The sequence below is a fragment of the Legionella impletisoli genome, from assembly GCF_900639875.1.
GTDB lineage: Bacteria > Pseudomonadota > Gammaproteobacteria > Legionellales > Legionellaceae > Legionella_A > Legionella_A impletisoli.
Map to the genome: position 1 here is coordinate 1 of NZ_CAAAIA010000011.1, position 57,671 is coordinate 57,671.

Consider the following 57,671-nt stretch of genomic DNA (forward strand, 5'->3'; position numbering starts at 1 on the left):
ATTTATTAGAACGATATGACCCAGGAGAACTTAAACAAATGCTTCGCCAAATAATAGGAGAAGCATTTGTGTAGATACCTATGGCATAAAGCAGGGCAAGTAGGCAAAAAAAGCGTGTAATGCTCAAAAAATTAGATGCGTTTGCCCTGCCCCTAGTGTTGACCATTGTTGCTACCTACGTGCCTCGGCTTGTCCGAGGCATCCAGAAAAATCTCTGAATTGAAAACTAACTCGTTTAAACAGTTCTATTGCATTGCTTCCTAATGATGTTTTCATACCATACGGTCTAAAAAAGAACATATAAAACGAAGCCTCGCCTAATGCTTAATAATATGGTCAAATCTAAATTAGGAGTTAGGGTATCTAAGCCACTTCTAAAGCAGGCAATTGCTTGACATCCGGGTTTAAAACGCTAACCGCAGCTACTGATGGCAAGGTTAAAAAGTGCTCCGCTTCTTCCCATTCTACCTCGGCAGGAAACAAACGAAGTAAAGGAATGCTTTTGTTAAGTGCCGTACAAAAATGTAAATTAGCAGGATAAGGTCGGACGTGCTGACATCCTAAAGACAATGCTTCCATTGCCTCGGATAACGTGGCAATGCCGGGTAAATAATTAATGGAATAGATGTTCGCGGTTTGTGCGATGGCTGGTAAAAACCCTGGGCTAGTCACAAAATGTGCTCCTGCCTGGTAACACTGTTCGAGTTGTTCGGTATTGATAATATTACCTGCACCAATTCGAAGATGAGGAAAATCGCCTAATACACCACTTAAAACGGCAGGATCGGTGCTGTTGATTTCAACAACGGAATAGCCTGATTTTGAAATCGCTTGCAGCTTCTCGTACAAATGCGCATCGATATCAAGCGTTATAATAATGGATTGGTTATCAATGAGCTTATCCATCTTCATCATTCACTTACGAGTTACAGTCCTGACATCTTAGAAGACTTATCAATTGAAGGCAAGGCTAATTATCGATTTGTTAGCAATTCTAACTTGCCTCATAAACTCAACCGCAAGATCTATTAGCCAAAAATGTTTTCACAGATATTTGAAATGCTATGTGGCGTTGGAGAGCTCCATGGATGGGTATTTGTGTATTTAAAAAATACACAATAATGTTGGCATGGAATTATCTTCTAAATGCAGGTGAGGTTGGTGGCTCGAGTTGTCCATCAGCAGGTCGGGACATAGCAGTTGGCCGTGGTTGTGCGTTTGTTCTGAAGTTTTGAACTTTTTCATTTAAGCGCCCATGCTCCATTTGCAACTGATCTTTTTCTGCTTGAACTTTACTTAGGCTTGTCTTAAGAGTTTGTTCGTCTCCTAGAAATTCTTTTACAGCCGTATGGCGCTCTTGTATTAAATGGGACATACGCTGAAGATCGGGCGCATTTTTAATAAATAAACTGTGTGCCTTTTCTTTTTCTTCTAGCGACATTTCTGAAAATTCTTGATCTGGTTTTAATAAATAATATTTACCTTCACTTTTCACAAGTCGGTCAGCTAAATCTTTATTGACTACAAATTTTGCTTTATCAAATGAATATACTGGCTGGCAATGTTCATTTAATAATATTTTTTCTCCTTCAATGACTGCTTTAATATCCTTAAGTGTTTCTTCTTCTAATTGATACATATCTAATTGTCTTTTAAAGATATCAACTTCTTCTGAGGTCATTTCATTTTTGGCGTATGCCTCTCCAGCTGCCATATAAGCCTCAATTGCCTGTCTTGTTTTATGTTCAGCCTTCGTGATTTTCTCTGAAAGTTCTTGAATTTTTTGTTCTTTTCTAGCCGGGTCGCTTGTTAATTCTTTAATATCTATAGTACCAATGGTATCTTGTTCAACTTTTTCAATGTTATCTAAGTAGATTTCATGTGCTTTGACTTCACGAATTTGCTGTTCCAGTTTTTGAATTTTATTATCCACATGTGCCAGCTCTGTACGATTGTTCACTATTTGATCCACCAACGAATCATTTTTTTGAGGCTCTGAGGCATTGGCTTCAGCTTCTCGTTCCATGATTTCTTTTTCAGAGTGTAAGTGTTTTTCGAGCTGTTGTTCGATATAGCGTTCTAAAGCTTTCGCGTGTGCATCTTCTTTGGATGCAAAATAAAGAAGTAAGGCAACTGTAATACGTTGTTTGAGTCTTTCTTCTTCCTGAAATTGAAATTGATGGTATTCTTCAATTGCAGCAATTTGGGCCAACTCTTCTCCGATGTGTTCAAGCGTACTTTCACCGGCAGGAGATTTAAGAAAAGTGATTAAATCGTTAGGGCTTTGAAAACCAAATCGACTAATATCAATCTCAGACTGCTTAAACACATCCGCCAAACGTTTTGAATCCAATTGTACCTTCTGATTGTTTTTTGTATTGAATTCCATACCGGCGCTTTGGGATTGTTTTAGTGCGTCATGGTTTGTGCTTTTAGGGGGCCGAAGAGAAACTTTCGTTGCCATAGTGGTATCGTCTCGTTTGTTTAATAATTTAATTATATGCGCAAAAATGGAACCGCACAACTAAGGGGCTTACCAGCACTGGTCCACGGTACCTGTTGGCGTTCCCCCAGGACCTGTTGTTATCCCTTTCACACCTAAATGATTTAAGGTTAAAGACTGACATAAGGTATCGTATGTTGCTTGGGTGCCAGTAGGTGTTGCTTTTAGCGAAAACGTCGTGGCGGTAGCGCTTGGAATACTCAAAATATACCAACCTTCTGGGCTTGTTGCGCTTGAACGCACATCGGTTGCAGCGCCCGTTCCAATTGTCGCGGTTTGATACGTATGATGCTCGGAGTAATAGCGCTCCATACGACTGGCTAAATCTAATAATGCTGATTGCCCATCGGCTCGGTGAGCGCGATTGATGTACTCACGATAGCTTGGGTAAGCAAAACTCACAAGGATACCCACAACAATCATAACCACCAATAGTTCAATAAGCGAAAACCCTAGTTTCAAAATAAATCCTTATGCTTCTCAATAAGTTAGCACCATTTGCCAATTATGTGAATTGATTTTTCAGTCCCTTATTAACATTTGCAAAAAAGCTTTTTAAGTGGGACTTATTTCTAATTTTAGTTGTTATTTAATTAATTATAGTGTTAAAACACGCGACATGCTCTATGTTAATTATAATGTGAATTCGATATCAGAAAAATCCAAATTTTGCTGCTATCGAATAGGGTTATTTTTAATGGATCCCGTACAAAAAGCTTTGCTTTTTTACGGGATAATGTTCGTTTAGTGCCAGATAAAGTCATAAATGACTTTTCTGGCGAACTCTCGTTAATTACAGCAATCGCTATCGTGAATAAGTACGCTATGCTAAAATGAGTCGAAAATATACAAGGCATTTTAAGATGACATCATATTGTGGATATATTGCATTAGTTGGGCGTCCTAACGTTGGAAAATCGACGCTCCTAAATCATATTTTAGAGCAGAAACTTAGTATTACTTCTAGAAAACCTCAAACGACACGACACAGCATTCTTGGAATACGTACCGAGGGTGATTATCAATTTATTTATGTGGATACGCCAGGTATTCATCAAGGTCAAAAGAAAACCATTAACCGCATGATGAATAAAACAGCCATTAGCGTGTTAAGAGATGTGGATGCGATTGTATTTTTAATTGATGGATTGCAGTGGAAAGATGAGGACGAATACGTTCTTAATTTAATTAAACAAACCAACGTTCCTTGCTTTTTAGCCGTCAATAAAGTGGATAAAATTTCTGAAAAGGACCGCCTCTTACCCTGGATTAAATCACTAAGTGATCGCCATGACTTCAAAGCCATTATCCCACTTTCAGCGAAAACGGGTGTAGGGGTTGAAAACCTACAAGAACAGTTAAAACAGGTATTACCGGAAGGTCCTCACCTTTTTGCTGAAGACCAATACACCGATCGTTCCGTGAAGTTCTTATGTGCGGAACTTATTCGTGAGAAAATATTTCGATTATGCGGTCAAGAATTACCTTATTCAACCACGGTAGATATTGAGTCATTTAAAGAAGAAGATGGGCTCGTGCGTATTCATGCCTTGATATTAGTGGATAAGCCTAATCATAAGCGCATGATTATTGGAGATAAAGGCAGTAAACTTAAAGAAATCGCCACTTCAGCTCGTCTAGATATGGAACGTATGTTGGATAAAAAAGTATTCCTGCAATGCTGGTGTAAAGTAAAATCTGGCTGGCTGGATGATGAGCGCTTATTGAAGCATTTAGGTTATGACCATTGATGCCTTTGAAGCATGGGTTTTACATAAACGCTGGTCTGGTGATACCAGTGCCCAGGTTATTTTTTTAACCAAAGAACAAGGTGTCTTCACGGGGTTGTATAAGGGAGCGCGATCAAAATCAAAGCAAGCTTTATTACAACCTTTTACACCAGTATGGTTAGCGATAAATCGGCGTGGAAATAGGCATTACGTCCAGCAGCTAGAAATGAGAGCGCCTTCACTATGTTTCACAGGCAACGCGTTATTTTCAGCGTTGTACCTCAATGAGCTGGTGTCTTATATATTGCAACCGAATGATACTCATCCTATGGTGTATGATGCGTATGAATCGGCTTTGTATTCATTAACGGAAGTCGTTTATCGCGAAGACCTTGAGGTGGTTTTAAGACAGTTTGAACAACGGTTGTTAAAACAATGTGGTTATCAGATTATACTAACTCATGACGTAAATGCGCATTCGATTGTAGCCGATAAACAGTATCAATTCATTCCAGGCGAAGGGTTTCAAATGGCATCAAACGGTTTTTGGGGCGAGCATCTTCTCGCTTTTGCTGAGAATCGCCTTGAGCACCCTGAAACAAGGAAGACTGCGAAAAGGATTATGCGCCAAGCTATTGATTATGCGTTGGAAGGGCGAACATTAAAATCCCGCGCTTTATTTCGATGATTGAGGTTAAAGTTAAGTTAGGTAGAAATAAAAAATGAAGAAAGAAATACTCTTAGGTGTCAATATTGATCATATCGCAACCTTACGTCAGGCACGCGGGACACGCTATCCTGATCCAGTGCAAGCCGCCATCGAAGCTGAAGAAGCGGGAGCTGATGGGATCACGTTGCACATGCGAGAGGATTTACGCCATATCCAACCTCGCGATGTCAAACTCATTAAAGAAGTGTTGCAAACTCGTATGAACTTTGAAATGGCCGTGACTGATGCGATGTTGGCGTTTGCAGAAGAAATACAACCAGAGCACTGCTGTTTTGTACCCGAAAAACGTGAAGAGTTAACCACAGAGGGTGGATTGGATGTGGCGGCTAACTATAAACACGTCTTAGAAGGGATAAAGCGCATGCAAGGTATTGGCTCAGAGGTTTCTCTATTTATTGACCCAGAAATAAAGCAAATCGATGCTGCGGCAGAAAGTGGGGCAGAAGCCATTGAGCTTCACACCGGATGTTACGCAGATGCTACTACCGAGTCTCAAAGACTACAAGAATTAGATAGGATTAGACAAGCAGCAGAATATGCTGCTAAGCTCAATTTAATTGTCAATGCAGGACATGGCTTGCATTATCATAATGTTAAGTCAATCGCGAGTATTCAAGTGTTACATGAACTTAACATTGGCCACGCAATTGTGGCTCGGGCTTTATTTTGCGGGTTGAAGCAGGCCGTTAGAGAAATGCGTCAGTTAATGCTTGAAGCAAGAGTGTAAGATAAACCGCCTTTATAACAGCGAGCTTGGAAGATGAAAGAATCCATTGTTATTCGAATAACTGGTGACTCAGGGGATGGGGTGCAGTTAGTGGGCGAACAATTAACGATAACGGCAGCTTTGGCAGGACATGATGTCCGCACATTGCCTGATTTTCCTGCTGAAATACGAGCACCTGCGGGTACAGTTGCTGGAGTATCAGGGTTTCAACTCGCGATGGCAGAGCAAGCAATATTTACAGCAGGAGAATCTTTAGACGTACTGGTAGCATTAAATCCTGCCGCGCTAAAAAACTCACTGGAATTTCTCAATCAGGGTGGCTTATTAATTATTAATGAGGATAGCCTTGGTCCTAAAGATTGGGAAAAAGCAGGACTTAGTGAATCCTATTTAAAAAAGGTCCAGGAACACTACCAGATTTTAAGCATTCCTTTAATTAGCAACACACTCAAAGCAGTAGAAGGCTTAGACTTGGGTCTTACTCAAGCAAAAAAGGCAAAAAATTTCTACGTGCTTGGAGTGGTTTTATGGTTGTTTGATCTGACACCCGAGCACTGTTCATTATTTATCAAAAAGAAATTTAAAAAAGATCCTCTAATCGCTAAAGCCAATGAAAAAACGCTGATGGCTGGTTATAACTATGCACTAACCCTTGAGTTAAGTCGTCAAGCGTATATGTTAGGTCATATTGAACGAAAACCTGGAGAATATCGCCAAATAACAGGCGTTGAGGCGGTTTCTTTAGCAGTGGCAACCCTAGCAACGTATACTCAAACGCCATTTTTAGTATCGGGTTATCCGATTACTCCAGCTTCAGCAATTCTTCATGAATGCGTCAAATTGCAAGATTTCGGCGTGCAGCTTTTTCAAGCTGAAGATGAGATAGCAGCCATTTGCGCTTGCATAGGTGCGTCTTTTGGGGGATCTTTGGCGTTAACCTGCACTTCAGGGCCTGGGTTGGATTTAAAAAGTGAGAGCCTTGGATTAGCCGTTGTGACGGAATTGCCACTGGTACTCATAGATGTTCAACGTGCAGGTGCTTCAACCGGACTGCCTACCAAAACGGAGCAATCTGATCTTCGCCAAGCTTTATACGGACGCCACGGAGAAGCGCCGCTTCCTGTTTTAGCGGCTGTTTCGCCTTCGGATTGTTTTTTTACGATTCTTGAAGCATTTTGTATCGCTACCAAATATATGACGCCGGTAATTGTATTAATGGATGCTTATTTAGCGAATGCTGCAGAACCTTGGGAAATACCAGGTGTCTCCTCATTAGACTTGCCTAATCTATCATTTAATCGCTCACCGAAGCCATATCAGCGTGATGAGGTGTTAAGCCGCAGTTGGAATAAGCCTGGAACGCCTGGATTTATACATCAATTAGGTGGGTTGGAAAAACAAGGTGAGCAGGGTCGTGTGAGTTATGATGCGGATAATCATCAGGCTATGGTAAATCTTAGAGCCGAAAAAATTGCAGGCATTGCTCGAGAATATCCAAGCACGGTGTTAGAGGGTGAGCTTGATGCAGATATTTTACTTATTGGGTGGGGTAGCACCTATGGCAGTTTAAAAACGGCTGTTTCAGTGTGTGCTCAGGACGGCTTGGCCGTGGCCCATCTTCAATTGCGGCATTTAAATCCACTGCCAAACGATTTAGCCGAACTCTTAACTCGATATAAGCTTATATTAGTGGCTGAACTCAATACAGGTCATCTTTGCGAGATACTGCGAGGGCGTTATCTTGTGGATGCCAAAGCTATCAATCAATGTAATGGCCAACCCTTTGCGGCTAGCTATTTGGTTCAACAAATCAAACAAGCTTCTCAGTTCATTGCAGGTGAATGTTATGAATAATGTCCCTCTAACTCGTAAAGATTTCACCAATGACAATGACGTTCGTTGGTGTCCTGGCTGTGGTGATTACGCAATACTGGCTGCTTTACAAAAAGTGTTACCCGAAATGGGGCTTCCACCTGAAAAACATGTGTTTGTTTCTGGAATCGGTTGTGCTGGACGTTTGCCGTATTATATGAATACGTATGGCTTACATACCATTCACGGGCGTGCAACGGCTGTGGCAACGGGCTTAAAAGCCATGCATGACGACTTATGCGTCTGGGTTATAACTGGGGATGGCGATGCCTTAAGTATTGGTGGAAATCATTTAATTCACTGTTTACGGCGCAATGTAGATCTGAATATTTTGCTGATTAATAATCAGGTCTATGGTTTAACCAAAGGGCAGTTTTCTCCTACTTCACGCTCTGGCCAGATAACCAAAACTTCTCCACAAGGAGTCAATAGTCAACCGATGAATCCTATCGCACTGGCTTTGTCTGCTGGTGCAACTTTCGTTGCGCGGGCGGTGGATAAAGATCCAAAACAATTGGGAGAAATTTTAAAATTGGCAGCGGATCATAAAGGAATTTCCTTTGTGGAAATTTATCAGGATTGCCATATCTTCAATCATGGTGCATTTGATGCATTTACCCAAAAAGCGCATCGTAGCGAACACACCATTGAACTTAAATCAGGGGAGCCGTTGTATTTTGGCAGTGAACAGGAGTGGATTTTGGAGTTCAATCAGGGACAGTGGCAAAAAAGAGATCATAAAAACGCAAATGGATATTGCCATAACTCGGCTGATTTCATTGCAGCTATGCGATTGGCACAATTATCGTTTCCTGATTTCCCTGTTCCACTAGGTGTATATTATCAAGCAGATCGTGAGGTATTTTCCTTCAAATCCAAGATGAATAAAAAGGTCCAGGATTTGCAGGCACTTTATCGGACGAAAGCAAGCTGGAGGCAAGATTAATTTTTGAGCCGACATTCCGTACCTGCGTCTTTTTTTCTAAAAATACTATGATGCGGAATGTCGGCTTGAGTGCTCGGTCTAGTTAAACCAATAAAAAATCCGACCTAGGCCGGATTTTTTACAAGTAAAGGTTCTTATTCGCGACCTGAAAAAGCAGCGAGTAAGTTCAGTAAGCTTAGGAATAAGTTGTAAATGGATACAAATAAGGTCACTGTGGCTGAAATATAATTTCTTTCTCCGCCATGAATAATTTCACTGGTTTGAAAGAGAATTAATCCAGAAGAAATTAATACAAACGCAGCGGATATAACAAGTTGTAATGCAGGCATGTTAAAGAACAAACTGGCTAAAATCGCAAGAAAGACCACCATCATTGCAACGAATAAAAACCCGCCTAAATAACTGAAATCTTTGCGAGTGGTGAGCGCATAGCCAGACAAAGCAAAGAAAATAACACCAGTACCCCCTAATGCAGTTGCAATAAGTTGCGGGCCGTTTGAGAAGGCGGCGATGTATGCATTTAATACTGGACCTAGTGTGTATCCTAAAAAGCCAGTGAAAGCAAATACGCTTAATAAGCCCATGGGACTATTGCGCAAAGCGTGGGTTAAAAACATTAATCCATATGCTCCAACAATCATTAATAAAGGATTGATGGGCTTAGCATTCATGGCAAAAGATAAAAATGCTGTAAATGCGCTAAACATAAACGTCATACCAAGCAATAAATAGGTATTTCGTAATACTTTATTAGTCGCTAAAGCAGACTCCGTTCGGCGACTTAATACGGACACGTCATTTCGATTCATTTGAAACTCCAGATTATTTATAGTTTATTGTAGCATAAATGGGGACATTCCATTGGCATTTCAAGTCTAAAGGGTTGTATTCTTGCTGGCAAGTCTCAACCCTTGATTCGTAGGCCATTTGAGGCAAAAAAACGTGAGCAACTGAAACCCCCCTTGCACCATATGATTTTGTTCTAAATCATAGTTCATAATAAGCTGATCGGCTAGGAAAAAGACGAACCAAAATGTCATGCTCAGTAAGAACGCACGGTCGGCTTTTTTATGCCAGATTTCTTTGGATTTAAAAAGTGACATAGAAGTTTGCAGAAAGAGAAAGGCGATTAAGCTGCTCCAGGCAATAATCCCTGCATATAATATTGGGGGTAGCCAGTTTGGAACAGAATACATTTTTAAAGAGTTTACAAGAAAAGGATAATTTAAATCAGGAGCCCAAGCTTCAGTTAACCAATCTATGTGGCTCAGAAATCCTGCAATATCCGTCAAAGCAGCAATAAGCCACCAGAAAGCCCAAAAAATAATAATGATTTTTTTTAAAGGTTCCATTTTATAAGGTCTTATCAATAATGATCTTTTTTAGCTCATCATCTATTAAGCAATACACAGTAATGATAAAGTCTTCTAATGTCAAAGCCTTACGCCTTGTAATTTCTGTTTTTCGCGAATCAAAATTACAGCAAAGCGGCTACTAATTCAAAACCCGGGCATGGGCACGGGCACGTTCACGGACATGTAGGGTTCAGTAAAAGTCGAACATCGCGTATAAAGTTTATTAAGAAATGTTAGGATTAATTTATGAGTCATGTCGCTGTCATACAAATGGTATCATCCTCTGATGTGGATAAGAACTTAAAAGAGTTAGGAGGTTTGTTTGCGAATGCACATGAACTAGGTGCTGAGCTCTTGGTTTTACCTGAAAATTTTGCTTTTATGGGGTTAAAAGAGCGAGATAAATTTGCAGTCGCTGAGGATTATGGGCAAGGTGTGATCCAAAATACAATCAGTGAGCTAGCGAGTCAGTATGGAATTTGGGTTGTTGCAGGAACTATACCGCTTAAGAGTGACACGAACCGTCTTAAATCCGCTTGTTTAGTTTATGACGCAGAAGGGACCGTTGCTGCCCGCTACGATAAGATTCATTTGTTTGATGTTCAAGTTTCTGAGCAGGAGTCCCATAAAGAATCCACCACCATTGAACCTGGAGAGCAAGCGGTGGTAGTGGATACCCCCGTTGGAAAAATTGGCCTGAGCGTATGTTACGACTTGCGCTTTCCTGAATTATTTCAGCTATTATTAAATAAAGGTGCGCAAATTTTTGCCGTACCGTCTGCTTTTACTGCTGTAACCGGTAAAGCCCATTGGGAAGTATTGTTAAGAGCGCGAGCGATTGAAAATTTATCTTATGTCTTAGCGGCCAATCAAGGTGGTTTGCATGATAATGGTCGAAAAACTTATGGACATAGTATGATTGTAGAACCCTGGGGAGAAGTAATAGGTATTCACGAACAAGGACAGGGCATGGTTGTATCTAAGATCGATCTCGAACGTATGCATCAACTTCGCAAACAATTTCCCTGTAATGATCACCACAAATTAAAAAGGTAAGGGTATGAATGAAAATGCGTTATCCATAGCCAAAGATATAATATTAAAGCCCGCTTCTTTAGATGAGTCAGGAATTGAAAAACTCTTAAAGATTTTAAAAGCAAAACGTGTTGATGATGCGGATTTATATTTTCAAAGCTGTAGTTATGAATCCTGGTATTTAGAAGATTCTGAAGTTAAGAGCGGCAGTTATTCTATTGATCGAGGAGTAGGTATTCGGGCTGTGAGTGGTGAGAAAACAGGATTTGCTTATTGCGATGACATTATTATGCCTGCCATGGAGCGCGCAGCAGATGCAGCACGTTCTATTGCCTTTGGTGGTACAGCGTCCACACCGGCAATTCAAATACCAACATCACCTATAGTGCGTTATGGCAGTTTAAACCCAATTGATACGCTGACTAAATACGAAAAAATCGCTTTATTAGAAATGATTGATAAAGAAGCCCGACGTTTAGATCCTAGAGTAATTCAGGTAAACGCTTCGTTAAGTGGTGCATATGAAGTAATTATGGTGGCAGGGCTCCACGGCCAAATGATAGCGGATGTTAGACCGCTCGTTAGTATTCATGTGAGTGTCATTGTTGAAGAAAATGGTCGCCGTGAGTCAGGCCGCTCTGGGGGAGGGGGCCGTGTAGGATTTTCTTATTTTACTGAAGAAGAACGAGCGCTTGGCTATGCTCGGGAGGCAGTGAGAGAAGCATTGATCAATCTGCAAGCAGAAGAAGCTCCAGCAGGTTTAATGCCAGTCATTCTTGGCCCGGGTTGGCCCGGAGTATTATTGCATGAAGCCGTTGGTCATGGTTTAGAAGGTGATTTTAATCGCAAAGGGCTTTCTGCCTTTTCTAATCGCTTAGGCGAACAAGTGGCTGCGAAAGGTGTAACGGTAGTTGATAATGGTACACTTGAAAATCGTCGCGGTTCATTAACCATTGATGATGAAGGAACCCCTTCGCAATGCACCACGCTTATTGAAGATGGCAAGCTCGTTAATTATATGCAAGATAAACTGAATGCAAAATTAATGGGAATGAAATCCACAGGGAATTGTCGTCGTGAATCATATGCACATATTCCTATGCCAAGAATGACTAATACGTATATGCTGGCAGGTCAGCATGATCCACAAGAGATCCTTCAGTCTGTAAAAAAGGGTTTGTATGCGGTCAATTTCGCAGGTGGTCAGGTGGATATTACTTCCGGACAATTTGTGTTTTCAGCTAGTGAAGCCTATCTCATTGAGGACGGCAAAGTTACCCGACCAGTTAAGGGGGCGACACTTATCGGCAATGGCCCAGATGTCATGAAAAAAATCAGTATGATAGGAAATGATTTGAAATTGGATTTAGGAATCGGCGTATGTGGAAAAGAAGGTCAGTCAGTACCCGTAGGCGTTGGGCAACCCACATTGAAAATTGATGCTCTAACGGTGGGAGGAACCCAATAGTATATACCCGTTCCACCTTCAGGTAGAATGGGTATAAAAACGAGATGAGTGCTTTGAAATACAAAAGGCTATTACGGTTTACAGGTTGGTTTTTTTTAGCAAATGCCTTTCTTTTTTGGTTGGTTGGATTTGGTTTTTTAAAGTCTATTTTATTACATGATACGCTTTTTAAAACCATGATTGCTGACTTCTCCAGCGTCCTTGGTAAAAGCGTTGTTCTTGGCTTTACCTTAATTAATTATCTAAGTTACATGATGTTGCTGGCCTTTATCCCAGCATTGTTTGTGATAGCTTTCATCCTCTTGATTCCTAATCGGCGGTTTATCATAACCACGAGTACCGTGGTCGCTACACTTTCTATCCTACTTCTACTGATTGACAGTCAAATTTACTCCATGTTCAAGTTCCATCTTAATGGCACGCTCATCCATTTTATTTTAGCTTCTGATTGGAGAGGATTATTTGGTTTTTCAGAAAGTGAGATTTGGGTTTTTTCCTGGTTAACGGGTTTGATATTAATTTTTGAGTATGGTTTAGCACAGCTAATTTGGCATCAGCTTATCCTGCCTGAACGTTTTCAAATAGGTAAACTTATCATATGGATCTGGTTTGGGGGCATTTGTGTGAGTTATTTCACCTTAACCTTATCCATTACACAGTATAACAATATCTTCAGTCAACAAATTCCAAACTTACCTTTATACAGCAAGCTATATGCTTACGTTTTTCCTTCACCCAATAGTGAGAGAATGATTTATAACTGGAGCGAGCAATTTTTTGTGCAACCTCCGTTTTCCAATGATCCATTAAATTATCCCTTAGCGCCGTTGCGCTGCCAAAAGCCAAAGAGCCCAACGAATATCATTTTGATTATGGTTGATGCGCTTCGTTTTGATGTGGTCAATCAGCGGGTGATGCCTCATTTGAGTCAATTTGCTGAAGAAAGCTGGCAATTTCAAAATCATTTAAGTGGTGGGAATTCAACCCAAGCAGGACTTTTTTCATTATTTTATAGTTTACCAAGCAATTATTGGACTGCGGCTAAGAACGAGAAGAAAGCGCCGGTATTGATGGAGATACTCAGGGAAAATAACTATGTAATCAAAGTGATCTGGAGCGTATCTATTACGCCTCCTGCATTTGATAAAACGCTTTATCTTAAGATAAAGAATCTAAATGTTCATGGAACAGCGGGACGAGATACAGCTGAAAAGGACAGAAATACAACCAATGAAGCACTTCAATTTCTAAGAGAGACGAACGTTAAGCAACCTATTTTTATGCATGTTTTTTACGATGCTACGCACAATTACTGTCGACCGCAAAGCTATTCGAAACCGTTTCAGCCAGCGAAAGAAAATTGCTTAAGGTTCGGCTTTTCAGATGAATTGGAACCTTTACCCTATTTTAATCGTTATCTTAATGCCGCTCATTTTGTTGATACAGAGATTCATCGCTTATTGGTGCATTTAAAAGAGAAGGGCTATTATGAAAATAGTATCATTATTATTACCTCCGACCATGGAGAGGAGTTTAATGATAATAAACAAAATTATTGGGGGCATAGTGGCAATTATACTCAAACACAGGTCCATATCCCGATGATCATTCATTGGCCTAACACAACCCCTCTGCGATTTACTTATAGAACCAGTGGGTATGATGTGGTTCCGACCTTATTGCAAGGTCTTTTTTCTTGCGAAAATCCCATTTCTGATTATAGTATTGGTCAACATTTGTTAAATAAAAATAATCGCCCCCCATTTTTATTAGCGGGAAGTTATGTCAACATGGGGATTATTGAACCTGATCGATTAACCACACTCGAAGCCTCGGGACAAATTAAAATTGCAAAACCTAATGCAGAGGTTGATGAACAAGCCGTACCTAGGATGAAGATTATTCATCAAGTATTAGAATTGATGCGCGCTTATTACAAGAAATAGACGTTTCAGGAGAATCAATATGAAAGGAAGCTCCATTGTTGATCTTTTATTAAACCATGAAAAAGAGCAAGCTGATCACATCTATTTAAAACAACCTCGCCAAGGAAAGTGGCATGAGTATTCATGGGAAAAAACGCTTAAGCAAGCCAGGCAAGTAGCTCAATTTTTACTTAAGCTAGGCTTAAAAAAGGGCTCGCACGTTTCCATTTTTTCAAAAAATTGCGCAGAGTGGTTTATCACCGATTTTGGAATCACCTTAGCTGGCATGGTCAATGTGCCTTTATTTCCTAACCAGCATGAAGAAAGCATTCAATACGTGCTGGATCACGCAGAAGTTAAACTCGTATTTTTAGGTAAATTGGATAATCACAATGAAGTTCGTCAATATATACCGGATGATTTGATAACCGCTGCATTTGATTATCATCAAGATATGATGACTCAGTATCGATGGGTGGATGTCTTGGGAACTGAGCCATTAGACGAAGTACATCATCCTTCACCTGAAGAAGTCTATACGATTATTTATTCCTCCGGTACATCAGGAAAGCCTAAAGGTGCTGTGTATACACATCAGTCTATTGCAAATTATTTGGCGATTTTCCCAGAAGATATCAAACGTCTTGCTGAATTAGATCATTATCATTTGTTATCGTATTTACCTTTAGCCCATGTTTATGAACGTTCTGCGATTCAGTTAGGCAGCGTCGCAATTTCTAGTGACGTTTCTTTTGTACAAAGCTTAGATACTTTTGCGGATAATCTTCGGGAAGTTGAGCCTTCTTTATTTGCGGCAGTACCGCGAATTTGGGGGGTATTTAAAGATAAAATTGAGCAAAAAATTTCTTCAGGTTTACCTCATGTTTTATTAAAAATGCCGATCCTTTCAAATGTGGTGAAACACAAAGTAAAAAAACAATTGGGACTTAGCCGAAGTGAAGGGAATGTATCGGGTGCAGCACATCTACCGTTATCAATTTATAATTTTTTTGAAGCGCTTGATATTCCTATCTTAGAAGGCTATGGTCAAACTGAAAATTTAGCCTATGCTACGTTATCCTTACCGGATGAGCGCAAACCTGGGTATGTCGGAACGCCTAGATTAGAAGTTGAAATTAAAAAGGGTGAGAATGATGAACTGTTGATGCATTGTCCTTGCTTAATGAAAGAATATTATAAAAATCCTGAAGCCACTGAGGAAGCGTTTACTCAAGAAGGTTGGCTTAGAACTGGGGATATTGTAGATATTGATGACATGAAACGTGTTAAAATCCTTGGTCGTTTATCGGAGAATTTTAAAAATCAAAAAGGAGAATTTATTACTCCAACCCCGATTGAAAAAGCATTTTCTGATAACAACCATATTGAGCACCTTTGTTTGGTTGGTCGAGCGCTACCTAGTAATGTGATGGTTGTTAGTTTAACAAATGACGCTCGTGGAAAATCTAAAGACGAAATAAGTAATCGTCTTAAAAAAACGTTAAAATCTGTGAATCAAGAATTAAAAAATTATGAAAAAATAAGTCATGTGTTGGTGGTTAAGGACACATGGAAGGTTGAAAATAATTTTTTAACCCCTACGTTAAAAGTTAAAAGACGAGTGGTTGAATCCGAATATGAAAACGATATTCAAGAAGTTATCGAACAATCCGATAGCATCATTTGGCAATGATGGTTAAAAAGAATTAAGTATTAGGTTGAATAACCAGTTTTGTTAGAAGCAATTTGATTTCATGGATCCGCTCTTCATGAGAAGTAGAATCGAGTTTAAATTTCAAGCGGTTTGGTCCTTCCATTTGATAACGTGCCGATTGCACTTGAATCAATTTAATTAATACGCCAGCATCTATATTAGGTTGGTCGCTAAACTCGATTTTACCATGTTGATCTACTGCTTGAATTCGATTTACACCCACCAAATCTGCTAGTAATTTCAAATCGGTAATTAAAAAAAGATGTTTGACCTGCAAAGGTAATAAGCCAAAACGGTCAATCATTTCGATTTGTAGTTCACGCAATTGCTGATTGTCTTTTGCGTTGGCAATGCGCTTATACATAATTAAACGGGTATGGATGTCTCCGATATAATCATCCGGAATAATCGCACTGATCCTTAAATCAATTTCGGGTCCTTGATGAAGTGGTGCCGATAACTCAGGTGTTTTTCCTTCTTTTAAGTCCTGAACGGCTTTATCGAGCATTTCCATAAACAAATTAAATCCAATGGCGTGCATATTGCCACTTTGTTCTTCACCCAGGAACTCCCCTGCACCTCGGATTTCGAGATCATGGGTAGCTAAGGTGAAGCCCGCGCCTAAATCTTCAAGCGATACGAGGGCTTCAAGCCGCTTAACAGCGTCGGGTGTTAACAGCTCTTTGGAAGGGGTTAATAAATACGCGTAAGCCTGATGGTGTGATCGCCCAACACGGCCGCGTAATTGATGCAATTGGGCAAGGCCAAATTTATCGGCCCGATCAATGATGATGGTATTGGCTGTGGGTATATCAATACCCGTTTCAATAATGGTGGTACAGACTAAGACATTGAAGCGATGGTGATAAAAATCAGACATGATTCGTTCTAATTCACGTTCACGCAGTTGTCCATGTGCTGTATGAATTTTAGCCTCAGGGACAAGACTTTCTAATTCTTGACGAATTCTATCGATGGTTTGGATGTTGTTGTGTAAGAAAAAAACTTGTCCGCCACGTAAAATTTCACGCAAAATGGCTTCACGAAGAATGCTGTCGTTTCGTTCTTGCCAAAATGTTTTAATCGCCAAACGTTTTGCTGGAGGGGTGGAAATAAGCGAAATATCTCGGATCCCAGCCATGGCCATGTTAAGTGTGCGGGGAATTGGAGTTGCAGTCATGGATAAAATATCTACATTAGTTCGTAACGATTTAATGTGTTCTTTTTGTTTTACGCCAAATCGATGTTCTTCATCAATAATCAACAATCCTAAATCACGAAACTCAATGCCTTTTTGAAAGAGTTTGTGGGTGCCGATGACAATATCAATCTGTCCGTTTTTAAGATTGGCAATGACTTTTTCTGATTCTTTTCCGCTGCGAAATCGTGATAGTAATTCGATATAAATGGGAAACTCCGCAAAACGATCCCTGAAATTTTCAAAGTGTTGGCCGGCTAGTAAGGTTGTTGGTACTAAAACGCATACTTGTTTGCCATTTTGTACGGCCAAAAATGCAGCCCGCATGGCTACTTCCGTTTTACCAAAGCCCACATCACCACAGATTAAGCGATCCATAGGTCTAGATGATTGCATATCATGAATGATTTGTTGTATCGCAAGCGTTTGATCTGGGGTTTCGGTAAAAGGAAAGCCGCTGGCAAATCGTTGATAGTCATTTGCTGAATACTCATAGACAAAGCCAGGTTTTGCTTCACGCTTAGCGTAGATATCTAAGAGCTCAATGGCAACATCATGAATTTTCAAAAGAGCTTTGTGCTTGGCTTTTTGCCATTGATCTGTACCCAAGCGATGCAGTGGGGCATGTTCGCTATCCGTACCGGTATAGCGACTAATGACATTTAAAGAAGTGACTGGTACGTAGATTTTATCTTCTCCAGCATAAGAGAGCATTAAAAATTCGTTTACCATTCCACCGCTTTCAATGGTTTTAAGCCCCTGATAACGTCCCACACCAAATTCTAAATGCACAACGGGAGCGCCAATAGATAACTCTGCCATATCGCGAATAATTAAGTCGGGATCAACGGATTTTGCGCTGCTACGACGTTGCGGTATCGCTTGCTCACCAAAGAGTTGGGATTCTACGATAATCGCAAGCTGTGGTAACTCAGTGCCATAACTGAGCGGGCCTATCACGATGTTGTAAGGGGCATCATCAGCCAGAAAGGTTTGCCAGGAGGCTTGTGGTTTAGGTTTAACCTCACTGGATTTTAACAAATCTAGAATAACTTCGCGTCTTCCAGCACTTTCAACGACCAATAAATATCGTTTTGAAGGATCTGAACAATAGTCAATTAACTGGCTTAATGGCTGCTCGGCTTGTCGCTCGACGGGTAGAGCTGGCGCTTTGTTAATATCGAGGTTAACGCTTCCTTTTTTTTCTGAAGGTTTATGTTGCCATCGTATTGGATTATATTGGTTTGCGTAGGTAAAACATTCAGTTGGGTTTAAAAAACAATGTTCAGGCTTAAGAATTGGGCGAGATACATCGTAGCTTCGCTGGGCATAGCGGACATTGACTTCCTGCCAAAAGGACTCCGCTTGCTCATGAGCGTTTTCAATAAGGCAAATTCTAGCTTGGCTTGGCAAGTAATCAAACAAAGTGGCCGTTTCAGAAAAGAATAAAGGCAGATAATATTCAATCCCACTCGGAAATTGTCCATTGCTTACTGATTCATAAATTGGGCAGTTGCTAGGATTGACTGCGAATTGTTCTCGGAAAGCCCTACGAAAGCAAGTGATGCTTTCGTCATTTAAGGGAAATTCTCTGGCAGGAAGAATGTGAATTTCTTCAATCTTTTCAATCGTGCGTTGCGATTCTGGTTCAAAACGACGAAGGCTTTCGATTTCATCATCAAAGAGCTCAATGCGAAAAGGGGTTTGACTACCCATGGGAAACACATCCAATATAGACCCTCGGATAGCGAATTCGCCATGTTCCAGCACTTTATTGACGCAATGATAGCCACCTTGTTGCAACTGCTGCCGAAAATGATCCACTTGGATAGTTTGGCCGTGCTTTAGCATGAACACGTGTTGGTTTAAAAAGGACGGAGGGCATAATCGGTGCATTAAGGTACTGACTGCGCTAATAATAATGGCGTTTGAGGCATGTTGCAGGCGGTTTAGACAATACAATCGTTGCGAGATAATATCTTGATGAGGTGAAAACTGATCATAAGGTAATGTTTCCCAGTCCGGAAACATCAAAATCTCATGGTTTGAATCTTTGGGTAAGAAAAAATCGAGCTCCGCTTGAAGTTGAGCAGCACTTAAATTATCTGGAGCCACTAATAATTTGATTCCAGATTCTTGCTGACAAAACTCAGCGAGCGCTAAAGGTAAGGCACTTCCATAAAGCTGCCCAAAAACACGGTTGTATTGATGAGACTTTAAAAACAAGATTGATTCAAACATGGATGCATCTACAAAACAATTAAGCACAAAATTGTACCCTGTCACAATCGCCGGGTAAATTTAGATTTCCGACGTCCCGCGGCTTGACCGCGGGATCCAACGATCCAATGCCAGAGCGAGATCTCTGGATTCCGCGGTCAAGCCGCGGGACGTCGGAGCATGAGTTTACCTGGCGATTGTGACACGATACCAAAATTATCCTAAATTCGGCAATTGAATTGTTGCGAGAGCAGCTAAAGTGCTGAAGATTCAGTGCAGTAGCTTTACGAAGTAGATTCAACTGTCGAATGTAGGATTATAGCCCAGGTTCTAGACTGATTAAATAACTTAACGCAAAGCCTGAAAGAAGCCCAAATAAATGACCTTCCCAGGAAACACCTTTCTTAGCCGGAAAAATGCCAAAAAAAATACCCGCAAAATAATAGGCGCTGATGATTCCTAATATAATGGCAGTAACGGTTCCTTGTTGATAAATATCGCTCACCAAGAGTGCCCAGTAACCCGTAATCAGTCCACTCGCTCCTATATGAAGCCCCGGTTTTCCAAAACACCAGAGTAAAAAACCGCTGCAAAGCGTGATGAAAAGCGTTACTAATAAAAAATAAGGTAACCCATTCATTAAAATGAAATTGCTTAAAACCAATAAGGGTATGGAATTAAAAAAAATATGATTAAAATTCCCATGAAGTAAGGGAGCAAAAAGAATACCCACTAATCCATGGATGGTTCTTGGCACAATACCCAGCAGTAAAACCCTCTGTTCAAACAAACTAATGAAATACATAGTCCACGGGATTAACAAAATAATGCCTAAGGTCTCTAAATTCACCTGCGTTTGTTGGATGATTAACTCTAGACTGGTATTAATTTGTTCAAGCATGATAACCATCCACTATTTTTTATCAAGAACTTCCCCAATAAGCTTTCCTTTGGCTAACTGGATGTTAATGGATTCACCGATTGCCACCAGAGAACTATCGAACAACACTCGATTTTGATGAGTGACAATGGCATAGCCTCTTTCTAACGTCGCCAAAGGACTAACGGCTTGTAAAGTGGCCATGAGCTTCGCTAAGGTTTGTCTTCTATCTGCAATCGATAAATTCAGTTGTTGCTCTAGCGTTGATTTTAAAGCATGCAAACGGTGTTTCGCATCGATCACAATTCGAGCAGGATTTTGCGCGACAAGACGAGCGTTTATTATATGATGTTGGTGCTTAGCTTGAGTCAAAATCGATTTCATAATGCGCAGTAAATGACTGTACAGATAATCCAAAGTCTGCCAGTGTCTTAAAATCATTTGCCTGGGTGAGACAAGTGTTTGAATTTGATGGTTAAGCATAAATCTTTTATGGTTCAAATCACGCGAGATAGCACGAATCAATTGCATTTTTAAGGTATGCACTAGGGCTATTAAATCATCCCGATTAGGTGTGACCGACTCCGCAGCAGCAGTGGGGGTGGCAGCTCTTAAATCCGCTACAAAATCAGCTATCGTAAAATCTGTTTCGTGCCCCACGCCGCAAACAATAGGTATCGTGCTCTTTGAAATAGCATAGGCTAGCTGTTCATCATTAAAGGCCCATAAATCTTCAATACTTCCACCGCCACGGACTAATAACAAGACATCGCATTGTTTATCCACATTGGCTTGGGTCAATTGTTTCATTAATTGAGAGGGCGCTTGTTTACCTTGTACTTCGGAGGCATACAATTTCACAGACGCTAAAGGAAAGCGGCGAGACAGCGTTGTTAAAACATCCTTTAGGGCTGCGCCGGTTGCAGATGTAATAATTCCGATAACATCTGGAAATAAAGGAATAGATTTTTTACGAGCGGGTTCAAATAGGCCTAAAGTTTGCAGTTTTGCTTTTAACAACTCAAATTGCCGATACAAATCCCCGATGCCTGCTTCTTTTAGGGACTCAACAATCAGTTGGAAATCCCCACGCGCCTCGTAAATGCTTAAAGTTCCTTTGGCAATAAGCCGCATCCCATTTTCAAGCGCCTTTAATCCGGTTGCATGGCGGCTGCGAAAATAAACGCAACGAAGCTGGGCTGTAGCATCCTTTAAAGTAAAGTAAAAATGGCCTGAACTAGGTCTACTCAAGTTAGATACTTCGCCCTCTACCCATACATTTCCCACCTCGTATTCTAATAACGATCGGATATGGCGATTGAGCTCAGTGACAGTTAATACCGGAGATTGGTCATGCATGGAAAATTGAGCTTAATAGATTTTTTCACATGGTATCAAACTTCGTGTGCTAGTCAATTTGTCTTTGGTGAATATGGACTTAGTGTAATTCACAGATAGCATGGCCAATAAATATACTAAATGAAAATATTGTAAACTCCAAGTTAGTTTGATAAACTGTCGAGCCTAAATGATGAGCAGTGTGGGTTTTAAATGCCCTGGATAAGTATTGTTTAACCCCTAATCTGCATTAGCGAAAGAAGGTGATTATGTATTCAGAAAGCTTCCCCCAGTTAAACGCTCATTTCGGTTTTGATAATTTTGAAGTGATTGCAGAAGTTTTAGAGAAAAATTTTGGTGATCTTTTCCAATTAGATGTACTCAATGAATTGGTTAAGCAAGGTAAAACTTCAGGAAGTTATTGGAACTTGTTTCAACAGTGCATGTTAGAATTAAAAGGCTTATATACTGCACAAGAAGTTGAGCTAAAGTTATCTCGGTTGCTAGCAAATGGAATGAAAATTCATCAACTTCTCATTACGAACTATATTTTTGTTCCCCGATTAGAGCGGGTTCAATCCCACCAAATTGGTTGGCGAGAAAAACTTCTAACGAGTACATTGACCCCTCATGATTCCTTGACCTATTTAGATATGGTTCGCACAGCCGCTTGGATGCAGTCGAAGGCTAGGAGTAGTATTACTTATTCTGTATGTCATGTTCGCAATTTAGCCCATCATCTTAAAAGCCATGATTCAAAGATTATTTTAGTTAATCTCACCGATGATCCTAAAAACCTTCCTAAATGGGGGGTCATAAATCATACAAAAGAGCCCATTGAGCTTTTCTGTGAGGCGCTTTTGACTGAAGATGAGAAATTAGCGCTAGAGAGCAAACTGGGCACTTCATCCATAAATTATTTGGGTGGTACAGCTGATTTTTCTTACTCAACCGGTTTAACTGCATTGGCTTGGATAAATGATGTAGTTAAACGTTCAGGGTGTGCGCTAACACGCCATTCAGATTATTATGCAATGGTTGAAGAATTTACTTTTATGCAGAGTAATTTGGGTTATTTTGATACTAAAGAGCATGCATTTGTGATGGTAGAGGCAAGTGTATTGGCGTTAGATCAGACTCATAGTATTTATCCTTTTACTCGAGCCGCTATTCTTGGTGATCATACAGCCCAAGCCTACGGAGCAAATGATTTAGTTCGTGCCGCTCTTTATTACTATAAAAAACGAGGAACTTTTCAAGCATACGAGCAAGTTAGAAGCTCTCAAACGCATCTTAATGCCCGTAGCTTCTCATTAGCGTTAGATGCGGCCATGATGCATACTCCAATATCGCCTGATAGTCTCGAAAGAATATTAACTGAGCCTGATGACCAAACGGTTCGTTTAAATGTTCCAGAAGACTTAGATGGTATTTGGGGCATGTTAAAGTCTAATTATTCAATGCATGGACATTCTTATTCAGTGGATTGGGGATTTATAAATAAAAATTTTCAAGATACTGAGCACTTATCTCCAACCTCCTCATCTAAAGCTGGTGCAATGGTATTGACCGTGTTCCGTTCGCAGGCTAAGAAGGCGAAATTAGAGATTCACTTGCCTAAAAAATATAGTTTATCTCTGGCCGATCAGCGAACGATTGTTCGGTTTATGGGGAATAACGCCTATGTGGCTGAGTTACTTAACCCAGAAAATAATGCTTCTCTTGAGCAAGTTCGAAAACAACTATTACCTATTTTCGCGAGAAATCGCTGGTTACAGGCTAATGGTTATTTGCCGCCCATGAGTGATGATTATTGGAAACAAGCTGCTCGCTATTGGATTATACATCTGAAAGCTAATCCAGATGTGTTACTCCCCAAGCAAGAAAATGAACGATTCAAGCGCTGTGTTCTTGAGATGAGTGTGAAAGGGTTAGAGCATGTTTTAAGCTTTTTAAGCGATGAAGTTGAACATGAGACGTTACAAACTCTCTATGGAGCATTAAAGCCTGCTTTTTTTGCCACATGCCCCGCAGAAGATTATCAACCTTATTTTACTTTGTTGCTTCAACATTTACAGAGACGAAATTATTTTCCCTACAGTGAGTTAGGTCTTGGCTATCAGCCCGGAAATAACGATACGTTATTAGACTTGTTAGGTGAATTAAACCATCTAGAGTCGTTTGAAAAAATTACTTTTACCAATAGTCTTCAGCACCGTGGTGAATTTTATATTTTTTTAAGATTGTTAATTCAACGCGCGCAAAGTGAAACGTGGACAAGCATTATTTCCATTCCAGAATTAGAAGATAAGCATTGCGTTCGTGACGAAGACCGCGAGTTACGTCAACTGTATGGTTTACTCAATGATATTATTTTAATCAATCGTCAAAGAATTCCTTCGCAAAAGATACTGAAAAACATTAAAGAAGCCAGCGATTTTTCTGCTCCAGAAGAGAGCGAAGCCGTTCATGAAGGTTATGAAGTTCTTCAGGATTCACTAGATGAGGCTCCTCAAGAACTGGAATATGACTTAAGTCGTTTGAATGGGTTGGGACCATGGCCTTTGAAACGAGGGGGTGCGGTTCAACTTCAACTGCAACAACAGCAACAAATCCAACAAGCACGCCAAATTCAAAAAGAACAACAACGGATGGTTGTGAATCAGTTGGACCATGCCTTAAGTATGACCTTGGTGGATTACCGTAATATTGATGAACTTTTAGGTGATTTCTATAGGGAATACGCTACTGAACATGAGGTTTTCGAACGCGCTGCAACGCTAATATCAGATAGCGAAACTCTATTACAAGGGTATTTTCACACTTGGATAAACGCTAATCCAGAAGTTCCTGCACGTGAAGTCATTCAAAAAATGACGCTTGAAGCAGCAAAGGAGTTGTTAAGAAGGCACAGGCGCCTTACTTCAGGACTCAATCCAGATAATTTACCTAAAGGGTTTTATACTCAACGTTCAAAAGATGGCATACTCGTTCTATGTTACAGCCCGGAGTTTTCTTACAGCATAACGCCTACCCCATTAACCATCAATTTATTTGCCCCTCTTCCGGTAGCTGAGCGTTGGAAGGGTGATTTTAAATTATTCAATATTGATAAATATTTATCAGTATCGAGTGCTCTATTAGATCGAGAAGATTTAAATCAAATTTTATTGTTTGCGTTATTACAGCCTCCTAAATCAAATTATGATGAAGATTATAATCAATTTGTAGCCACCTATTTTCCTAAAACATCGGGTCTTTTTAGCAGTTTTAAAACCGACCCACTTTTAAGAAAAATCGAACAAAATAAAGAAAAAGTGAAACGTCACTGGCTCATTTTTTTGCAAACTTGGCAGCATTTAGGTCGCGATGGCATTGAGCAATTTTTACGAACTGATGAAGCGGATTTAGTGTTGTCGCTTGAAGAGGCGACCCAGTTATTGCTGGCCAATTTATCACCTGAACTTCGCGAGTGGTATCTAAGCCACCGATTCGATGCCAAAAATTTGCGCGCTTTAGGACAAGTTTATTATCGATTTGGTATTGATGGCGTTCGGTATTTCTTAGCTAAGTTGAACCAAATTGAATTGGCCTTGGGACGTGAATTTTTCGAGGTATTTGAAGAGCATCTTTTAAGATCAAGTGATAATTTTAATTGTTTCATGTCAGTTGAATGGTTTACCGCCATGGATGACATGATTGAAAAATTAAAATCTCAGCATGCATCAGGACTAAAACAAGCATGGCAGACAATTTTTACAAAGCACATTCAATCGCTAGGCTTTGAAAAAACTGAAACGCTTTGGCATGGTTTTGAGTATTTTGCTGCTGAAATTGCAGAACTCGGATTGGAATTAGAAGGCAATGAATTTGACGACCTTGAACCTGGAAATATGCTGGTATCAATGGATCGCATCCTGACTAGCCTTAAAGTTATTCCAGGGCTTTTATTGCAGCAAGCCTTTTTAAAGAACTTAGCTCGCATGGATTTAACGCATGGTGGGGTGCATTATGCGTTGCAGCATGAGCGATTTAAGTTTTTTGAGCCAACACTAGAATTACATGATTTTTATCAAGGCACACCAACTTATGCTCCTGATTTAGCCAATTTATATGATTGGAGGGGAAGTGTTGCACCACTTAATATGCAACGCGCATTAGCTTCGCAATCGCGGTTTAATGCACAAGCATTTGATACCTTAAAGGACGTTTTGGGCGATGGTTTAGAGCCTTCAAGACATCAGCTTATGTGGTTATTGCATACGGATTATAGAATGGATGCGCTAGACGATGTACTTCAGTCTTTAAATGCTGTTTCCAAGTCTTATCAAGCGATGGTTGCAAGCCATTTGCACCATGCCGTTTATGGTTTAGGTCATAAGTCTTTAGCCATCAGCTTAGAAGCCGTGATTCGACTTGAAGCTACAGGACTATTATCCCGTGATTTATTAAGAAAACATCCCAACGGAGCTATTCTGGAGGCGATAACCATTTTGCATCATTCCAATCGTTTTGATGCCTGTGGGGCTGTTGTTCGTCTATGGGAGCAAAACACCCAAAAGCCCGAGGGGTATCCAGAGGGGATGTTTTATCAGAGCCTCAAACTCGCTGTATTGTTTGGTGTAGAGCAAGAACAGTTGCAATCCTATTTGGAACAAACCCAAATGTTACCACCAGTGGTGCAACTAGAACTTAAATTATTGTTTACCCAACTTTTATCGGTTGATTATGCTACCAGTGAACTGCAAGCGTTAACCGATCCGTTAAATTGGGAAAGCTTGATGCAATGCATTACAGCAATGTGTTCCGACTTGGCGCATACAGCAAGGCATCGTATTTCTTTGATTGAAACATTCAATGAGCGTGGGATTCAATTTAAGTACTCTAAAACGGGTGAGTTTCGTGCATTAACGACCAAAGAGCAAGACGGCCCTGCTGATCTTGGCTTTTTCATCGATCACGAAGAACGGTTATGGCGATTTTTACAGGCGCATATAGCAGTTCCTGTACAAGGGGGAGCACAAGAATCTCTGATGCCGATCATTCGTTTCTTGAAGCGATTGCAGTTAAATCGCACGTACTTAAATGAAATCGAACCGCTGCTTTCAACGTTAGAAAAAACTGAAAACGGGAAATATTGGAGTGCAAGCTATTTTTATGAAATGCTGCGTGCATTCCAGCCTGATAATGATCAAACAGCTTATCCTATATCCTTATTAAAAGCGGCTCTAGAAGAGCATACGATTGCGCCTAAGCCAATTGACGGCATCGAAAAATCATTTCCGGTTCTATTGGTAGCACCCATTCAAGCCATTTTAAAAAATACGGTGTTTAATCGTGCTCAACAAACGATTTTATGCAAGATAGCGCTAAAAGAATTTGACTGGCAAGGCAGTATTGCATTAGTGCATGAAATGATGGCGGTGTTTGCTAACAACGCATTTGTTGATTGTCGTGGTTTTGCGTTGAATATGCTTTCGACTTCTAAAACATTTCATGAGCTTGAACTTCGCTTTGAAAAAAGTCGTTGGTTATTGCAACACCCCGGGAATGAATCGGTTGCAAGGGATTGGCCAGCCATGTCTACTCTATGGTTAAAAGCGTTAAGTGAACGAGAAGGCTCAGAAGCGCTACTGGATAAAATTCGCTCTAAATTCGAAGAGGGATCTGAACAACAAGCGTTAATGCTTCATATTCTGGCATTTAGTACGTTAAGGCAAGGTTTGAAGGATACTGAGACCTATAATTCTGAATATAAGCGAAAAGGGGCTAAATTAATTGAACGTTTGATGGATTTATCCCTCTCGGATCTTCATTTAATTGCAAATACTTATCCACAGCAACCATCACCTGGGGCCGATGATTTACTGCGTCTCATTAAATCCGTTTCTTCTGGGGAGATTAATCTACCAGATGCATTGAATGCTTTTTTAAGCAAACCGTTTCCTGAGCCTCGTTCTGATTACGGTGATGTTGCATCCACACGCGAGGAAGATTTGCAACGCATGATGACAGACACTAAGGTTAGTGCTGAACATGCGAGACAGTCCTTAAGTGCAGAACATGCCACGCGATTGACTTTAATTTTCGCGCATTTAAAACACCTTGAATCGGGTTATGAACAAATCCGTGGATTTGATAAGCCCGTTACAAGAATGACTCAAACAGAAATCAGAGAGGCGTTTAAAAGGTTGTCACAAGCATCGCTTGCTAATCCAGATGATGATGCCTTACGTGCACAAGTTTGGGCTATTATTTTTGAAGCATTAGCCCGAACCACCCGTAAATACCCTCATTTAGCTCAACAATTTTCATTGATTGCTAATGATGTTTGCGTGGATGTTCCAACCCGCGTTCTTCAATTTGCAACCGGAGAAGGCAAAAGTCACTTAGTGGCGATGCGTGCGGCTCGAAACGTGGGACAAGGTAAAGAAGTGGATGTGTGCACTGCTAAGAGAACCTTAGCCCAGCGCGATTTAATCGAGGATTATCAATCATTTTTCGATTATCTTGATATACGCACCGCTTATATTCACCCCAAATCAAACCGTGAAGAATACGTTAACAGCCAAGTTCGTTACTCCACAGCGGGAGATATATCGCTTTTCTTAGATGAACAAAGTTATGCAGGTGAGCCGATTGAAATCGATCGTAACCAACGCGTGGCTTTATTTGATGAATTTGATTTCATTGTCTTTGAAGAAGGGCGTAAAACCGAATACAACTACGCAAGACCGACGGGTGCCACCCCAAAACAAATGACTTGGTTTTATCAAGCCATTAATGCTTTTTATCTTGCCAATAAAGACGCTTTGGTTGATGAGGGTCGTATTCATTCTGAAACGCTTAAATTGCTCAGTCACTATTTACTAGAAGCGGCAGATGAAAACGAAGATAGGCAAAGTTTCGTATTTCGATTACTTAATGAGCCGTTACAATTAGTACAATGGTTGCAATCCGCCCATGAAGCGCACGAGTTAAATTGGGGCATAGAATTCACCGTTCGCGAAGTTGAAATCCACATGGGTGATGAAGCTGAATCATATCCAATGCGTGAAGTGATACCGCTTTCTGCAGATAACCAGACCATGTTTGGCTCCACTTATAGCGCGGGGGTTCATCAGTTATTAGCGGTTCGTTTGAATACCGAAGCAAGGCTTAAAGATGAGCCACAAAACTTCCATATTCACCCAGAAAGCCACATTATTAGCTCTCAAGTAGTTAGTCAGCGTATGAAACAGCTTTGGGGACGCTGGGAAGGTTTTTCTGGCACCATTTCCGCTGCTCAAGCAAAGACGCTGAATCTAGAATATGCAACGGAAGTCTTGCATGTGCCTACGAATCAACGCGATTTGCGGTTTTGGAATAAACCTAAGTTTTACAACTCAGCTGATGAAAGACTGGCTGACGTAGTTACCCAAATTAAACAATGCATAGCCCAAAATAAATCGTTCTTATTCTCTTGTAAAAATGATAAACAAGTTGAATTGCTAAAACAGGCTTTACAGCCTCATTTTTCACAAGAAGAGCTCGAGCAGCAATTTATCTTCTTTACAAATGAAGAACATCGAAGTCCTGCTGAAGTTCTGGAAGACAAAGTTCAGATGGAACACTGGCATGGAGGCAAAAAACAACGAGGAATTGGCCTTGCTGCTTCAGGCTTTGGACGAGGGGATAATGTTGGTGTAGAAGCCGTATTCCTTTTTGATGTTAATGATTTAAATGATTTATTACAAAAAGGTGGTCGAACAGGTCGGAATGGCGAAGAAGGGGAGGTTTTCCAATTTTATCTTCGTGAAGATTTACGAATGGAAGAAGAGCGGCTTCTACAATTATTAGAACTACATTATCCAGCAGCGCATGCCGGTATTAGAGCGGCCTTGGCCGATGCGATCGGAGACAATGAGGATGAACAATGTTTCCAACGGGTTATGGCCTTGCGCGAGTTTACTTTTAGTTTGCAAAACGCAGCAAATCAAGGATATCGTCGAGCTATTGCTCAATTATCCAGCTGGGGCATGGAAATTCTTGGTCAGGTTAAAGAACCATCGCTGAGATATAGTCTAACAACCCGATTTAGCCGTATGCTCAAAGTCTTGGAAAAAGAGTGGATTGATATATCAAGTCGTGATGAAACTCCAGATGATAAAATTAGAAGAGTTCATGCGAGCATTCTCAATAAGACTCGGGAATTTCATCAAGCCTATGCAGACGCTACCCAAACTTCAGTAGTATCTTTTGACCTGGCAGAACATCAGGCACAGCCGATTAAGCTCGTACTTGCCAAAAAACCGAATCCATCAACAGAGACGGATCGTGCTGTGGCTTCTATTTGTGGGGTTCTATCACGCTTGTCAGATAGTTCAGGGATGGAACATGTTCCTGAAAGGATGAGTATTTTGGAACAACATGGTGCATTGCAGCGATTTGCAAAAAGGATTTCGCGTTGTACCTCGAGAATAGAATTTTTACAAAAGCTAGAACTTACCGTTGCTCATATAGTATCGCCTTCAGAGGCTTTTCAAACCGTTGAAGAATTTGCGCGTGATGAAATTGAGTTTGCTCAGTTCTTTATTGATGTCTCAGAAGCTACAAAGCTTAGCATCATGGCTAAACTCGAGGGATTAATCCCAGAGTTGCAAACACTTGCTATTCAACGGCTACGACAAGCAGGCTTATTGAGCATGGAGAGTCGTATGGTAGAAATAGCACCGGTGTTGGATTATCTCAATCGCTTAACGCCTTGGCAACAATGGCATTGGGGAGGAGATTATTTACTTCAGCTTGATAAGCTTTTAGCAGAAACCCCCCGTTCACGGTTAACCTTACAGTTTACTCAAGCTAAACCAATGCCAATCCAGTACTTCAATACGATTGGTAATATTGCAAAAACGGTAGACTTTGATGCGTGCCCTTATGAAGAGGTGTTAATCCAAATTGAACAGGCAATTGCAGGAACCATCGACCAACGTGTTCGAATGTTAACAAAATGGGAGACTTGGGTTTTTGAGGGCTTTTCAAAAGAAGAGCGTTTACCTTTCTTACTTTCTTTCTGCCGTACAATGGAACAGTTTGAGGAAGGCCGAGATTGGGATGTATTCGCTCGCTTGGTTAAGAAAACAACGGAGTGGTGGAATAAAGGTGGCCAAGGGCAGTACCAAAAATCTCTTATTGAGCTTTGGAACATTTTAGGTCAACCCTTTGGTCAAATTAGTGATGTCAGTGAATCATTAGATTGGTGCATGAAACTCGCTGGAAAATCTTGGTTTGAAATCATGTTAAGTATGTTAATTACCCTATCAAATGAGCAACTTTTAAACCATAAGAATCAAATTGAATTTCTCTGGCAAATGGTTAACGCTATGGACTGCTCTAAGAGTAAAAAGACAGAAACCTTTACGAAACGTATAGAGTTGTTATCTAAACTGTATCATCTGTTGGATGAGGAAGTCGATCAATTAAACCGAACAGCAACTCTGGAACAATTGAAATCTTTAGATAACGAGAGGTTTGTCATCATGTTAGAAGCAATGGAACATTTCGAAGCGTTGTTTCAGAAATATCCAAAAGCATTTGAACAATATCTAAATTATTTGGCTGATACAAATCTCACTTTAGAAAAGATTCGTTTGTTGCACCAAGGAATAAAACAAGCAGTCGATTACCACGAACACCATCCTGAGTATTCTCTTGAAGTATTGCTACAGGGATTAGCGCGTTTTAGGGACAAAAATGAAGCGGTGATTAAGCATGTGGTTGATTCATTTAAAACAACTGGTACACCAGGGGTATTATTTGATAACGCTGCTCTTTATCTTGGGCAGAGAGCCTCTTTAAAAGAATCTGAAAAAATTAGAAAGGTGATGAGAGATTTTTATGATGCATCGTTAAGAGTTGGAAATGAACTGAAACAAGTCTTTGATGAGCCGGAGTTTAACCGTATTCTTTCCTTTGCATCGGATGAATCACGGGATGAACGAGATCAACGCATAATATTCATGCATATGCTGCAGCAGGGAGTGTTCATTCATGATATGCCAGAAGGATATGAAACCGATGCTATTCAGCCTATTGGTGCACCACAAAATGAAGCGTTACTGCAAGCAGGATATAATAGGTATTTAATCCAGGCGCAAACTATTCTGGATTCGAATCCCGTTAAGCCTCGCAAAGCTAAGGTAAGAGATCTTAGTTTCGAACAAGAATCTAGATTGATGCAACTTGCGAATGAATTTGAAGTGATAGGTTCATCAACGCTTCAACTAAAAGAAACAGATAATCAAGTGGCACGTATGGGCCAAGAGGTAAAATCTCTGTTGAGTTCGTATCAAGGCACTTGGTTTAAAGCTCAGCACCGAAAGATAGAAGCTGAAGATCTTCAACAAGCGATCGATGCGATTTTAATCCAACCAAATCAAGGCATTGAAACTCGTTATGAATTAGTTCTTCAAGCAATTTTTGACGCCAAAGTTCGAGCTATAGATGAAGATTTTAAGATCAATCAAACGAGAGGGTGGTTTAAGCTCAATCGAGGGGGGAAAAGTCGTTATCTAAACACCTTGAACCAGATGCAAGATATGGTGATTCGACATATCGCTTCAGATTTACATGCAGTGGATCGACTGCCTCTATTACAACATCAAGGCATGCTCGAAATATCAATGCTTACTGAAAAATTACTGGCTGGATTAGACGACCATAACGATGAAAAGCTCAATCCTGATGATCATCGATTTAAGTGGTTTTCAAGTCGGTTAACGCAAGCGAGTCTGCTTCTTCCCAAAAATAGGAAAAAACTGAATGAATTAATGACGCTCGGCCGTAATTTGGTTGGGGCAACTCAACTGAGCCAACTGGAACGTAATGAAGCAATAAGACAATTGAAAACTCTGGTAGATACATTGCGACAACATGCATCAGCGATTCCAACGCATCTTACTCTTCTAGTTCATGATATGTTAGCGAGGGGTGATGCTTTAATGAATAAGCTTCAAGATCAACGTATGCTGGATGACTTAAAACATGACCTGATGCAACGTGATTTCAGTTGATTAAAGATTCACTCTAGTAATTCTCATTTGTTTTAGGCAGAATAGCAAGGCATCGCTTAGGTATGAACCCCTCTGTTTATACCTATAGCTATCTTTTTTGCATGTTTCTTATGGAAGACAAAGGGGAATAATTTATGAAGATGAAACTGGTCGCTGCTGCTATGATGAGTGTTGCTATGACGACAACCATGGCTGCAAACGATACAAAAGCCTTAAAGACCGAACAGGATAAGTTGTCTTATAGTATTGGTATTGATCTTGGCAAAAATTTTAAACGCCAAGGCATCGAAGTTAACCCTGAAGCATTAGCTCTAGGCATGAAAGACGGCATGAATGGTGGGAAGCAATTGTTAACCGATCAACAAATGAAAGAAGTGTTGACTAAATTTCAAAAAGACTTAATGGAAAAGCGCACCGCTGAGTTCAATAAAAAAGCAGAAGAAAATAAAGAAAAAGGCGAATCCTTTTTAAAGGAAAATAAAGCCAAAGAAGGCGTGGTGACTTTACCTAGTGGTTTGCAATATAAAGTATTAAATGCTGGTTCTGGTCCTAAACCTGACAAAGAAGACACCGTGACTGTAGAATATACCGGTCGCTTAATTAATGGCGAAGTATTTGATAGCACTGAAAAAACAGGTAAACCCGCCACCTTTAAATTATCGCAAGTGATTCCAGGTTGGACTGAAGCCTTACAGTTAATGCAAGAAGGTGCGACTTGGGAAATTTATGTACCCTCTGATTTAGCCTATGGCTCTCGCAGCGTGGGTGGCCCAATTGGACCTAATGAAACGTTGATTTTCAAAATTCATTTAGTTTCTGTTAAAAAATAAATTTTTTAAAAAACCGGTCACTCGTGTTTGCAAAGAACACGAAAATCCCTCTCTCATAAATGGGAGAGGGTTAAATTCACTGCCATGCAATCCATGGTTTTCTAATTCAATGGCAGTAATGTCGATCAAACAACAAATAAAATGAATAAACGTCTTCTTATTGTCTTTATTTTAGGGTTTTCTTCTGGTCTGCCATTATCTTTAGTCAGTAGCACATTACAAGCTTGGTTTGCTGAGTCAGGTATGTCGGTTATGGCGACAGGCATGTTAAGCTTGATTGGCCTTCCGTATCTTTATCGTGTCATTTGGGGGCCGCTGTTAGACCGATATACGTTATGTTCTTTAGGTAAGCGCCGCAGTTGGATCTTAGCCACTCAAATGATGTTGCTCTTGGGCTTTAACCTCATGGCTTGGTTTACGCCGCTTACTCACGCCTACAGTTTGGCGCTTATTGCTATGTTTCTTGCTTGTACCTCAGCGACCCAAGACATGGCTATTGAAGCGCATCGTACGGAATACCTTCCACCAAACCGGTATGCGTTAGGAGCTTCGTTTGCTGTATTTGGTTATCGAATTGCACTGTTGGTTTCAGGAGGATTAGCGCTCATTATCGCACAAAAATTTGGTTGGGCGTTTGCTTATCGCTTAATGGGATTTTTGATGATTATTGGTATGATGGCAACGCTTTGGAGTTCTGAGCCATCCACCTCAATGGATAAAAACACAACACTGGCCCAGTCCTTTACAGCACCTTTGAAAGAATTGTTTGCCCGGAAAGGCGTTGTTTCGCTGATTGTATTCATATTATTGTATAAGCTTGGTGAAGCGTTTACAGCGACCACCAGTGGAATTGTGATGCCATTTTTAATTCAGGGAATAGGCTTTTCTTTAGATACAATTGGTTACGTGAATAAAATTATGGGGGTTGTAGCGATTCTCTTGGGTGGATTGATTGCAGGACTTTTAATGATCCGATGGTCGTTGTACCGTGCGTTAATGACGTTTGGTCTTCTTCAAGCGATAGCCAACACATTATTTGTTGCATTAGCTATTGTAGGAAAAAATGTAACCGTGTTTGCACTCGCGGTGGTTTGTGATAATTTCACTACGGGAATGGGGTCAACTGCTCTGGTGGCTTTAATTATGAAAGTGGTTGACAAACGATTCACAGCAACACAATTCTCTATTTTAGCAGCACTTTCAACGATTCCAAGAATTTTTTCAGGACCAATCGCTGCTTATCTTTATTCCTTTTTTGGCTGGGTCGGGTTATATCAGATTTCTGTTATTCTTGCTTTAGCCTTTATTCCGTTTTTGATTAAAATCCGGCATCTCGTTCAAATTGAAGAAACATCAAACTTCAAAAATCAACCATTAGAAAAAACGCTTTCTACGCATCCATGATCCAGCGAGCCATTGGGCCGCGCGCGTAAGCAAGCGTTCTTACAGTTTAAATTCATTTAGGGTTTTGTTAGATTCAGAGTGTAAGTTGATGGAGCAGCAGGAAAGATACTCTTGGCTATGCATTTTGTTTCGAGCACTCCCTAACGAGCGCGGCTCAGTTTAATTGTAAAAAATAGGTTGGTACCGAGGGTGGGACTCGAACCCACACGGTGTCACCACCACCGGATTTTGAATCCGGCGCGTCTACCAATTCCGCCACCCCGGCACAGGCGCTCATTATAACAAAGTGTCTTCGTTACACAATGGGTATTTAAAAAAAGTTTAGCGGTAGGCAGGGGGCAGGAGTCAGGGGTCAGGGGTCAGGAGTCAGCAGGAGTCTGGAGTCAGGAGTCTGAGCTCTGATACCTGATACCTGATACCTGATACCTGACCCCTCATCATTGGTGTTTTCATTAAATAATGGTATTGTTTAATATATTTTAAGAATACATGAATAGGGTTTGAGGTGTGGTATGTGTATGTATCGTTATGTTGCGACAATCATTAGCTTCATTCTATTGATTCCAGCGCATGCAGCGATTTGTCCTCATCCAGAGACATCTTCATTGGCTTGGGGAGAAGTGCCATCTCCATGGCAGATAAATCCTTTCTCTGCTCCACCTCAGGGAGAAGAAGGCACTCGATTTGCGCGCGCTAATATCTTACTCGCTGGGATGACCGTTGGTGTTATATGTACTTATCAAAACTCCTTAGGAAATTATTCAATTTGGTGGCCTGTGCGAGTAAAACGTCCTGATCGTACAGAGTATCAATGGCATGAAGAGCTTGGGGGGTATGCTTGCACTGATTCATTAGATTCTTGTGTTTTTTATCCTTAAAAAGTTCTGATTTAGCCTCTGATTTAGCTTCCTGCTTAATTTTGACCATATACTATAATCTCTATTATGCCTAATTCTTTTATTTAGTATCTATCCTTGGGTCATGCAATAATTGTACATGAGGCAATCAATGGAAGAGGTTGATTTTCGTATTCTTATTATTGGTAAGGATACAACAACAGCGGGAAAAAATTTTTTCGAATTTGAAAACAATTCAACCTCTCGACTTCGTCCTGTATTTAGTGTGGATCACACATCAACCAACTCTAAAGCGCTCGCTAAAATCAAAAAAAATTTAGTCAATAAGCACTCCTTTTTACTGGTTGTGTTGGCAGAAAAAGATCAATCTAACCTATCAAAATCCAACTTCATAAAACAAGCCCTACAGCTGGATGAAAAACTTTCGCTTATTGTTTATACCGATGATTTGAAAGATTTTTTTAAATATTCTTTTCCTTCAGGATTTAACGATAACGTCGTCGCGCTTAGAGAGCCATACGATAAACAGGCATTGCAACAAGTCATTCGTGTGATGGCAAAAAAATGGATAATGGAGCGAGATGCAAAAGAATATTACAAGCTTATCAATCAGATACTCGGTGATGATGTTTCATTACGCCATCAATCTCGTTCGCTCTTAAAAGCGGCTATTGAAACCAGTAGTTCAGGACTTTTGGTTGTAGACTTAAAAGGCAATCTTGTTACGTATAATTCTCAGTTTATTCAAATATGGGATTTAAACCAACAGATCATCAAGGCGATGACGACACGAGAGCTCTTAACTAGCCTCATGGCAAAACTTTCAAAACCACTTACCTTTTTGCGGTTTGTTAACGGCATGAAACAGGATCCTGAGATTTCTGGTAAGGAGCGATGCCAATTAAAAAACGGCATCATAATAGAATGTCTTTCTAAACCTTATAGCATGGATCAGTCGACCGCGGGAAGATTGTGGGTATTTCAAGATATTACTGAACGAGTTCAAATGGAGCATAAGCTTGCTTATCAGGCAACACACGATGCGCTTACTAAACTTCCTAATAGGATACTGCTCTTTGATCGTTTAAATCATTACCTTGAAACGCATCGACGTCACAATGAACGTTTTGCTTTACTCTTTTTGGATTTGGACCGGTTCAAATTAGTTAACGATAGTCTAACGCACGCTTATGGCGACCGTTTATTATGCGCAGTAGTGAAGCGGATTTCAAAGTTAATCCGATCAAGCGATACCTTCGCAAGATTTGGGGGTGATGAGTTTATTATTATTCCATCGTCATTAAAATCCAAAGATGATATCGTTTCGATAGCACATAAATTAGTTGATGCATTTCAAAAACCATTTACTATCAACGGAAAGGTGATTCAAATAAGAACAAGTATTGGTATAGCTATCTATCCTAATGATGGTAAAACAAGCAAACAATTATTAAATAGTGCGGATGTGGCAATGTACTATGCCAAAGAGCGTGGTGGGGACCAATTTCGTTTTTACAGCGATTCATTAAGCAAACAATCGAGACAACGATATCAACTGGAAGCACAACTTCAGCAGGCATTAAAGCGAAATGAATTCTATTTAGTCTATCAACCTCAATTTAGTTCAAATCAACACATTTTAAAATCTGCTGAGGCCTTGATTCGATGGCGACATCCTGAAAAAGATGAAATCTTACCTATGAATTTTATACCAACTGCAGAACTAACTGGGCTCATTACCCCCATAGGTGAATGGGTGGTTGAAGAAGCCTGTCGACAACATTGTGCTTGGATTAAACTCGGTTTACCTCCGGTTTCTATCGCTGTAAATATTTCATTACGACAGATAAGACATTACGATTTTGTCAATAACATGACAAGAATTATTAAAAAACATGGCATTGATCCGAAATTTATTAATATAGAAATCACTGAAAATACGCTTTTGGTCCATCGTGATGTCTGCGAAAAAATTAAAGATTTAAAATCACAAGGATTTAAAATTGTAATCGATGATTTTGGTAGAGCGCATTCTAGTTTAAATTATTTGCGCGACCTGAAAGTCGATGGAATTAAAATTGATTCTTCCTTTATAAAAAATATTACGAAAGATGAAAACGATGAGCTTGTTATTAAAGCCATGATCGCCATGGCTAATCGGATGGATTTTGAAGTGATTGCAGAAGGTGTTGAAACAGAGCAACAAGTCGATTTTTTAAAGGAACAACATTGTAATGGATTGCAGGGATACTATTTTTCACGCCCTCTTTCTCAACAAAAGGTAACGGAATTGTTTAAGAACTCGTTTATAAATAACATCCGTTCGACATGAGCTTTTTATCGCTTGCATCCCTTCGATCATACACATGATTTAAGACGAATTACTAAATTTTATCTTCAGTAATATCAATCATCATCTGCAGAGCTTTTTTGGCATTTTCAATAACCCATGCTTGATCATGTGTTTCCAGCCTTTGACGAATACCACTGAACTCATTGACCACATCGCCCGCTTTAACCTCGTTATAAGTCATGGTTTTCCCTTGGCGAAGCAAATCCAGCAATCCCACTAAATGAGGAGGATCATTTCGAGACATGGTCGCACAGCCACAACCAAATCTAGTCGTGTCATGAGCTGTAGGTGCTTCAGCTAAATTGACGACTTCAATGCCAAGGGCTTTACAGTGTTGTTTTAAATTTTCAACCAGATGATTTTCTGTTCCTATGGCGTAGTGTTTTGTTTTTGCTCTATCCTCAGTGACGTAGTCCCAAATAAATGATGTAGAGCCAGCATGATCGGCTATTCGAACGACTTCATTACGACATTCAGGGTGAACAATGGTTGTGTAGCCTTGATTGCGCCAATAGGTGCACATCTCCGGTTGATAATAGGTATGAACTGCACACTCACTTGCAAAGAGAATGAGTTCTGCTTTATCAAATGTTTCAAGTGTAGCTCTATCTTGATTGAACAAAGAATAGTGTGCTCCTGCACTACCTCCAGGCCAGTAAGCTAAATTGTGAATACCTAACCACCAAGCAATATTTTCACCCATGTGTTGATCGGGAATAAATAATATTTTTTTTCCTTGCTTTTGCGCCCATCGAACAATTTTTTTAACGTTTGAGCTGGTGCATACAGCTCCACCTTGGGCACCAGTCATCGCTTTGACTCGACCAGAAGTATTCATGTAACAAACTGGAAGAATCTTGTTTGAGCCATATCGCTCATTTAAATCCAAAAATGCAGGTTCAACCATAAAGTCTTTGGCCAACATCTCCATCGTGCAGCCTGATTTCGGATTAGTGATGTAAACGTGTTGATGATTGTTTGCGAGAATACTAATGGACTCTGCCATAAAGTGAACGGCTGATTCCACGATAACGGATTTCTCTGGATGATTCGCTGCCATAAGCGCTAGCTGATATGAGTCGCCTATCTTCCCACCAAACTGTTCAACGAGTCGCACGATATCACCGCCCATATAATAATGAGCGAGAAGTAATAATTGATCGCCAAAATGATCCTGAGCTTTGGTCATGTAGGGGCGCATCCATTCTAGAACGGTAGTGAGTTTGCGATCTGGAAGCGCCTGATAGGCTTCAGCGTAAGGGATAAGCTCTTCTTGATACCAATCCAAAGGATAGTCACTTTGACAAATACTCATGTCGTTTGTAATTCGCATGAGGGTTTTTTCGGGATGGTAAGTATGATTGGTTTTAAACATCGAATACACCTAATACAAAAACTATACAGGACCTTTTCTATGAAAAAGGAAACTGCGGCGAATTCATACGCGAGATACTTTCTTGCGTATGAGGGCTTTTATAAGGAAAATCTTCTCGATAGTGCCCACCTCGTGATTCACGACGAGTAAGGGCTGCTCGAACAATTAACTCAGCATTGAGAATTATATTTCTAAGCTCAATAAAATCACGCGTAATGCAATGATTCCAATAATACTCTTCAATAATTTTTTTTCTTTTTATAATTAATTGTAGCAGATCTTGAAGTCCGTCTTCTGTTCGTACAATTCCAGCGTAAGACGTCATTTCTCCACGTAAGCTTCGCCAATGTGCGTTAATTTGGCTGGCTCGTCTTGCGTTTACTTCCGATGGGGAACTCCAGCGAGCAATGGGATCGGCCGAGACCCAAGGTTGATTGAGATCAGAAAGGCTTGCTCTGGCGGCATTAGAAGCCATAACGACGGCTTCCAGTAAAGAATTACTGGCAAGTCGGTTAGCGCCATGTAGCCCAGTAAAAGCGACTTCCCCAATCGCATATAAACGCTTCAAATCCGTTTTGCCTTGTGCATCTGTCAGTACGCCACCGCACTGATAATGCGCTGCCGGAACAACGGGTATCATATCTTGGCTCATGTCGATGCCAATGGCAGCCAGAGTATTATAAATATTGGGAAATCGTTTTTTCAAAAAAGATTTAGATTGGTGCGTAATATCAAGATAAACAAAACTTTGTTGACTTTGTTCAATCTCACTAAAAATGGCTCGGGACACCACATCGCGTGTTGCGAGCTCCAATTTATCGGGGGCATAGCGATGCATAAATCGTTCGAGGGTATCGGCATTTTTTAAAAGCCCTCCTTCGCCACGAACGGCCTCAGAGATTAAAAAATTGTTGACAGTGTGGTGGTGTAAGAGAGTAGGATGAAATTGATAAAACTCCATATTCCCCACGCGAGCACCAGCACGATACGCCATAGCGACCCCATCGCCGGTGGCGACCATCGGGTTTGACGTATAACGAAAAGTTTTTCCAGCACCTCCAGTGGCTAAAATTACCGAGCGAGCCAAAAAAGTATGAATCCGGTTTTTTTTACAGTCTAGTATGTAGGCTCCTAACACTTCGCCTTGATTTTCAGTTTGATGAGGGAGATAACGCGTAATTAAATTAACGGCGATATGATTTTCAAAAAATGAGACCTGTGATTCGTTTCTAACGGATAAAAGCAAGGCATTCGTGGTATTCATCCCAGTTCTGTCACCGCAGTTAAAGATACGTCGATGAGAATGCCCGCCTTCTTTAGCTAAGGTATATTGACCTTCAGGGGTTTTATCAAACTCAATTTCGTAGCGTTGTAATTGACGAATCGCTTCAGGGCCCTGGCGAATAATGCTTTCCACCGACGGACGATAACACAACCCATCGCCGGCGATAAGGGTATCTTGGATGTGAGAGTCCATAGAGTCTTCTGGTAAAAAAACGGCTGCGATGCCTCCTTGAGCATAATGACTGTTAGATTCTTCCGCTTGCGCCTTGCTAATTAAAGCAATTTTGGCATGGGGAGCTAGCTCAAGGAGCTGCTTACAGTAATGCAGTCCGGCAAGACCAGTCCCAATAACTAATGCGTCGAATTCAAACGTATCGCCTTGTTGAGAAAAAGTCTTGCTCATGAAAATGCTTTAACCAACTGCGCAGCAAGCCCTGTATATTGCTCTGGGGTTAATTCAAGAAGCCTTTTCTTAGCTTTTTCAGGAATATCTAAGGACTCGATGAACGCGTTTAGACTTTCCGCATCAATCCCTTGACCGCGAGTTAAATCTTTTAATTGCTCGTACGCATTAGGAACGTTATAACGTCGCATCACCGTTTGAACCGCTTCCGCTAAGACTTCCCAGGTTTCAGCGAGATCGTCTTTTAATGCTTGCTGGTTGATTTGAAGTTTTTCACTGCCTTTGACTATCGATTTATAGGCAATGAGTGAATAGGCGAAAGCCACACCAATATTACGCATGACGGTGGAGTCTGATAAGTCTCTTTGTAAACGAGAGAGGGGGAGCTTATTCGCGAAATGATCAAACAACGCGTTCGCCAATCCTAAATTGCCTTCGGCATTTTCAAAATCAATCGGATTAATTTTATGCGGCATGGTAGAAGAGCCTACCTCATTATCAACGGGCTTTTGTTTAAAATATCCTAACGAGATATAACTCCAAACGTCCTTTGTAAAATCAAGAAGAATGTTGTTAATGCGTATCATTAAATGAGAGACTTCGGCTAACCCATCATGCGGTTCAATTTGCGTTGTATAAGCACTAAAGGATAAACCAAGATCAGCTACAAACTTGGAGCAATGAGCTCGCCAATCCACCTCAGGGTAAGCCACCACATGCGCATTGTAATTCCCTACAGCACCATTGCATTTCGCAGAGATAAGAACTTCCGCTAATTGTTGCTGAGGACGCTTTAAGCGCGCAGCAAAATTGATAAGCTCCTTACCCATAGTCGTTGGGGTCGCCGGTTGGCCGTGAGTGCGACCCAGCATGGCACGCTCAGCATGTTGTTTGCCAAGCAAGGTAATGCTGGCGGTAATTTCCGCCAAATTAGGCAGCATGACTTTTGCGATAGCCTCTTTAATCATTAAGGCGTAGGCCAGATTGTTTATGTCTTCAGAGGTGAGGGCAAAGTGAATAAAGCTTGTTGTATGTTTTAAACCATCATGCTCCTGGAGCCTATCTCTAAGATAATATTCAACGGCTTTTACGTCGTGATTCGTCTGCTTTTCATACGCCTTGACTTCTTCGGCTTCCCGCTCATTAAATTTCTCTAAAATGCTTTTGAGAAAGGTCTTTTCATTTGATCCGAGTTTGGAAATTTCTTTAACCTGAGGGTTTTGGGCAAGGGATTCTAACCAACGAATTTCCACCAGGAGGCGATAATAAATAAGGGCTTGTTCGCTAAAGTAGGAATTTAGTTTACGGGTTTTAGAAAGATATCGGCCGTCAATAGGAGAAATCGCGTTTAATGGAGACAAAGTCATGGCATTATCGAGAAATTAGAAAGTGCATATGATATTAAATGACGTTCTAATTCACAACCTCCAGCAATTTAAGTAGAATGAATTTTCATGATCGTATTGGATATGAGGAATTTATGGCTGATAACGCTTATACAATAGAACTCCAACACTTGTCGATGAAGGACTTAGAGCAAGTGGGCGGTAAAAACGCCTCATTAGGTGAGATGATTAGCCATTTATCCTCAGCCGGTGTGTCCGTGCCAACGGGATTTGCGACAACTGCTGATGCGTTTAGAAGCTTTTTAGTCGATAACGGACTTGATAAAAAAATTCAAACCTTGCTCTCATCTTTAGATGTTGAAGACGTAACCGAGCTTGCTCGAGTCGGAAAAAAAGTTCGCGCCATGGTTTTAGAAGCTCCTTTTTCAGGAATCTTTGAAGACGCGGTGCGAACGGCGTATTTAAATCTAGTGAATACCATCGGTAATGAACATTTCAGTGTGGCCGTGCGCTCATCTGCTACCGCTGAAGATTTGCCGGATGCTTCTTTTGCCGGCCAGCAAGAAACCCTCTTAAATGTGCATGGAATTGACGAAATCTTAATCGCCATCAAAACGGTTTTTGCTTCTTTATATAATGACCGAGCCATAGCTTATCGCGTTCATCAAGGGTTTAATCATCAAGATGTAGCGCTATCGGTTGGCGTCCAACAAATGATTCGCAGTGACTTAGCGGTGAGTGGCGTCATGTTTACAATGGATACCGAATCTGGTTTTGACCAGGTGGTGTTTATTACCTCTTCTTACGGGCTCGGTGAAATGGTGGTTCAAGGTGCAGTGAATCCTGATGAGTTTTACGTTCACAAGCCAGCACTTGCCGCCGGTAAATCAGCCGTAGTTCGCCGCAATTTGGGGACCAAAGCCATCAAGATGATCTATAACGACGAAGCCAACACGAAAGAGAAGGTCAAAGTGATGGATGTGCCTAAACAAGAACAACGCCTTTTTTCTTTGACTTCAGATGAGGCGGAGTTACTTGCTAAACAAGCGGTGATTATTGAAAAGCATTATGGTCGACCTATGGATATTGAGTGGGCGAAGGATGGTGTTGATGGGAAGTTATACATTCTTCAAGCCAGACCTGAAACAGTGAAAAGTCGCTCGAATAAGCAAGTACTTGAACGCTATCAACTTAAAGAAAGCGGAACCATTTTGAGTGAGGGTCGTAGTATTGGTCAACGGATTGGGCAAGGAAATGCACGTGTTATAAAAGACATTAGCGAAATGCATAAAGTTGCTCCGGGTGATGTATTAATTTCAGACATGACCGACCCCGACTGGGAGCCTATCATGAAGCGGGCTTCAGCCATTGTCACCAATCGTGGTGGACGAACCTGTCATGCCGCGATTATCGCAAGGGAATTAGGCATCCCGGCTGTGGTAGGTTGTGGGGATGCCACGAAAGTGATTCGTGATGGTGAGCCTGTTACGGTGAGCTGTGCTGAAGGAGATAATGGCTATGTTTATGAGGGATTATTGCCCTTTGAATGCATCCAGCTTGATGTGGATACTATGCCCGAATTACCCGTGAAAGTGATGCTAAATGTGGGTAACCCTGAACGTGCGTTTACCTTCCAATCGATTCCAAATGCAGGCGTTGGTCTTGCGCGGCTTGAATTTTTAATATCCAATACCATTGGCATTCATCCCAAAGCTCTGCTGCAGTTTGATGCTTTGGAAGATAAAAAGCTTAAAGAATACATCGATGAAAAGACCGCTGCTTATCAGTCACCGGTTGAATTTTATATCGAACGGCTAAAAGAAGGCATTGCTACGATTGCTGCGGCATTTTATCCAAAGCCTGTGATAGTGCGCTTATCCGATTTTAAATCAAACGAATACGCGAATTTAGTCGGTGGAAATCTTTATGAGCCAGATGAAGAAAACCCGATGTTAGGATTTCGCGGCGCATCTCGATACATTTCGAAGGATTTTGCTGATTGCTTTGCCTTAGAGTGCCAAGCAGTCAAACGAGTTCGTAACGACATGGGCTTGAATAATGTCGAGGTCATGATTCCTTTTGTAAGAACCATTCGTGAAGCCGAGCAGGTAATTCAAATTCTCAAACAACATGGACTTGAACGTGGAAAAGAAAATTTACGCATTATTATGATGTGTGAATTGCCATCCAATGCCTTACTCGCTGAGGCGTTTTTAACTTATTTTGATGGATTTTCAATTGGTTCAAATGATTTGACTCAATTGACCCTCGGGTTAGATAGAGATTCAGCCTTAATCGCTTCTCAGTTTGATGAGCGAGATGATGCAGTCAAACAACTGCTGCATATGGCGATATCAGCTTGCAAGCAACAAGGAAAATACGTAGGTATTTGCGGACAAGGGCCTTCCGATCACCAGGATTTTGCAGAATGGTTGATGAAAGAAGGTATTGATAGCCTTTCTCTAAATCCAGATTCGGTGCTTGAAACCTGTTTGTTTCTGGCAAAAAAGTAATTCTTAACTTAAGCTATTTAAACTTCATGCATTCTGAGCTTAGTAAGTGCTGAGTATAGCGATAGAAAAAGGACCTCTAAGGAAGAAATGAACGGATTTTCAAAGGATGAAACGTAATGCGCCGTTTCCGATTCTGGCCTCTCATAATCCTATTTTTCCCGCCACTTTTATATGCCGGCGTGGGTGATACTCACTTTGAACCGGTTGCCTCCGTTATTTTATGGGTAACCCTCATTTTTTTTCTAGGTATTACGGGTCGCTACATTGCTGAACTGCTCAATCAGCCTGGTGTACTTGGCGAGCTGTTAATGGGGGTTTTAGTTGGAAATTTATTTTATTTTTTGGGAATGCCCCTTGCGCTTGTGCTTAGAGAAGGGCCGGCTATTTACAGCATTATGAATGATTTGCTCACAGGGATCCCTTTACATGAAGCCGTGACTTCCACCATTCATGATCCAACAGAAGCTTTGCAAATGATTCAAGCGCTGAAAGGAGCAAGTGGTGCGAGTTGGTTGAAAGTGGCTTACGTGGTGGATATTTTCTCGCGATATGGCGTTATTTTCCTCTTATTTATGGTGGGGTTGGAAACGTCAGTGGATGAATTAGTGCATACGGGGATGGAATCTCTCAAAGTCGCTGTCATTGGTGTTGTTGCCCCAATTCTTTTGGCTATGGGGTTTATGTATATCTTTATGCCCTTTTCGTCTTATCAATCTGATTTGTTTGTCGCGGCCACTTTATCAGCCACGAGTATTGGAATCACCGCGCGCGTTTTAAAAGAATTAAAGAAAGTACAAACCCGTGAAGCCAAAACGATTCTTGGGGCGGCTATGATTGATGATATTCTTGGCTTAATTGCTCTCGCAATTGTAACGAGTATTGTGGTGAGTGGGGCTCTTGATATTTTTAACGTCAGTCGAATTATTCTTTTATCCGTTTTGTTTTTTTCAATCGCGCTTTTATTTGGGACTTGGTTTCTTAAAAAAGTTCTGTATCTTTTTAAGTTTTTAGAGGTTTGGGAAGCTAAGTTATTTGTCACGTTTATTTTTGTAATGCTCTTTTCTTGGTTTGCAACGTTAATTCAGCTCGCTACGATTATTGGTGCATTTGCTGCAGGCATTATCATTAGCGAAGAGCTGTTTCCCAAAAAATTTGATCGCCATAATCGATTAAACGTCGCTGAATTGGTTGCTCCTTTAGAGTTTATTTTGGCTCCATTGTTTTTCGTCTTAATGGGAATTCAAGTCAAAATTGAGTTATTTTTTAATTTGAATGTTCTATTTCTAGCATTTGGACTTATAATCGCCGCTATATTAGGAAAATTAGTTTGTGGTCTCGGTGCAAGTCGAAAGTCAGATCGCCTTTTGGTTGGTATTGGCATGCTACCCAGGGGAGAAGTCGGGCTTATTTTTGCCTCGATTGGCCGAAAGCTTGAGGTGATTTCAGATCAATTATTTTCCGCCATTATTCTTATGGTTATCGTGACGACTTTAATTGCACCGCTTTGGATGAAGGCCCGTTATGCAAAGCAAAAGGCTGTTTATAGGTAGTTAGATATGATTCCAAATCAATCCATTATTCAATCCAACGTAAGACGAGCTTTAGAAGAAGATATAGGAACGGGTGATGTGACCGCTTCACTACTACCGGATGATTTAATTGTAAGCGCGGTCATCAAATCCCGCGAACCACTGCTTTTGTGTGGTCAGCCTTGGGTTGACATGGTATTCAAAGAGATTGATCCAGAAATAAAGGTTTACTGGCAGCATGAAGAAGGACAATGGATTAAAAATCCTAGTAGCTTATGTGAATTACAAGGCGCTGCCCGCTCGATTTTAACGGCCGAACGTTGTGCTTTAAATTTTTTGCAAACGCTAAGCGCTACTGCAACTGAAGTGCATCATTATCTTGAGCTACTTAAAGGCACCGGCGCGCAATTATTAGATACAAGAAAAACGATCCCTGGGTTAAGGCATGCGCAAAAATATGCTGTAGCCTGCGCGGGCGGGGTGAATCATCGCCATGGCTTATACGATGCCTTTTTAATTAAAGAAAATCATATCAAGGCCTGTGGCTCAATTCGCTCGGCGATAGAATCGGCTCGTAAAAGAGATAACCGCTTACTGGTTGAAGTTGAAGTTGAAACGCTTGATGAATTTCGTGAGGCGTTGCAAGCAAAACCCGATAGAATTTTGTTGGATAATTTTTCTTTGGAAGAATTAAAGCAAGCGGTGGTTTTGGGTGAGAAGCATCATTGTCCTCTTGAAGCATCCGGTGGGGTGACGAGGCAAACAATTCGAGCTATTGCTGAAACAGGAGTTCATTTTATTTCGGTAGGGGCTGTGACTAAATCCATTCAGGCAATCGATTTAAGCTTATTAATTATTTAAATGAGTTTGCCACAAATCTCATGTATGACTTTTGTACCGCCAAACGAACGTTATCCCGTAAAAAAGCGAAGCTTTTTGTATGGGATCTATTTAAGCCTGGATAAGACTGGAAACGACTGGGATAACATTGGGATCTCTTATGACCAAACGAATTGTATTCACTGGAGGTGGCACGGCTGGGCATGTAACCCCAAATCTTGCTCTCATTAACCCCTTGCAAAGCGAGGGATGGAAGGTTCACTATATTGGCTCTGAGGAAGGGATCGAAAAAGAAATGATTTCGCCTCTGAATATCCCCTATCATGCCGTTAAAAGCGGCAAACTTAGACGATATTTCAGTTGGAAAAATTTTCTTGATCCAGTCAAAATTCTATATGGAATCGTTCAATCATTTTTTCTTTTACATCATTTAAAACCCAATGTGGTCTTTTCGAAAGGAGGATTTGTTGGGTTTCCCGTTGTGGTTGGTGCTTGGTTAAATCGGATCCCAGTTATTGCTCATGAATCTGATATGACTCCAGGCTTGGCTAATCGTTTAAGTTTTCCTTTCGCTAGTAAGGTGTGTGTGACCTTTGAACCTGCCAAATACCATTTTAAACAACCAAGCAAAGTGGAAGTAACCGGCACTCCCATTCGTGAAGCCTTGTTAAAAGGAGATAAAACAAAAGGCCTCGAAACGTGTAGATTGCAAGCGGATTTACCTTGCTTATTGGTGATGGGTGGAAGTTTAGGATCACGAGTAATTAACCAATGCCTTCGTAAGGCTTTGGATAATTTGCTCTCTTTTGTTCAGATTATTCATATTTGCGGTAAAGGTAATGTTGACCCCCAGTTAAACGATAAAAAAGGATATTGCCAGTTTGATTATGTGCGTGATGAGTTAGGCGATTTATTGGCTGCAAGTGATGTGGTGCTTTCTCGCTCCGGTGCGAATTCTCTGTATGAAATATTGGCGTTAAAAAAACCACATATATTGATTCCACTTTCCAAAAAAGCAAGCCGCGGTGATCAAATTCAAAATGCGCGTTATTTTGCATCATTAGGCATCAGTTATGTGATAGAAGAAGAGCAGTTAAATCCTGAATGTTTAGTTAAGGCCGTTCAGGAAGTGATGAATACCAAAGAAGAGCGTATTCATAAAATGAAACAATTACCCATTCATTCTAGTAGTGAAGCCATTATTGAACTCATCAAACGAACAGCTGAATCATAGCAGGGAGTAAAGATGCTTAACGCGGATAATTTATATGCTTTTATTACGAAGCAATGGGAAGACTCAATCATCCCAAGCTTGTGTGAATTCATCAAAATTCCTAACAAATCGCCTCATTTTGATCATGACTGGGAAAAACATGGCTTTATGGATAAAGCGGTCCAGCATGTGGTCTCATGGTGTAAAGCCAACGCGCCTCGGGGACTGGCGCTTGAGGTGATTCGCCAAAAAGGAAAAACGCCTCTCATTTATATGGAAATTCCAGGAGAAACAGAGGATACAATTCTCTTGTATGGTCATTTAGACAAGCAGCCCGAAATGACAGGATGGGATAAGGATCATGGTCCTTGGGACCCCGTAATTAAAGATGGCCGATTGTATGGCCGGGGAGCTGCGGATGACGGTTATGCAGCGTATGCAGCACTGACGGCTATTTGCGCCTTGCAGGAACAAGAAGTTTCTCACCCACGTTGTGTCATTATTATTGAAGCCAGTGAAGAAAGTGGAAGTCAGGATTTGCCTTTTTATATTGAAACGTTGAAAGATAAAATAGGAACGCCCAATTTAATTATTTGTTTAGATTCTGGTGCAGGGAATTATGATCAATTATGGATGACGACCTCTTTAAGAGGAAATATTGTTGGTGAACTAAGTGTTGAATTGCTTAAAGAAGGAATTCATTCGGGTTATGGCAGTGGAATTGCAGCGGATAGTTTCCGCGTAATTCGGGCACTTCTCAGTCGTATTGAACATGAGCAAACCGGTGAGGTCATTGTAGAGGAGTTACAATGCGATATCCCTCCTGAGCGAATTAATGAAGCAGCCGAGCAAGCGAACGTGCTAGACGAATCCGTTTATCAATCGCTTCCTTTTCATTCTGGTGTAAAACCCGTAACCTCAAATATCCAGCAATTACTACTTAACCGAACATGGCGAGCCGCCTTAACAATAACTGGAGCCGAAGGGTTACCTGCTATCGAAGATGCTGGAAATGTACTACGCCCAAAAACCACATTGAAGTTGTCAATGCGAATTCCACCGCTTACTAACGCAGATAAAGCAGCAGAAGTTTTAGAAAGAAAATTAACCCATACCCCCCCATACAAGGCTAAGATTCGTTTTAAAGTTGAAGATAAAGCACCAGGCTGGCATGCCCCTATTATGCCTGAGTGGCTCTCAGAAGCGGTCAATGAGGCTTCGATGAAATTTTATAAGAAGCCTGCTATGTATATGGGGGAAGGCGGGACCATCCCCTTTATGGCGATGCTAGGCAAAGCGTACCCCAAAGCGGAGTTTATGATAACCGGCGTCCTTGGCCCGAATTCAAACGCCCATGGCCCCAATGAATTTTTACATCTTGATATGGCAAAAAAACTAACTGCCTGCGTAGCGTTTGTGATTCATAAAAAACTAGAATCAAACAGTAGGTTGGGCTAAGCGAAGCGCAGCCCAACAATCTCAGTTTTTTTGCCTACTTGTTCTGCTTTATGCAGGGCATCGAGTCGATCTTGAATGAAGTTCGGAGCTGATTCCTACCATACAGCACGGCGGAACATAGATGTTTGGATTTTATTTAATGCTATTAGGTGCCTTTACCCTGGTCTTATTTCACATTCCATTTCACGGTATACAAGTCGTGCCGTCGGTCTTTCAAGTTCAGTACGGTTCCTTGGCTTCGGGCTTTTTCAAGTGCTTTTAAACTCAAATCGGCAAAAGACACCATTTCTGCATTGGGTGTGGTATCTGCTGCAATACCATCTCTTGCAAAGGGAAAATCGCAGGGCGTAAAAATAGCGCTTTGTGCATACTGAATATCCATATTAGCCACTCCTGGCAAATTACCGACATTACCTGCCATTACAACATAACATTGATTTTCAATAGCACGAGCCTGAGCACAGTAACGCACGCGTAAATAGCTTTGTCTTTCATCGGTGCAAAATGGGATAAATAGAATTCTCGCACCCTGATTTACTGCATGGCGTGCAAGCTCAGGGAATTCACTGTCATAACAAATTAATACGGCAATTGGCCCGCAATCGGTCATGATCGTATGAAGCTCATCCCCACCGCGAATGTTCCACCAATAACGCTCATTTGGGGTTGGATGAATTTTTGCCTGCTCATGAACTTGACCATCGCGAAGACAAATGTAGCAAATGTTATAAACGTTCTCGCCTATTTTGGTTGGATGAGAGCCTGCTATGATATTAATATTGTATTTCACAGCAAGAGAAGACATCAGATTAACAAAGCGTTCCCGGTAATCCGTAAGTTTTAATATAGCCTCTTCAGGTGTTAACGTGACGTTGTCGATGGATAAAAGCTGTAAAGTAAATAATTCAGGAAATACTACAAAATCAGAATAATAATCAGCAACCACATCCACAAAATACTCCACATGCTGTGCGAATTCTTCAAAAGAACCTACTCGACGCTGCATGTATTGCACAGCACTTAATCGCACTTTATCAATTGCTCCCATGCGAATAATTGGTGATTTTTTTTCTGGCTCTATCTCCGAAGAAACCGCATGATTAATCCATAATAAATGCGCCGCATATCCTTTAGAATGCTTATCAGACGATAGATAGTTTGGTAAAACACCAATAAGCTCATATTGATTACGAAGTTGAAAAGACAAAACTGGATCGCGAACTTCTTTGTTGACTACTGCAAGAAGATAATCATTCACATCAGAATAACGCTTGGCATGACGAGAATAACCTGGGATGCGACCCCCAAAAACGATGCCTTTTAATCCCTCGGCCTGACATAGCCGCTTACGAGCAGTATACAACCGGTTACCGATGCGAAGACCTCGATAATTTGGGTGTACACAGACCTCCATTCCATACAAGTAATCGCCATGAGGATCATGTCTTGACGCAAATCCATTACCCGTGATTTCACTCCAAGTATGAGGCTTTAAAGCAATTTCTCCATTAATTTTAAAGGTCGCGCAATAACCCACGATTTTATTTTCGTACTCGACAACAAATTGGCCTTCTGGGAAATGATTAATATGCCCACGTACTGCCGCTGTGGGGTAGTTATCCAGGTAGTCGGGATAAGCGGCACGTACCAGTTCCTGGATGGCTTGAATGTCATTATGTCGTGCATTTCGGACAATAATTTTCGCTTTTGTTTCTTCGTTTTGAGTGTTCGCTTTTTTTCCCATGGTGAACCTGTATTATTTGAGATTAATATATGATTTGACTTACAAAAAAATATTATTTGGAATCAGTGCATTGCACCCAATTTATCAGATAGAGCGACGATATAAAACAACAAGTAGGTAAGTTGGGCTAAATGAAGTGATTTGTGTAAATAGTTAACGAACGCTTTATTGATCGTTTTGTACTTAGTTTATCACCACTTGATTATAAGTCTCTTAAGAACTTTATTCTTGATTAAAACAAACTGAAAAACAAAAAAACGATCAAAACTTCTAGGGGACCAGTCGATTTTTATTCAAAAGTAGGTTAAAGTTCTCACAAAAAAAATACTAAGGTAATAAAGCTCATGTTTAGGAAATTAAGAGGTGTTTTCTCGAACGACTTATCGATTGACTTAGGAACAGCCAATACGCTGATTTACGTCAGAGATAAGGGGATTGTATTAAATGAACCATCGGTTGTAGCGCTTCGTAACGAATCTGGCCAAAAACGTGTCGCTGCCGTTGGCCTAGAAGCCAAGCGTATGTTGGGAAGAACGCCTGGCAATATTAATGCCATTCGTCCTATGAAAGATGGCGTGATTGCTGATTTCTTCGTGACTGAAAAAATGCTACAGCATTTTATTCACAAAGTGCATGAAAATCGATTTTTAAGACCAAGTCCTCGTGTTCTGGTTTGTGTTCCTTGCGGTTCAACCCAAGTTGAGCGTCGTGCTATTCGAGAATCTGCCATGGGTGCTGGTGCACGTGAAGTGTTTCTTATTGAAGAGCCTATGGCTGCTGCATTGGGCTCTGGTATGCCCGTGGAAGAAGCTAGTGGATCGATGGTGGTGGATATTGGCGGAGGAACAACGGAAGTTGCCATTATTTCGCTAAGCGGGATTGTTTATCATCAATCGGTTCGCATCGGTGGAGATAAGTTTGATGATGCTATTGTTTCCTACGTGCGCCGTAATTATGGAACGCTTATTGGGGAAACGACGGCAGAGCGCATTAAGCATGAAATTGGCTCGGCTTTCCCAAGTCGTGATTTGTTCGAAATAGAAGTTCGTGGTCGCAACTTAGCAGAAGGAGTGCCACGTAGCTTTACTTTAACCAGTGCTGAAATTTTAGAAGCTTTACAAGAGCCTTTGTCAGGAATTGTTGGCGCTGTTCGAGCTGCATTAGAGTTGGCTCCTCCTGAGCTTGCAGCGGATATTGCAGAGCGGGGTATGGTATTAACTGGGGGTGGCGCGCTCCTAAAAAATATGGATACCCTACTGATGGAAGAAACAGGGCTACCCGTATTGGTAGCAGAAGATCCGTTAACCTGTGTTGCGCGAGGCGGCGGTAAAGCATTAGAAACTATGGATTTGCGCGGCGGTGATTTCCTCTCAACTGAATAAACATCCAGGCTTATTTAGCAAAGGCAAGCACAGAGCGTTAAGCTTTGTGTTCGCCTTGCTTTTGTCATTGGGCCTAATGGTTGCTGATTATCATTACCACTACTTAAATGCAATGCGTAGTGGATTTTCTTTATTCGTAGCTCCCTTGCAATACGCTGTAGATTATCCAGTGCGTGTGATTGGTTGGATGCAATCTTTAGTTGGTTCTAAAAAAGCACTGATTGATGAAAATATACAGCTTCGTTACCGCCAGGCAATGCTTGAAAATCAATTGCAAAAACTGATGGTGCTTCGTCATGAAAACTCTCAACTAAAAGAACTACTCAATACCTCGTCAAGCGTGAATGCTCGTACAATGGCAGCTCAAATTTTAGCCGTTGAAACGACTTCTTCAAGGCAGCTGTTGGTATTGAATAAAGGATCACGCGAAGGGGTTTTTGTTGGTCAGCCAGTATTAGATGCCAAAGGCGTAGTCGGGCAAATTATTGATGTGGGTAAAATGACGAGTACGGTACTTTTGATCTCCGACTCTAAAAGTGGGGTTCCTGTACAAAACCACCGAACAGGTGAGCGGGCTATATTGGTAGGCACAAATAATATGAATCGCTTAGCACTCATTAATTTACCTAAGTCATCTGAAATTCATGTTGGTGATTTACTCATGACTTCAGGGCTTGGTCGTCGTTATCCTGAAGGATATCCGGTTGGTCGTGTTGAGGCCGTAAAAAACATACCAGGAGAAGAATTTATTAAGGTCGATGTGAATCCAGTTGCTTTATTGAATCGCAATCGCTTAGTGTTACTCATCTGGCCTGAAAAAGAACATGCGGAACTAACGATGCAAATTAATGAACGCTTGAAAAATCAGGATGATAATCGGATGTTGGCATAATGGGATACCTACATGAAAAGTAATGTTCGGCTGATCTGGGCAATATTCATTGTGCTGGCATTATCGATTTTACCGATGCCTGAGTGGCTAAGTGCTTTTCGTCCACCATGGGTCTTATTGCTTATTTTATACATTCAATTTTGCATACCAGTCTATTTTAACGTTGGCTTGATTTTTGTTTTGGGCCTTTGTCTTGATGTCTTGCTAGGCTCGGTCATTGGTGAGCATATTTTCGCATTATTACTCACCGCATGGCTTGCTTCAGGATTTTCAAGACGGTTTACTTTTTTCCCTATTGGGCAACAAATGCTACTCATCATGATTTTGGCAATGATTTATCAAAGTATTTTGCTGTTAACCAATGCGTTTTTAGGCTACGCCTATTTGTCTCTTACAGTTTTGTGCAGTTCGCTTCTTAGCTTAATGCTATGGCCATGGATTCGAATTTTAGCGGATGGGTCATTCCATAAAGTCTCAAAGACGTAGCCATATCCTTCGTTAATACCACTACGTGAGGCCTCATTTCGCTAAGCATTACATTAAACTACAAACACAACTTGATTCATTTTGAGTAAGGTCTGATAAATTATACTCGTTATCTCTAGAATCGATCGCGGATACCAAACATATAATGGTTTTAGGAGCTAAATATTGCCATCCAGCACGTTTGGGTACTTTGGTGTTATCGGTATTAGGTTGCAACATAAACTGGTCTTTAGGCACTTTATGGCATGGAGGATAAAGATATTTACCACGATCTATTTTTTGAAGCAAAGAGTTAAATTTCCAATCAAGGTAGAGGTCAGGACAGGAGTAGATACCTTGCTCAACAGGGTAAGTACGTAAATTAAAATCTTCTGAGAATTCTACTTCGAAAATAAGATGATCTTTATATTGCGGCATAAAACCATACTCAGGACAAAATCCTTCCGTATAGTGTAAATCTATAATTGAACGTGCTTTAACATAATTTAAAGCATCTTTTCTTGTTGCAAAAATAAGCAAAGTTTCACTTTCTGAAAACGTATTGTTAAACTTTTTTTTTAGTTCTTTGATCTTAAAGGTATGCCATTTTTCGTCTCCAAAAAATGAGTAATTTAACATTTTTCTCCGATCTTTAGAAACAATATACCCTTTCATTTATAATTACTCCGTAAAATGTGAGCGATTAGTATCGCGTATGCATCGTTGTTAGTCAAAATTCAATGTGCTACGAGCTTACTGAATTTCTAATGCTAAATATCTGGGTTTATCATTTCTATTTTGTTTCAAAATCACTTCTCATGCTATGATGAGCCACTTTAAATCTGACGGAGAGAAAATCCATGACGTATGAAAAAATAACTATTCCTTCCCAAGGCAAAGCCATTACAGTCAAATCGGATTCTACGTTACATGTTCCTGATCAACCCATTATTCCTTATATTGAAGGCGATGGTATTGGCGTTGATGTGACGCCTGCGATGCTGAATGTGGTGGACGCTGCTGTAGAAAAAGCATATGGCGGGAAGAAAAAAATTGCATGGATGGAAATTTATGCTGGTGAAAAAGCTACAGAAGTCTATGGTCAGGATCAATGGCTTCCTAAAGAAACACTCGATGCAATTAAAAAATACTTGGTGTCTATTAAAGGGCCTTTAACGACACCTGTAGGCGGTGGGATCCGTTCATTAAACGTTACCATTCGACAAGAATTAGATTTGTATACTTGTCTAAGGCCAGTTCGATATTTTTCGGGCACGCCAAGTCCAGTGAAAGAGCCTGAAAAAGTGGATATGGTTATTTTTCGCGAAAATTCAGAAGATATTTATGCTGGCATTGAATGGAAGGCTGATTCGCCTGAAGCTAAAAAAGTCATTAATTTCTTACGGGATGAAATGGGCGTTAAAAAAATTCGTTTTCCAGAGCATTGCGGTATTGGAGTAAAACCTGTATCCAAAGAAGGCACCTCACGATTGGTGAAAGCGGCTATCCAATACGCCATTGATCATAATCGCGACTCGGTGACGTTAGTTCATAAAGGCAACATTATGAAATTTACGGAAGGCGCATTCAAAGATTGGGGTTATGAGGTTGCCAAAGAAGAATTTGGCGCTACCGAGTACCAAGGCGGGCCTTGGATGGAGCTTAAGAACCCTAACAATGGGCAAACCATTATTATAAAAGATGTAATTGCAGATGCGTTTTTACAACAAATTTTATTAAGACCCGATGAATACAGTGTGGTTGCAACATTAAATCTTAATGGTGATTACATTTCTGATGCCTTAGCTGCCCAAGTAGGGGGAATTGGTATCGCACCTGGTGCAAACATCGGCGAACATGTTGCGGTGTTTGAAGCAACACACGGAACAGCACCTAAATATGCCGGGCAAGATAAAGTGAATCCTGGTTCGATTATTTTATCTGCCGAAATGATGTTACGTCATCTTGGATGGGAAGAGGCCGCCGATTTAATTGTGAATGGTATGGAAGGCGCAATTCAAGACAAAACGGTGACCTACGATTTTGCTCGCCAGATGAATGATGCGCATGAAGTAAGTTGTTCAGGCTTTGCAGAGGCTATAATTAATCATATGCATTAAGGAGTCAATTTATCCGTGCTGCATGCTAGTACTGCCTCTTGATCACAGCCTGGCCTACTCCCCGCGGTTTGACCGCGGGGTCCAGTGTTTAGCGCAGTACTCCTGAATTCCGTGGACAAGCCACGGAGCGTGGAAGAGTAGATCTGGACTGGGTTTTAAGAGATGTGTAGAAGATTCAGACACTAGTAAGGGCAAGGAGTCAGGTTTCAGGATTCGGTGGATGCGGTTTCCTCAAACCTGACTTTGTTTTTTAGTGGCTGCAAAACTAAATCCCCAAAATTCACATTTATCTCTTTATTTCAAGAAACAATTTGTTTTATGAGTTGTCAGGGTGAAATGGATGCCAGCAGAAAAAGACAATTAAAGTGATTTATAACAAAATTTACTGGCTAAATGCCTAATGAAAGTCTATAAAATTAATAAAGGGTGTTTGTAAATGAGCAGTTGGTATTTACAAAATGTAGTTGAAGAAAAAACGGCAGAAACTAAAATCTTGCCGGCTTTAAAGCAGCCTAGAAAATATAAAGTGGTGCTGCTAAATGATGACTATACACCGATGGATTTTGTTGTTGATGTCTTGAAGCGCTTTTTTCAGCTTAATGAAGAAATCGCCATACAAATTATGCTTCAGGTTCATCATCAAGGAAAGGGCGTTTGTGGTGTGTTTACACGCGACATCGCTGAAACAAAGGTAGTCTTGGTAAACGATTATGCCAGGATGAATGACCATCCATTGTTGTGTAGCATGGAGCCGGAGTAACAGCAGTGCTGGATAGGAGGAGCAGCGATTATGTTAAACAAAGAGCTTGAATTTACCTTAAATCTAGCTTTCAAAGAAGCCAAAGAGAAACGACATGAATTCATGACGGTTGAACATTTATTGCTCTCTTTACTGGATAACCCTGCTGCTGGTAATGTATTACAAGCTTGTGATGCCAACATCGAATCCTTGCGCCGTGATTTAATTGAAT

Annotated in this window: 38 protein-coding genes and 1 tRNA gene (1 of these 39 running past the window's edge); 25 read left to right on the forward strand and 14 right to left on the reverse strand. The window is 40.8% G+C overall.

The features are described from left to right. Positions 1–363: 363 nt before the first annotated feature. From E1O41_RS10460 to E1O41_RS10470, 3 genes are all read right to left on the reverse strand, one after another. Positions 364–912 carry a bifunctional 4-hydroxy-2-oxoglutarate aldolase/2-dehydro-3-deoxy-phosphogluconate aldolase gene (locus tag E1O41_RS10460; protein ID WP_131777320.1) on the reverse strand — a complete coding sequence of 183 codons (549 nt, stop codon included), beginning with the start codon at positions 910–912 and terminating at the stop codon, positions 364–366. Between the two features lie 223 nt (positions 913–1,135). Continuing rightward, the gene (locus tag E1O41_RS10465; protein WP_131777284.1) at positions 1,136–2,464 is read right to left on the reverse strand and encodes a hypothetical protein; all 1,329 of its coding nucleotides are present in this window, start codon (positions 2,462–2,464) and stop codon (positions 1,136–1,138) included. A 69-nt stretch (positions 2,465–2,533) separates the two neighbouring features. Next, positions 2,534–2,965: a type IV pilin protein gene (locus E1O41_RS10470; protein WP_131777285.1), complete on the reverse strand. Its 432-nt coding sequence runs from the start codon at positions 2,963–2,965 to the stop codon at positions 2,534–2,536. A gap of 401 nt (positions 2,966–3,366) precedes the next feature. Between E1O41_RS10470 and era the strand changes: the two genes are divergently transcribed. From era to E1O41_RS10495, 5 genes are read left to right on the forward strand one after another with little or no spacing between them, the layout of a single operon-like run. Then, entirely contained in the window at positions 3,367–4,254 is an 888-nt protein-coding gene (era, locus tag E1O41_RS10475; protein WP_131777286.1) for a GTPase Era, read from the forward strand. Continuing rightward, positions 4,244–4,921 (forward strand): DNA repair protein RecO, encoded by a 678-nt coding sequence (recO, locus tag E1O41_RS10480; protein WP_131777287.1) that lies wholly within the window; start codon positions 4,244–4,246, stop codon positions 4,919–4,921. Before era ends, recO begins: the two co-directional genes overlap by 11 nt. A gap of 34 nt (positions 4,922–4,955) precedes the next feature. Beyond that, positions 4,956–5,690, forward strand: coding sequence for a pyridoxine 5'-phosphate synthase (gene pdxJ, locus E1O41_RS10485; RefSeq protein WP_131777288.1), 735 nt, complete (start codon positions 4,956–4,958; stop codon positions 5,688–5,690). A 33-nt stretch (positions 5,691–5,723) separates the two neighbouring features. Then, complete coding sequence (locus E1O41_RS10490) at positions 5,724–7,544, forward strand: 2-oxoacid:acceptor oxidoreductase subunit alpha (protein WP_131777289.1); 1,821 nt, start codon at positions 5,724–5,726, stop codon at positions 7,542–7,544. Continuing rightward, positions 7,537–8,508, forward strand: coding sequence for a 2-oxoacid:ferredoxin oxidoreductase subunit beta (locus tag E1O41_RS10495; protein WP_131777290.1), 972 nt, complete (start codon positions 7,537–7,539; stop codon positions 8,506–8,508). Before E1O41_RS10490 ends, E1O41_RS10495 begins: the two co-directional genes overlap by 8 nt. Positions 8,509–8,642: 134 nt before the next feature. Here the strand turns inward: E1O41_RS10495 and E1O41_RS10500 are convergent, their stop codons facing one another. Further along, positions 8,643–9,317: a Bax inhibitor-1/YccA family protein gene (locus E1O41_RS10500; protein ID WP_131777291.1), complete on the reverse strand. Its 675-nt coding sequence runs from the start codon at positions 9,315–9,317 to the stop codon at positions 8,643–8,645. A gap of 66 nt (positions 9,318–9,383) precedes the next feature. Continuing rightward, a complete protein-coding gene (locus E1O41_RS10505) occupies positions 9,384–9,860 on the reverse strand; it encodes a hypothetical protein (protein ID WP_131777292.1) in 477 nt (158 codons plus the stop codon). A gap of 249 nt (positions 9,861–10,109) precedes the next feature. On the opposite strand from E1O41_RS10505, the gene E1O41_RS10510 reads away from it, so the two are divergent. Genes E1O41_RS10510 through E1O41_RS10525 form a run of 4 tightly spaced genes read left to right on the forward strand, consistent with a single transcriptional unit; the run spans position 10,110 to position 15,984 of the window. Beyond that, positions 10,110–10,919: a carbon-nitrogen hydrolase family protein gene (locus E1O41_RS10510; protein ID WP_131777293.1), complete on the forward strand. Its 810-nt coding sequence runs from the start codon at positions 10,110–10,112 to the stop codon at positions 10,917–10,919. Between the two features lie 4 nt (positions 10,920–10,923). Next, a complete protein-coding gene (tldD, locus tag E1O41_RS10515; RefSeq protein WP_131777294.1) occupies positions 10,924–12,366 on the forward strand; it encodes a metalloprotease TldD in 1,443 nt (480 codons plus the stop codon). A gap of 44 nt (positions 12,367–12,410) precedes the next feature. Further along, positions 12,411–14,312, forward strand: coding sequence for a DUF3413 domain-containing protein (locus E1O41_RS10520; protein WP_131777295.1), 1,902 nt, complete (start codon positions 12,411–12,413; stop codon positions 14,310–14,312). Positions 14,313–14,331: 19 nt separating this feature from the next. Then, positions 14,332–15,984, forward strand: a complete 1,653-nt coding sequence (locus E1O41_RS10525; RefSeq protein ID WP_131777296.1) for an AMP-binding protein — start codon at positions 14,332–14,334, stop codon at positions 15,982–15,984. Between the two features lie 13 nt (positions 15,985–15,997). On the opposite strand, the gene mfd is transcribed toward E1O41_RS10525, so the two are convergent. The 3 genes from mfd to xseA all read right to left on the reverse strand — a co-directional run bounded on the left by mfd (position 15,998) and on the right by xseA (position 21,662). Next, a complete protein-coding gene (mfd, locus tag E1O41_RS10530) occupies positions 15,998–19,444 on the reverse strand; it encodes a transcription-repair coupling factor (RefSeq protein WP_131777297.1) in 3,447 nt (1,148 codons plus the stop codon). Between the two features lie 295 nt (positions 19,445–19,739). After that, complete coding sequence (locus E1O41_RS10535) at positions 19,740–20,324, reverse strand: rhomboid family intramembrane serine protease (protein ID WP_131777298.1); 585 nt, start codon at positions 20,322–20,324, stop codon at positions 19,740–19,742. 12 nt (positions 20,325–20,336) lie between these two features. After that, positions 20,337–21,662 carry an exodeoxyribonuclease VII large subunit gene (gene xseA / locus E1O41_RS10540; RefSeq protein WP_131777299.1) on the reverse strand — a complete coding sequence of 442 codons (1,326 nt, stop codon included), beginning with the start codon at positions 21,660–21,662 and terminating at the stop codon, positions 20,337–20,339. Between the two features lie 248 nt (positions 21,663–21,910). Here xseA and E1O41_RS10545 point away from each other — a divergent pair, with 248 nt between their 5' ends. From E1O41_RS10545 to E1O41_RS10555, 3 genes are all read left to right on the forward strand, one after another. Beyond that, positions 21,911–32,692 (forward strand): hypothetical protein, encoded by a 10,782-nt coding sequence (locus E1O41_RS10545; RefSeq protein ID WP_131777300.1) that lies wholly within the window; start codon positions 21,911–21,913, stop codon positions 32,690–32,692. Between the two features lie 134 nt (positions 32,693–32,826). Continuing rightward, positions 32,827–33,522, forward strand: coding sequence for a BamJ family beta-barrel-assembly machinery protein (bamJ, locus tag E1O41_RS10550; RefSeq protein WP_131777301.1), 696 nt, complete (start codon positions 32,827–32,829; stop codon positions 33,520–33,522). A gap of 141 nt (positions 33,523–33,663) precedes the next feature. Further along, positions 33,664–34,926: an AmpG family muropeptide MFS transporter gene (locus E1O41_RS10555; protein ID WP_131777302.1), complete on the forward strand. Its 1,263-nt coding sequence runs from the start codon at positions 33,664–33,666 to the stop codon at positions 34,924–34,926. A 178-nt stretch (positions 34,927–35,104) separates the two neighbouring features. Here E1O41_RS10555 and E1O41_RS10560 read toward each other — a convergent pair. Beyond that, positions 35,105–35,191: transfer RNA gene (locus E1O41_RS10560), tRNA-Leu, on the reverse strand. Positions 35,192–35,444: 253 nt separating this feature from the next. Here E1O41_RS10560 and E1O41_RS10565 point away from each other — a divergent pair. Then, entirely contained in the window at positions 35,445–35,804 is a 360-nt protein-coding gene (locus E1O41_RS10565; protein ID WP_131777303.1) for a DUF3757 domain-containing protein, read from the forward strand. 130 nt (positions 35,805–35,934) lie between these two features. Beyond that, entirely contained in the window at positions 35,935–38,115 is a 2,181-nt protein-coding gene (locus tag E1O41_RS10570) for a sensor domain-containing protein (RefSeq protein WP_165481180.1), read from the forward strand. 52 nt (positions 38,116–38,167) lie between these two features. Here the strand turns inward: E1O41_RS10570 and nadA are convergent, their stop codons facing one another. From nadA to purB, 3 genes are read right to left on the reverse strand one after another with little or no spacing between them, the layout of a single operon-like run. Then, a complete protein-coding gene (gene nadA, locus E1O41_RS10575; protein WP_131777305.1) occupies positions 38,168–39,511 on the reverse strand; it encodes a quinolinate synthase NadA in 1,344 nt (447 codons plus the stop codon). Between the two features lie 37 nt (positions 39,512–39,548). Then, positions 39,549–41,198 carry an L-aspartate oxidase gene (nadB, locus tag E1O41_RS10580; protein WP_131777306.1) on the reverse strand — a complete coding sequence of 550 codons (1,650 nt, stop codon included), beginning with the start codon at positions 41,196–41,198 and terminating at the stop codon, positions 39,549–39,551. Further along, positions 41,195–42,565 carry an adenylosuccinate lyase gene (gene purB / locus E1O41_RS10585; RefSeq protein ID WP_131777307.1) on the reverse strand — a complete coding sequence of 457 codons (1,371 nt, stop codon included), beginning with the start codon at positions 42,563–42,565 and terminating at the stop codon, positions 41,195–41,197. Before purB ends, nadB begins: the two co-directional genes overlap by 4 nt. A gap of 113 nt (positions 42,566–42,678) precedes the next feature. On the opposite strand from purB, the gene ppsA reads away from it, so the two are divergent. The 5 genes from ppsA to E1O41_RS10610 all read left to right on the forward strand — a co-directional run bounded on the left by ppsA (position 42,679) and on the right by E1O41_RS10610 (position 50,097). Continuing rightward, positions 42,679–45,057, forward strand: a complete 2,379-nt coding sequence (ppsA, locus tag E1O41_RS10590) for a phosphoenolpyruvate synthase (RefSeq protein WP_131777321.1) — start codon at positions 42,679–42,681, stop codon at positions 45,055–45,057. Positions 45,058–45,173: 116 nt separating this feature from the next. Beyond that, positions 45,174–46,607 (forward strand): cation:proton antiporter, encoded by a 1,434-nt coding sequence (locus E1O41_RS10595; RefSeq protein WP_131777308.1) that lies wholly within the window; start codon positions 45,174–45,176, stop codon positions 46,605–46,607. A gap of 6 nt (positions 46,608–46,613) precedes the next feature. Further along, on the forward strand, positions 46,614–47,447 hold the full coding sequence (gene nadC / locus E1O41_RS10600; RefSeq protein WP_131777309.1) for a carboxylating nicotinate-nucleotide diphosphorylase: 834 nt from the start codon (positions 46,614–46,616) through the stop codon (positions 47,445–47,447). Between the two features lie 139 nt (positions 47,448–47,586). Further along, on the forward strand, positions 47,587–48,660 hold the full coding sequence (locus E1O41_RS10605; protein ID WP_131777310.1) for an undecaprenyldiphospho-muramoylpentapeptide beta-N-acetylglucosaminyltransferase: 1,074 nt from the start codon (positions 47,587–47,589) through the stop codon (positions 48,658–48,660). 12 nt (positions 48,661–48,672) lie between these two features. Further along, positions 48,673–50,097: a M20/M25/M40 family metallo-hydrolase gene (locus E1O41_RS10610; protein WP_131777311.1), complete on the forward strand. Its 1,425-nt coding sequence runs from the start codon at positions 48,673–48,675 to the stop codon at positions 50,095–50,097. A gap of 166 nt (positions 50,098–50,263) precedes the next feature. On the opposite strand, the gene E1O41_RS10615 is transcribed toward E1O41_RS10610, so the two are convergent. Next, on the reverse strand, positions 50,264–51,841 hold the full coding sequence (locus E1O41_RS10615; protein WP_131777312.1) for a bifunctional GNAT family N-acetyltransferase/carbon-nitrogen hydrolase family protein: 1,578 nt from the start codon (positions 51,839–51,841) through the stop codon (positions 50,264–50,266). Positions 51,842–52,185: 344 nt separating this feature from the next. Between E1O41_RS10615 and E1O41_RS10620 the strand changes: the two genes are divergently transcribed. Genes E1O41_RS10620 through mreD form a run of 3 tightly spaced genes read left to right on the forward strand, consistent with a single transcriptional unit; the run spans position 52,186 to position 54,601 of the window. Then, positions 52,186–53,223 (forward strand): rod shape-determining protein, encoded by a 1,038-nt coding sequence (locus tag E1O41_RS10620; protein ID WP_025385468.1) that lies wholly within the window; start codon positions 52,186–52,188, stop codon positions 53,221–53,223. Beyond that, complete coding sequence (mreC, locus tag E1O41_RS10625) at positions 53,201–54,115, forward strand: rod shape-determining protein MreC (RefSeq protein ID WP_131777313.1); 915 nt, start codon at positions 53,201–53,203, stop codon at positions 54,113–54,115. Before E1O41_RS10620 ends, mreC begins: the two co-directional genes overlap by 23 nt. Positions 54,116–54,127: 12 nt before the next feature. Further along, on the forward strand, positions 54,128–54,601 hold the full coding sequence (gene mreD / locus E1O41_RS10630; protein WP_131777314.1) for a rod shape-determining protein MreD: 474 nt from the start codon (positions 54,128–54,130) through the stop codon (positions 54,599–54,601). 48 nt (positions 54,602–54,649) lie between these two features. Here mreD and E1O41_RS10635 read toward each other — a convergent pair whose 3' ends face one another. Next, positions 54,650–55,255, reverse strand: a complete 606-nt coding sequence (locus E1O41_RS10635) for a hypothetical protein (protein ID WP_131777315.1) — start codon at positions 55,253–55,255, stop codon at positions 54,650–54,652. Between the two features lie 185 nt (positions 55,256–55,440). Between E1O41_RS10635 and icd the strand changes: the two genes are divergently transcribed. From icd to clpA, 3 genes are all read left to right on the forward strand, one after another. After that, positions 55,441–56,700 carry an NADP-dependent isocitrate dehydrogenase gene (gene icd, locus E1O41_RS10640; RefSeq protein WP_131777316.1) on the forward strand — a complete coding sequence of 420 codons (1,260 nt, stop codon included), beginning with the start codon at positions 55,441–55,443 and terminating at the stop codon, positions 56,698–56,700. 436 nt (positions 56,701–57,136) lie between these two features. Next, positions 57,137–57,460: an ATP-dependent Clp protease adapter ClpS gene (gene clpS, locus E1O41_RS10645; RefSeq protein ID WP_131777317.1), complete on the forward strand. Its 324-nt coding sequence runs from the start codon at positions 57,137–57,139 to the stop codon at positions 57,458–57,460. Positions 57,461–57,490: 30 nt separating this feature from the next. Continuing rightward, positions 57,491–57,671, forward strand: the 5' end (the start) of a protein-coding gene (gene clpA / locus E1O41_RS10650; protein WP_131777318.1) for an ATP-dependent Clp protease ATP-binding subunit ClpA. 2,087 nt of this gene lie beyond the right edge of the window; the window shows 181 of its 2,268 coding nt (coding positions 1–181); it begins with the start codon at positions 57,491–57,493; its stop codon lies off the right edge, out of view.

What these genes read in the sequence shown, in the direction of transcription:
- ppsA (WP_131777321.1), top strand. Translation starts at nt 42,679, where the DNA reads ATGGCTGATAACGCTTATACAATAGAACTCCAACACTTGTCGATGAAG.
- E1O41_RS10610 (WP_131777311.1), top strand. Translation starts at nt 48,673, where the DNA reads ATGCTTAACGCGGATAATTTATATGCTTTTATTACGAAGCAATGGGAA.
- E1O41_RS10520 (WP_131777295.1), top strand. Translation starts at nt 12,411, where the DNA reads ATGAGTGCTTTGAAATACAAAAGGCTATTACGGTTTACAGGTTGGTTT.
- tldD (WP_131777294.1), top strand. Translation starts at nt 10,924, where the DNA reads ATGAATGAAAATGCGTTATCCATAGCCAAAGATATAATATTAAAGCCC.
- icd (WP_131777316.1), top strand. Translation starts at nt 55,441, where the DNA reads ATGACGTATGAAAAAATAACTATTCCTTCCCAAGGCAAAGCCATTACA.
- recO (WP_131777287.1), top strand. Translation starts at nt 4,244, where the DNA reads ATGACCATTGATGCCTTTGAAGCATGGGTTTTACATAAACGCTGGTCT.
- E1O41_RS10605 (WP_131777310.1), top strand. Translation starts at nt 47,587, where the DNA reads ATGACCAAACGAATTGTATTCACTGGAGGTGGCACGGCTGGGCATGTA.
- mfd (WP_131777297.1), bottom strand. Translation starts at nt 19,444, where the DNA reads ATGTTTGAATCAATCTTGTTTTTAAAGTCTCATCAATACAACCGTGTT.
- E1O41_RS10495 (WP_131777290.1), top strand. Translation starts at nt 7,537, where the DNA reads ATGAATAATGTCCCTCTAACTCGTAAAGATTTCACCAATGACAATGAC.
- nadA (WP_131777305.1), bottom strand. Translation starts at nt 39,511, where the DNA reads ATGTTTAAAACCAATCATACTTACCATCCCGAAAAAACCCTCATGCGA.
- E1O41_RS10465 (WP_131777284.1), bottom strand. Translation starts at nt 2,464, where the DNA reads ATGGCAACGAAAGTTTCTCTTCGGCCCCCTAAAAGCACAAACCATGAC.
- E1O41_RS10525 (WP_131777296.1), top strand. Translation starts at nt 14,332, where the DNA reads ATGAAAGGAAGCTCCATTGTTGATCTTTTATTAAACCATGAAAAAGAG.
- clpS (WP_131777317.1), top strand. Translation starts at nt 57,137, where the DNA reads ATGAGCAGTTGGTATTTACAAAATGTAGTTGAAGAAAAAACGGCAGAA.
- E1O41_RS10635 (WP_131777315.1), bottom strand. Translation starts at nt 55,255, where the DNA reads ATGAAAGGGTATATTGTTTCTAAAGATCGGAGAAAAATGTTAAATTAC.
- nadC (WP_131777309.1), top strand. Translation starts at nt 46,614, where the DNA reads ATGATTCCAAATCAATCCATTATTCAATCCAACGTAAGACGAGCTTTA.
- E1O41_RS10460 (WP_131777320.1), bottom strand. Translation starts at nt 912, where the DNA reads ATGAAGATGGATAAGCTCATTGATAACCAATCCATTATTATAACGCTT.
- era (WP_131777286.1), top strand. Translation starts at nt 3,367, where the DNA reads ATGACATCATATTGTGGATATATTGCATTAGTTGGGCGTCCTAACGTT.
- xseA (WP_131777299.1), bottom strand. Translation starts at nt 21,662, where the DNA reads ATGCATGACCAATCTCCGGTATTAACTGTCACTGAGCTCAATCGCCAT.
- E1O41_RS10620 (WP_025385468.1), top strand. Translation starts at nt 52,186, where the DNA reads ATGTTTAGGAAATTAAGAGGTGTTTTCTCGAACGACTTATCGATTGAC.
- E1O41_RS10565 (WP_131777303.1), top strand. Translation starts at nt 35,445, where the DNA reads ATGTATCGTTATGTTGCGACAATCATTAGCTTCATTCTATTGATTCCA.
- E1O41_RS10570 (WP_165481180.1), top strand. Translation starts at nt 35,935, where the DNA reads ATGGAAGAGGTTGATTTTCGTATTCTTATTATTGGTAAGGATACAACA.
- nadB (WP_131777306.1), bottom strand. Translation starts at nt 41,198, where the DNA reads ATGAGCAAGACTTTTTCTCAACAAGGCGATACGTTTGAATTCGACGCA.
- pdxJ (WP_131777288.1), top strand. Translation starts at nt 4,956, where the DNA reads ATGAAGAAAGAAATACTCTTAGGTGTCAATATTGATCATATCGCAACC.
- E1O41_RS10510 (WP_131777293.1), top strand. Translation starts at nt 10,110, where the DNA reads ATGAGTCATGTCGCTGTCATACAAATGGTATCATCCTCTGATGTGGAT.
- E1O41_RS10490 (WP_131777289.1), top strand. Translation starts at nt 5,724, where the DNA reads ATGAAAGAATCCATTGTTATTCGAATAACTGGTGACTCAGGGGATGGG.
- E1O41_RS10555 (WP_131777302.1), top strand. Translation starts at nt 33,664, where the DNA reads ATGAATAAACGTCTTCTTATTGTCTTTATTTTAGGGTTTTCTTCTGGT.
- E1O41_RS10595 (WP_131777308.1), top strand. Translation starts at nt 45,174, where the DNA reads ATGCGCCGTTTCCGATTCTGGCCTCTCATAATCCTATTTTTCCCGCCA.
- E1O41_RS10545 (WP_131777300.1), top strand. Translation starts at nt 21,911, where the DNA reads ATGTATTCAGAAAGCTTCCCCCAGTTAAACGCTCATTTCGGTTTTGAT.
- bamJ (WP_131777301.1), top strand. Translation starts at nt 32,827, where the DNA reads ATGAAGATGAAACTGGTCGCTGCTGCTATGATGAGTGTTGCTATGACG.
- purB (WP_131777307.1), bottom strand. Translation starts at nt 42,565, where the DNA reads ATGACTTTGTCTCCATTAAACGCGATTTCTCCTATTGACGGCCGATAT.
- E1O41_RS10500 (WP_131777291.1), bottom strand. Translation starts at nt 9,317, where the DNA reads ATGAATCGAAATGACGTGTCCGTATTAAGTCGCCGAACGGAGTCTGCT.
- E1O41_RS10535 (WP_131777298.1), bottom strand. Translation starts at nt 20,324, where the DNA reads ATGCTTGAACAAATTAATACCAGTCTAGAGTTAATCATCCAACAAACG.
- mreD (WP_131777314.1), top strand. Translation starts at nt 54,128, where the DNA reads ATGAAAAGTAATGTTCGGCTGATCTGGGCAATATTCATTGTGCTGGCA.
- E1O41_RS10615 (WP_131777312.1), bottom strand. Translation starts at nt 51,841, where the DNA reads ATGGGAAAAAAAGCGAACACTCAAAACGAAGAAACAAAAGCGAAAATT.
- E1O41_RS10505 (WP_131777292.1), bottom strand. Translation starts at nt 9,860, where the DNA reads ATGGAACCTTTAAAAAAAATCATTATTATTTTTTGGGCTTTCTGGTGG.